Raw genomic sequence first — 57,671 nt, 5'->3', positions numbered from 1 at the left:
ACAACGTGCCGATTTACTCGTTCGTGTACTCGTTGCCTTTGTATTCGTCTGTTTTATGCTCGTATTCTGGGGTATAGAACTTCGTGGTTTACTGGTGCTTGGTTCATCGTTATTTGCGATGCTTGGTGTTGCCATGTTTGCGGCTTGGTCACTGCTTTCCAATCTGACCTCATTCTTACTGATGTTTATTCAAAACGATTATCGCGTTGGGAATTGGGTAAGAATTGTTGACGGTGCAAACTTTGTTGAAGGCTGTATTGTGGAGATGGGATTGATGAGTGTAGTGCTGCGCCATGTTGATGGCCATAAGGTGGTATATCCTAACAACTTGTTTGTTACTCGCCCCGTTATGGTGCTTAGTCAGGAACCAGCTAAACCTAAACAGGTTCCAACACCAAGAAGAACATTAGGCCCTAAGAAATAGGGCCTATATCGTCAATAAAGGTTTCTAGCTGTTGTTCAACAATGCTATTTGCATGTGCAAAGTAAGCTAAGTGAAAAACCGCATCTCCTTCATTCACCAAAGGTAGCATTTGTTGGCCAACCACTATCCCACTACGAGGCGCGATAATCGCTTCTTCGCTTTGACCTAATGGACTGTCTATATAAGCCAAAATTTGACCTTTTGATACACGTTCCCCCAAGTTAACTTGAGCTCGAACAATGCCATCAACGTCCGCCCGCACCCAACTTGTCGCCGCCGCGATAACTGCGTCATGACGTTGTTTCCTACGACGCCCACGCAGCATTCTGAGTTTACGCATAACATTTTCAACCCCTTGCAATCCAGCTGCAATGGCCAATGAGTCAAACCGCAACGCTTCTCCCGCTTCATAAGTGATAACCGGAATGTCCAATCCTGCCGCTTCACTTCGCAACGAGCCATTGCGCAGTCGCGCATCTATCGCAACTGGTGTACCAAACGCCATGGCCATTTCTTTGGTCATTTCGCAGGACAAGTCACCACGGATCTGCGGTAAATTAGAACGATGAATCGCGCCGGTATGTAAATCGATAATATGGGTGCATTTTTTTACCACCAAGTCGAAAAACATAGATGCCATTCGAGCCCCTAACGAACCTTGCTCAGAACCTGGAAAACAGCGGTTTAGGTCTCGTCTATCAGGTAAATAGCGAGACTTATGAATAAAGCCAAAGATATTTACGATAGGCACCGCTATCAAGGTGCCACGTAGCGTTGCCGCATCGACTTTACTTAATAGTTGGCGCACGACCTCAACGCCATTTAATTCATCACCATGAATTGCGGCACAGACCAAAAGTACCGGTCCGGCCTCTGCGCCATTAACGACTTCAATCGGAATGGTCATTGGTGTGTGAGTGTAGAGCTTGGCCACTTCCAACTGGACAGTCTGCCTTTCAGCAACACCCACTCGTGTATCTAATAACGTAAAGGGTTGGTTGATTTTAACCTTTGCCACGTGTAGCAGTCCTTTTCGCCGCTGCATTCTTCTCGATAAAGGAGATGATCAAGCTAGCTATGTCTTTACCTGTTGCCTTTTCAATGCCCTCAAGGCCCGGAGATGAGTTCACTTCCATCACCAAAGGACCACGCTCTGAACGCAATAAATCTACACCGGCAACATTTAGGCCCATGGCTTTTGCTGCAGCAATTGCTGTGCGGCGCTCTTCCGGAGTGATTTTTACCAATGTCGCAGAACCGCCACGATGCAGATTTGAACGGAATTCGCCCTCTTGCGCTTGACGCTTCATCGCGGCAATGACACGGTCGCCAATAACGAAACAGCGAATGTCCGCACCACCAGCTTCTTTAATATACTCTTGCACCATGATGTTGGCTTTTAAGCCCATAAATGCTTCGATAACGCTTTCCGCCGCTTTACGTGTCTCAGCTAACACCACACCAATACCTTGTGTGCCTTCTAGTAGCTTGATCACAACCGGTGTGCCGCCAACCATTTCCAGTAAGTCTTTAACGTCATCAGGCTTACTGGCAAATCCTGTGATTGGCATGCCTACGCCTTTTCTTGACAGTAACTGTAATGAACGCAACTTATCTCTTGAGCGAGTGATTGCAACAGACTCATTCAATGGGTACACCCCCATCATTTCAAACTGTCTGAGTACCGCACAACCATAAAACGTCACAGAGGCACCAATTCGCGGAACAATCGCATCAAAGCCGCTCAACTGCTGACCCTTAAAGTGAATTTCAGGCTCACTACTATTGATATTCATATAACAACGTAGCGCGTCAATAACCTCAACTTCATGCCCACGTTGCTCTGCCGCCTCAATTAAACGACGTGTTGAATATAAAGATTGATTCCTTGAAAGAATGCCAATTTTCATGATTTATCCGTTTTATTACTTAAGTATGACTGTTCTGGATCAACAAGGATGCGGCCTCGCATCGCCGTGCGGCCCAGTAACATTCTAAATTTCATGGTTTCTCTATTGCTTAGCGTGATTTCAATTAGCCAAGCCTGATTGCCGATAGTTAAATTTGTTTCTATTACATAACGTAGTTCTTTATGACCGCCCGAATCGGTAACAACGCGCTCATCCACTACTTTTGCTTCACTACAGACTTCATAGTCAGTATTGTCTTGTTTGGGATGGATCCAAAACCTTACCCAAAGTTCATCTTGTTCTGTTTTGAAAGGCTCAACCTTAAAGGCGTGCAGACATGATGTTCTTGCTCCAGTATCTACTTTCGCTTTGATTTTTTCGATACCTAAATCGGGTAAGGAAAGCCACTCTCTCCAACCAACTGTGATCATATTATGCTCTCGTACAAAATGAGTTCGGACTTATACGCTGATTCAAGTCACTTGAAAAACAAAATAAATTTATCCTAAAGATAAAAACGCTCTGTTAAGCCAAGCACCTTAACTTACAGTAACACCACTTACACATTTTTCAAGGTAAAGCCCTATACTGAGCGAAAGTAAAATAGAGTATTCAAACAATTTATTTCATCGCCAAGATTTTAGGACCTATTGACCTTTCAAGTTTGTTTTTGCAGCAGTTTGATTGCCATTTATACTAAGCAGAGCCTGCGTAGCATAGTCATTCTATGTAAGTCTGGCGATAACACAGTAGAAATGCCAATCAAGCGCTGCCCTTTGGGTTAACCTGAGTGCGCTTTGTTCATTGTTGCTCAACTTTTGCCTAGATTACTAGGCGGCAAATCGAGCGTCGCGATCAAAACACACTCAGGAGAACAAAAATCAAACAGCAAAGAACAACAGGTCCTAAATGAATTTGAAAATTAAATTATCTATGTCAGTCTTGGGACGAACTTTTTAATAGGAATTAGCTATGACTGGATTACTCCATGCGTTTGTGCTCGACGGTCAAGGTGGCGGTAGGCTACTTTGCGATCTGAGTGAAGTAAAATCCGTAATTCACAATGAGCCACTTTGGCTTCATTTTGACTACAGCTTCGACGAAACGACCGAATGGCTGAAGCAACAAACGTTTTTGGATGACTGGGAAAGAGAAGCGCTAACCGCAGATGAAACCCGTCCGAGAACGGCGAATGGCGATGAAGGTTTGCTAGTGTTCTTGCGTGGCGTGAACCTTAACCCCAAGCAAAGCCCTGAAGACATGGTTTCTATTCGCTGTTTTGCAAACGATAAACTACTTATTACCTGTCGTAAGCGTCATATTATGTCTGCCCAAGATATGCTGGCATCGCTTAAAAAGGGTCAAGGCGCAAAAAGTATCGGTGAGTTACTGTCTACATTGGTGATGCGACTTTCTGTGCGAATGCAAGACATCATCTGGCAAATAGAAGAACAGCTTGACGAGTTTGAAGACGCGATGGAAAGTAGTGAGCAGCTGCCTAACTATCAGCAACTTTCAACATTAAGAAGACAAACCATTGGTTTAAAACGCTATCTTAAGCCACAAAAGCTTGCTATTAGCGAACTACTATTGGCAAAGATTGCTTGGCTAGATGAAGATCATCGACACATGATTGAAGAGGCGAGCAATGCCTTAAGTCGATATATAGAAGAATTAGAAGCTGCGATTGAGCGTGCACAAGTGATCCAAAATGCGATCACCAACCATCAAAATGAACAGTTAAACCAAAGAATGTACGTGATGTCTGTCGTTGCAGCGCTATTCTTACCACTTGGGTTTCTAACAGGCTTGTTGGGGGTGAATATTGGCGGTATTCCTGGCACTGAATGGGGTGGCGCATTTGCCTTTTTTGTTATTATGTTGGTGGTACTAACTGGTGGTATTGGGGTGTACTTTAAACGCAAAGGCTGGTTGTAAGTAGGAGTAATCATTGGCGCTCTCGCTAGGGATCGAACCTAGAACTCAGCCTCCGGAGGGCTACGTGATATCCATTTCACCACGAGAGCGTCGGCAACATAATAATGCTAAGTGCAGGCAATTGCCAGACAATGTTTGCTATATGACTAATTAGTAACCTATTTTTTAAAAAAAGCTGTACTTTGGGCAAAAAACCAGTTATTCAACTATGCTTTGAAAATAATAAAATAGACTGATATTGCTGCCAGTTCAGAAATATCGCGATACATCATTGAGGATCCCAAATATGACACCGATGACAACAGAGCAAGTTGCAGAGTTTCTTGACGTAAAGGTTGAGCGCGTAAGACGCCTCGCACGAGAAAACTTGCTAGTCGCCAAAGACACTGATGCCAGTGGCGAACCTATCTTTGACAAAGCCGATGTTGAAAAATACAAAGAGCTAGCACAGCGACTGGGTGGGATCTAACCCTTTCAGTAACGATAGCCAGTATTGTGTTTAGGGAATGTCACACGCTACTGGCTCAGCTTTTTGTTACGTTACCCACTGCTTCAGTAACTGTCTAAGCTTTTCGGCCTCTATCATTACGCCCCGCTGCTCGTACCATTGAATGCTAACAATCAAATAAGTTTGGCAAAATACCGTCAGCTTAGCTTGAGCGTATGAAGGCATGGCTTGCCGCTTTAGAGAAAAGTAAGACTCAACTACCGTAAGTGCTGCTTCAACATCACAGCTAAAACTACACACCAGCGCTGCTAAATCAAAAAATATGTCACTATGACAAGCATACTCAAAGTCGATTAACCGAACCCCCTCTGGACTTTGAATAATATTGCTCATGACTAAGTCATTGTGGCAAAACGCCTGATCCACAGGTAAGGAAGCTAAGCTTTCGATAAGCCGTTCGATGTCGACTAAGTGACGCAGTTTCTCATCAATAGCCTGAACATAACCGACTAAGTCCAGCATCTCATATATTTCAAGCTCTAAGTTATGCACCTGAATAACTTGTGCTAACAACGCAGTATTTAACTTTGGCTCAGCACACACTTCTGGCATAAAAGTAAATAGTGCCATACGAGTGCGTAGGTCATACTGCAGTACGTTAGAAGTAATGTCTTGTTGCGCTAACTTGTTTTGCGCCTTTAAGGCCTCAGTAGGAATACCATGGCTATAGCATTTTAATAAGTAGCTTTCGCCTTTACTCACCATCAGGTAATTATTGTTACTCACACCTTTAGTCAGCTTTTCTAATCGCTCAGCTGAAACCTTGAATACGGTATTCACCTTTACTTTTAATTTTTCAAGCTCAGAGGGCTGCAAGCGTCTTTCCTTGCTTAGCTTCATATTCTTCGTACCAACGCTTGTAGCCCCAACACGCCATCAAGGTGTAGAAAATAAATAGCACCAGCGTAGGATAGAAGCCTTTAAGGTAATAAAGGTAGATAGAGGCTGCATCAATCACGACCCAATATAACCAGTTTTCAAGAATTTTCTTAGCCACTAAATAAGTCGTCACCACCGCAAAGCATGTGGTAAAGCTATCTAAATAAGCGAGATCTGCTGCCATATAATGCTTGGTGAAATAACCGAGTAAAACGGAAACCACTGAAGTGATAACAATGATTGAAAGATGTTTTGATAGCGACCAAGAAACAATATCACTGGGCTTGTTTTTATCACCCTGACGCCACATCCACCAACCGACGACGGCCATGACCATATAGTAAAAGTGCAGCAGTGATTCCATCACTAGTGCACCGTTCCAGTACAGCACGGTATAGATAAAGGTGTTAATAAAGGCCACAGGCCAACACCATATATTCTCTCGAATTGCCAGCAATAAATAGGCAACAGCCAGCACCACAGCGATATACTCCCAACTCGACATCGCAGTGAACCCTGCAAAGGTTTCAGTAAACCAGTCCATTAATCACAGGCACTATCAGCTGGAGATAAATCGCCTGAGATAAACTTACAAACAAAAATACATTTTCCGTAAGCTTCAAATGAGTGTTTCATTTCTTGATTCAATACTGAGGTCACTAAATCAAATTCACCAAAGACCTGAGTTGACATCGTATTTGTGATCACCTTGATCCCTTCATGCTCATTCAGCCTATCAATAAAACCTTTAATAAAAGGGATATAGTCTTGGTGCAGTGGGTACTTGCTTATTTCAACAGAAACTTGCATGGGCGCTCCTTACAAATGGCAGCCGATTATTAATATTGCTGGTTTAGATTTTCCCCACCGGTAAAATCCGATTTTGGGGTATAGTTAATCCAGTCTTGCTGATAGATAATTTTACCTTTTTCGTCAAACTTTAGCACTATCAGAAATCGCCAAGGCCCTAACTCGCGTGACGTATAATTAAAGCGATTAAACACGCCTCTAGCAACCACGGTTCGAGTCGTGCTATCGACTATTTTATCTTCAACCACTAAGGCGGGTTGTTCATCCAGCACAGCAAAGTTTCCAGCAGACCAGTTAAAAAAAGCCGTAATCTGATCTTTACCTTGTGCCTTATGGCCAAAAACCATATCTTCCAGCACGGCATCTTCGGCATAGAACTCGATAAACTGGGTAAAGTTCTGCCGCTGAGCATAGGTATTAAAGTAAGCATCGGCATGGCTGATGAATGTATTTTTGTTACTGATATTAACCGAATTACTGCAACCACTCAGTATTGATATAGAAAATAACAAGAACCCATAGCGCATCATAGCCACTCCAAAAGCCGTATTAATTGTGTATAAAAAAAGCGCCTATAGCGCTTAATTCGACAATGATAAAATGTGTATTTTTATACTGTTACTATACCCAATGGTTTAGCGGTTTTCCACGCTCCACGGGTAAAGTCTGGAATACTCAGTGATTCACTACGATTAGCCACTGACTGAGCCGATAACGGAGAAATTACCGACCAAGCCGCACCGTCGTATACGTCTTGATCTAGCGCTTCACCATTGCGAAGACAATAGATCATGCGCCAGAACATTAAAAAGTCCATACCACCGTGACCACCATTGCGCTGCGCTTCTTCACCCATTTTAGTCCAAAGCGGATGGTCGTATTGTTTATACCATGGATCCATTTCGTAATCCCATTCATGGAAGCTCTTAGCACCACCTTGCTCTAACGCGATACGATTAGGGAAACCAGCAAAGACCCCATTAGTTCCTTGAATAAGATTGTGACGAGAATAAGGCCTAGGCGTGGTCGTATCGTGTTGTACCATGATACTGCGTCCTTTGATAGTCTTAATCATCGTGGTATTCATATCACCCGCAATATACTGTAGTTGATTGCGTTCATGATCTGCCGGAAATTCGCGTTTTGCATAGGCAGCACGGCCCAGGGCGGGAGAACTCATAGAGGTTAAGTAATCAAAACGGTCACCGCGGTTAATATTCATGTACTGAGATACTGGCCCTAAACCATGAGTTGGATATAGGTTACCATCTCGCTTAGTATGCCAGTGTGTACGCCATGAGCCGGTCTTGTGCTCAATTTCCTTCATTTGCCAACGTAGCTCATGAATATATGCAGCTTCACCATGCAATAACTCACCGAATACACCTTGGCGAACCATATTCAGTACCATCAACTCATCGCGACCGTAATTGACATTTTCCATCATCATACAGTTCTTTTGCGTGCGCTCTGCGGTGTCGACTATCTGCCACATCTCTTCAACGGTCAACGCTAAAGGCACTTCAACAAACGCATGCTTACCACTGTTCATGGTATCTATTGCCATCGGTGCGTGCCATTTCCAAGGTGTCGAAATGATAACGATGTCAATATCATCCCGATTTAGCATTTCTTGATAAGCTAAGTCACCACCACGATACAGCGCAGGTTTCGGCAAACCTCGCTCGCGCACAAGGTAGTCAGCCGATTTTTCAAGCACTTCATCATGGGTATCACAAATCGCGACAATACGTGCGCCATCGATGTGACTCATACGCTTTACATGACCATAGCCACGTTGGCCAACCCCAATAAAACCTACCCGAACCACGTCCATTTTTGGTGCTACGAGTCCAATGACAGAGCGGCCTTGTTGCTTGGGTACAATGCTATTATTTTGATTAGAGCTTGCGCACCCAGCTACTACACTCGCAGCCGCTGCCGCTCCTGCGGCTTTTAAAAAGTCGCGGCGGTTTATATTTTTCATTCTTACTCCTAAACGATACTTCTTAACAGCACTAATACTGCTCGCTATCAAGCTAACCTATCCCAATCTTAGGTTCAAAACATTGCGATAAAGCCGCAAAAAAAAGCGCTTGAAGCGCTTTTTCTTAAAATATATTAACTGTTAAATTGCTCTGATTATATTATTCAGACAATCCTCTTTTTCTAGCACACTGGAATACAGCGCAAGCTGGTTCTTCGCGCGGTCGAGATTATGATTGGCTCTGTGGGTTGCAAAATAATTATCTCCATCTAAGTGATCTGTTAAAAATCTCAGACCTATCATGAATGGCATCACTTTCGCGCCAAGAATAAAACTATCTTTTTCTGCTTCAGTTACACTGTCTTGTAACGGTTCAATATACCCTTGCGCCAGCGCAGCAAAGATATTTTCTCTTACCTGCACATTACTCAAGTTCGTAGAGTCTTCAGCTTCTGGGGAACAGAAGGTGCGCACCATATCGCCAAAATCAAACAACCAGTTACCCGGCATACAAGTATCTAAGTCGATAACGGCTCGTGCTGCATCACTCTGTGTTGAAAACAGCATGTTGTTGATTTTGGTATCGTTGTGGCAAGCTCTAAGTGGTACTTGTTTTTGTGCCTGCTGCAGCTCTTCTGCAAGTGCAAATTGCTGCTGAAAAGCAGCGATAACATCACTGCACTTTTCCGCGCGACCATGCTCGTCTTTCGCTAGCACTTGGTTAAATGCATCAATACGCATCGCCAAGTTATGAAAGTTTGGAATGACATGATGTAACTGCGCCGCATCAAAGTCATTTAGCGCATGTGCAAACTGCCCGAAGGCATTTGCAGCCGTTAATGCTTGTTGTTCGTTTGCCACTACGTCTTCGCTATAACTGCGGCCAATAAATGCAAGCGCACGCCAAACTTCGTCATTAATATCGACTAAATATTGGCCTGAACTCGTCGCTAAGTGCTTTATGATAGCGAGGCTATATTCTCCATTTAAGGCTTTTGCTGTTAAGTGCTGTTCAATCGCTCGCGCATTTTCAACAAGATGCAAAGGGTTTGGAAATACCGTGGTATTTAGCTTTTGTACCACCATGGTTTTGTGGTTGTCCTGCAACAGCATAGTTGTGTTGATATGACCACTACCAATCGGCTTCATTTTAGCTTCTTCACTGATGAGACCGTATTCATCAGCAAGTTGTTGCGCAACGGCTTGATACTCCATATTCACCTCAAAAGGAGTTAAGTCGGATGTAATTGTGTGGAGATGATTATCTTCCCTGACGTGCTTCATAAATCTTTCTCGCGACAATGTCTAGTTCGCTCTTATAAGTTATACCGTACCAATGTGATTTAGCTTGGTAGACCGACACGGTTTGCAGGCCCTTATTGATACTGTGTTGGATACAATCCGGCAGATAATACTCTTTTTTGACACCGTTGTCATAATTCCTTAAAAACGCAGTAAACCCGGCTTCTAATGAATCAAAAAGTGACGGCGTCACCCCCCAGCAGGTCATCGAAGCAAGCGCAGAGCTTGCTATCTTACACCGCTTACCTGCAATATCACCTGACAACTCGCCGTTTTCAAAGCGAATATCTAATGCCTCTTCAACCGAGTGTAGTTGTTGCGCTTGTACCTGACAAACGCCACGGTTTACTCCACCTTGCTCTGATAAGGTGTTTATAATGGGGTATGCGACCATCGCCATATTGCTATGATGCTGAAAATGTTCAACAAGCTGCTCAAATGCATCAGGCCCGTAATAATCATCCGCCGTAATAACTATCGCAGGCTTATCAACGTATGGTTTTGCACACAACAGCGCATGTCCTGTGCCCCATGGTTTTTCTCGTCCTGCCAAGCAGTCGATAGATTCATTCGGAATATCGCTAAGCCGCTGCTGCACTAAAGTAATGTTCAGCGCCTTTGGCAATCGTGGCAATATCACATTTTCGATTAGGCTTCGCACTTTGTCATTGATGATCAAAATAACATCGCGCACACCAGCATGATGCGCGTCAATTATGCTCAATTCCATAATGCTTTTATCGATACTTGGCAGCTCAGCAACCTGCTTATTACCACCAAAGCGGCTTCCTAATCCACCAGCCAAAATGATCAGCTTAGGGGGTTGTTCGATTCCTATCATTGAAAAAATATCAAAACTCAAATAAGCGGGTAAGTGTACTGAGCTTTTGCGCAGAATAAAAGCAATTGCGAGGAAAGGCGTCCTCGCAATTAGCCTTACACCAGTGTGAACTAGCTAAACTTTTGGCATAAGTACTTTATTTCTTGGTATTCAAGCAGTCCTTCCTGTGCCCCTTCTCGGCCAAGACCTGAAAACTTCACACCACCGAAAGGCGCTACAGGATTGGATATGATCCCTTCATTAATCCCAACCATGCCATACTCAAGCGCTTGACTTACTCGCCTTATTTGATTGCCATCATTCGAATAAAAATAAGCAGCAAGCCCTTCTGGCACAGAGTTTGCCATTCTTACCACATCATCTTCACTCTCAAAATCAATAATGCTGACAATCGGTGCAAAAATTTCTTCATGGAAGATCCGCATGGTGCTATTTACACCCGTGATAACTACCGGTGCCATAAATTGGCCGCTTTGTTTATCACCTTGATAAGCGATGCTCGCACCTTTAGCTAACGCATCTTCTAACAACTGCTGTGCTTTTTGTTTGGCTTCAAGTGAAATGAGTGGACCAATATCAACACCTTGCTCTAAACCATTTCCCAAGGTGAGTGTGCTAACCTGCTGAGTGAGTGTATTGAGTAGCTCTGCCGAGATACTTTTCGCAACAAACACGCGATTTGCGGCCACACAAGTTTGTCCTGCATTTCTAAACTTCGCTGCCATCAAACCACTTACCGCTTGCTCAACATCAGCGCTGTCGAAAACAATAAATGGTGCATTACCACCAAGCTCCATTGACGTTCTTTTCACTGTGTCGGCACATTGCTTCAACAACGCACTCCCCACTTGTGTTGACCCCGTAAACGTAAGTTTTCGCACTTGTGATGACTCAGTAAGATGTGCTACTAACCCTTTAGAATCGTTAGTCACTAACACCTGAAAAGCACCAACTTCCATTCCAGCCTGGATAGCTAGCTTAGCCAGTGCGATGGCCGCTAGAGGGGTTTTCTCAGAAGGCTTTAAAATAAAACTACAGCCTGCGGCATAAGCTGGTGCTACTTTTCTGGTGATCATCGCCAGTGGAAAATTCCACGGTGTGATCCCAAGTACAACACCAACCCCTTGCCTGATTGTAGTTAGCTCATGTGATTGAGAATGACTGGGAATAACCTGACCATAGGCGCGCTTGGCTTCTTCGCTATACCATTCAATAAATCCTGCTGCATAATCCGCCTCGGCAAGTGCCTCCTTGAGCGGTTTGCCTTGTTCCTTAGTGACGATTTCAGCCAAGGCCTGTCGATGCTCTATTACCAATTCGTACCATTTTCTAAGTACTTGACTACGGGCATGTGCTGTCGTGCTAGCAAGTCTTTCAAAGGTTTCAGCCGCTGCTTGCAGCGCTTTATCGGCAGCCTGGTTATCCGCCTCAGAAACCTGAGCAAGGTGCTCTCCAGTTGCAGGATTAACCACATCGACTTGCGTTTTACTATGATGTGCTTGGCCATTGATAAGTGAAAATTCGGGATTACTGATGAGTGACATAGCGTTCCTCCTAGAAAAGCAAAAAGCCGTAGTATAAGACTACGGCTTTTATTAAATTTGTCAGTAACAACCTAGGTTGTTAGCAGCACTTAATGGTCTTCATTAACGATATTGAGATTGTACTTTGGAATTTCAACCACTAAGTCTTCATCACTAATTATCGCTTGGCAACCTAAACGAGACTCAGCTTCAAGACCCCATGCTTTATCTAGCATGTCATCTTCTAACTCATCACTTTCTTCCAGCGAGTCAAAACCTTCACGAACAACGATATGGCACGTGGTACATGCACATGATTTTTCACAGGCATGTGGAATACTAATTCCGTTTTTCAACGCCACATCGAGTACAGTTTCACCCGTTTTCGCTTCGATTGCAGCACCTTCCGGACATAACTCTTCATGGGGTAAAAAGATAATTTGTGGCATATTACACCTCATCTACCGACTGCCCTTGCAGTGCCTTTTTAATTGATTCATCCATACGGCGTGAAGCAAAATCACTACTCGCCTGATCGACTTCTTCGATCGCCTTTTTAATCTGCTCTGGATTGTCTGCACTTTCGCGAATTTGTGCAAGTTCAGTCATTGCACCGCGCAGTGTATTGAGCTCATCTTCTGCCAACAGATGACCATCCGTTGCAAGCGATGCCTCTAACGCTTCCAATACACGCAGCGCTTCAACCTGCTGCTCTTTAAGCATACGAGCGCTCATGTCTTCTTTGGCATTGCTCATCGAATCTTTTAGCATTTGTGCTACTTGGTCATCGCTCAAACCAAACGATGGTTTAACTTGGATCTCAGCCTGTACGCCTGTCGACTTTTCTTCAGCCGAAACACTCAATAGACCATCAGCGTCAACTCTAAAAGTGACTCGAATATGCGCAGCGCCTGCCGCCATTGGTGGAATGCCTTTTAGACTAAATTTAGCCAAGCTACGACAATCATCAACGAGCTCTCGCTCACCTTGCAATACATGCAATGACATAGCAGTTTGACCATCTTTAAAGGTGGTAAACTCTTGTGCGCGTGCAACAGGAATAGTGGTATTGCGCGGAATGATTTTTTCAACCAGTCCACCCATAGTTTCTAGGCCTAAAGACAATGGCAATACATCAAGCAGTAACATGTCAGAGTCAGGCTTGTTACCCACTAAAATATCAGCTTGGATAGCAGCACCTAATGCCACCACACGATCTGGATCGATTGATGTTAGTGGCTCTTTGGCAAAGAAACTCCCGACTTCTTCACGCACCACCGGCATACGAGTCGACCCACCGACCATCACAACCTGCAAGACTTCTTCTGCTGTGACACCGGCATCTTTTAACGCACGGCGACAAGAGCGTAAAGTCTTTTTAACCAATGGCATTGCCATTTCAGCAAATGCTTGACGCGTGATCGTAACTACAAATTTTTGCTCGCGAACTGGTAGCTCTACGTTTACCGTTTCATAGCTTGAAAGCGCTTCTTTACAGGCTCTTGCCTTATTGATAAACAAGCGTAGCTCTTTTGGGTTTAAATCAAATAGCTGCGTTTGCTGTTTAAAGAAATCGACCAACAATGAATCAAAGTCATCACCACCGAGGCTTGAATCACCACCGGTTGATAATACCTCAAACACGCCTTGGTTTAAGCGTAAGATAGAAATATCAAACGTACCACCACCAAGGTCATAAACCGCGATCACGCCTTCTTGACCAGAGTCTAGGCCGTAAGCTACTGCAGCTGCAGTCGGCTCATTGAGAAGTCTTAATACTTTTAGACCAGCAAGCTCGGCTGCGTCTTTTGTACTTTGTCTTTGTGCATCATCAAAATACGCAGGTACGGTGATCACTGCGCCCATTACATCTTCACCAGCAAAGCTATCAATAGCACGTTGGTGTAATGTTTTTAAAATTTCAGCGGAGGCTTGCACTGGGCTTACAGCGCCAGCTACGGTTTCAATAGCAAGCGAACCGTTATTATCGACAAAGTTATAAGGCAGTTGACCATAGCTTTGTTCTATTTCAGATTGCGTTTTACCTAAAAAACGTTTTACAGAAATAAGCGTATTAGTCGGGTCTTCAGCAGAAGCAGCTTGGGCTTGTTCACCAACGATAACCTCTGAGTCAGTGTACCTTACTACCGACGGCAGCATAGGTTTACCCATTAAATCGCTAAGGGTCTTCGTTTCGCCACTTTGTACTGTTGCCACAAGAGAGTTCGTGGTACCTAAGTCAATACCAATCGCTAATTTATGCTCATGAGGTGCCGCGCTCTGCCCCGGCTCAGCAATTTGCAATAATGCCATAATGCTCTTTTCACTTTAACGTTTGTTGATGCTATACATCATCAATCGAATAATTCATCTTCGATACGTGCTAATTCGTCGCGTAACTTGTAGACAAACTTTAGCTTACGAATATTGTCTGCTGCGGCTTCTAATGTGCTCATGTCATCGCTTTGAAGCTGCTCGGCAAGGGAGGCGCTAAACTCTGTATCTAACGCTTTAATCTGTGTTTCGAACTCTGCAATCGCGCCGTCAGGATCCGCCGCATCAGGTAATTCTTCTAATGCTTCGCGCAGCTCCATCTGTTGCATTAAAAACATCGGATCTTGCAACGTTTGTTGCTCTGCACGTATGTCTACACCCTTTTCGCTTAGCATATACTCGGCGCGTTTAACTGGGTGTTTGAGCACCGCTAGCGCGTCATTGATCTCTGCGGTTTTCTGTACCGCGAGCAACTTCTCACGCTCACTTTTACCAGCAAATCTATCTGGGTGAACTGCACGCTGTAGCTCTAAATAACCTTGATTTAGTTTGTTTAAATCAACGTGATAATCAACAGGTAAATCAAATAATTCAAAATAACGCATACGCACCTAATACAGCAAAGCCCCACCAAGGCAGGGCTTTAAGCTATTCACTGTTGCAAACTATACGGTGAAGCTTTCGCCACAGCCACATTCGTCTTTCTGATTTGGGTTATTAAACTTAAACCCTTCATTCAGACCTTCTTTTGTATAATCAAGCTCTGTGCCGTCGATATAAACTAAACTTTTTGCATCAACGATGATTTTGACATCTTTGTCTTCAAATACTTCATCGCCTTCATCTAAATCGTCGACAAATTCGAGAACATAAGCAAGACCTGAACAGCCCGTGGTTTTAATACCAACGCGCAGCCCTATGCCTTTTCCACGGTTACTCAAAAAGGCTAATACGCGATTAGCGGCTGCATCTGTTAACGTCACTGCCATAATAGTCTCTTACTTCGCTTGTTTACTCTTATAATCTGCAATCGCAGCTTGAATCGCATCTTCTGCCAAAATTGAGCAGTGGATTTTCACTGGTGGCAACTCAAGCTCAGCACTGATATCAGTGTTTTTGATAGTCGCAGCTTCTTCTAACGATTTACCTTTCACCCACTCAGTCACAAGGGATGACGATGCAATCGCGCTACCACAACCATATGTCTTGAATTTCGCATCTTCGATGATGCCTTCTTTTGACACTTTAATTTGTAGCTTCATTACGTCGCCACATGCAGGTGCCCCCACCATGCCCGTTGCTACGCTTGGATCGTTCTTGTCTAAAGAACCTACGTTACGTGGATTCTCAACGTGGTCGATAACTTTATCACTGTAAGCCATAACTATTTCCTCACTACCTGCTTGCGGCTGGATAGTATCCAGCCAGCGGCTAAAACTTGCTTAATGGTGTGCCCATTCAACGCTATCTAAGTCGATGCCATCTTGGTGCATTTCCCAAAGCGGTGACATCTCACGTAAGCGACCAATAGAATTCTTAAGAAGATTGACGGTGTAATCGATCTCTTCTTCTGTCGTAAAACGACCAATACTGAAACGGATTGAGCTGTGTGCTAATTCGTCATTACGACCTAGAGCACGCAGTACATAAGATGGCTCTAAGCTCGCCGATGTACATGCAGAACCTGAAGAAACCGCAATGTCTTTAACTGCCATTAGTAAACTTTCACCTTCAACAAAGTTGAAGCTAATGTTTACAATGCCAGGTACTGATTGGTCGATAGCACCATTAAAATAAACTTCGTCCATATCCATTAGGCCGTCCAATAGACGCTGACGAAGCGCACTGATGTGTGCATGGTCTTTTTCAAAGTCTTGCTTAGCAATTCTAAATGCTGTGCCCATACCCACGATTTGATGAGTAGCAAGAGTACCAGAACGCATACCGCGCTCATGACCACCACCGTGCATTTGTGCTTCTAAACGCGCACGTGGCTTACGGCGTACGTACAACGCACCGATACCCTTCGGGCCATAAACTTTGTGGCCCGAAAATGACATAAAGTCTACTTTCAATGTTTGTAGGTCGATTAGTACCTTGCCAGCACTTTGCGCCGCATCAACATGGAACATGATCTTGCGCTCACGACACATCTCACCGATAGTCGCGATATCTTGAATAACACCTAGCTCGTTATTAACGTGCATTACGCTCACTAAAACAGTGTCTTCGCGCATCGTTGCTTCAAGCTTTTTCAAGTCAAGTAAGCCGTTGTCTTCAACATCCATATACGTCACTTCAAAGCCTTGACGCTCAAGCTCACGACAGGTGTCTAGTACTGCTTTATGTTCAGTACGAACGGTGATGATGTGCTTACCTTTCTTTTTATAGAACTGTGCAGCACCTTTGATTGCAAGGTTGTTTGACTCAGTTGCACCAGATGTGAAAACGATTTCACGCGGATCAGCGTTGATTAAATCAGCGATATCATTACGCGCCTGATCAACCAGTTCTTCTGCTTGCCAACCGAAACGGTGTGAACGAGAAGCTGGATTACCAAAGTTACCATCCATTGTCAGGCACTGCATCATCTCGTCTGCAACACGCTGATCAACCGGAGCGGTTGCTGCATAATCTAGATATATCGGTAATTTCATTTATCTCTCCGCTTGACGTCAACCTAGAGTTGACAGCTCACTTGAATATTGTCTAATTGCTCGATAACACGTTTAACGTGCTTATCTTGCCGCGTTGCTACGGATTGAACATCCGCGTCGGCGACTAACTCGGCTAGGGAAATACTGTTTAAAAACTCTTCAATTCGCACACTTAAATCAGACCACAATGAATGAGTCAGACAGCGCATACCGCTTTGGCAACCGCCGCCTTCGCCGTGACAACGTGTTGCGTCAACGGACTCGTCAACTGCATTAATCACATCACCAACGGAAATCGTGTGTGCATCACGGCCTAATAAGTAGCCGCCGCCTGGACCACGTACAGAGCTAACTAAGCCATGTTTACGTAGACGGGCAAATAATTGTTCAAGGTAAGATAGCGAAATCTCTTGTCGTTCAGAGATATCGGCTAGTGGAACAGGGCCAATACTTGCGTGTAACGCAACATCTAACATTGCTGTCACGGCGTATCTGCCTTTTGATGTTAGTTTCATGCATAACCCCCGCTAATTTACCAAGCCGCAAATTTTAATTACTTGACTAAGATAGTCAAGTATTAACCAAGCATAATAACGGCTTTAAATCTGCAACCCTCGTATGCCTACCCGAAATACCCGAGTAATTTAATCAGGTATTATGGATATTGTAATTACCTGAGTATTTTAGTCAAGTATTTGTGATGAAGATTTATGCAAGATTTCACAAAGGAAATGGTTGATATTTAGACAATAGAAATGTAACAGTATTGGCGCGCTGACTTGGCCAATACTGTCATCGTGTTTGGTTTACTTGCTCGTAGATTTATCTATCGAACTTAGGATCCCACGTAGAATATTAAGTTCTTGATCTTCCGGTCTAGCACGGTTGAACAAACGCTTTAGCTTAGTCATTACCATGCCTGGATGCTGCTTGATGATAAAGCCGGTGTCATTCAAGGTATTTTCAAGATGCTCGTAGAATAACTCCATCTGCTTTGATGATGGGTAAATCGTTTCATCCACTTCTTCTGGCTGCTTTTCTTGCGTGTCTAGATATGTCATACGCGTTTCGTAGGCCAAAGTTTGCACTGCCATCGCAAGATTAAGCGAGCTATACTCAGGATTAGCTGGAATACACACATGATAGTTGCACAATTGCAACTCTTCATTTGTGAGCCCGCTATTCTCACGACCGAATACAAGGGCGACAGGACCATTCACCGACTCAGCGACCAATTTTTGTGCACACTCACGCGGATCTACCATTGGCCACGACAAAGTACGCGAGCGCGCGCTGGTGCCAATAGTTAAAGCGCAATCAGCAATCGCCTCTTGAAGCGTATCGACTTTAGTCGCTGCACCCAACACGTCGGTTGCGCCAGCCGCCAATGCACTTGCATGGCTGTCCACTTCACATGCAGGGTCAACTAAATAAAGCTTAGATAACCCCATCGTCTTCATTGCTCTCGCTACAGAGCCAATATTGCCAGAGTGTGAGGTGTTCACTAATACAATTCGAATATCTTCTAAAGCCATTTACACGAGTCTCAAACAAAAATAATGGCGCAGTGTAGCATATCTAATTTGCGTTTTTCCAAGCTCCACAACCAGAAATTAAAAATCTTTATGTAGCAACGAAGTACAAAAAACAACCAGGAAAATTCACAATTGGTTATTTACTTTAGAGAAAAAACCGCTAGAATACGCCGGCTCAAAATGATCCTGTTCTTTTACAACCTAAAGGTAATGCTATGCATCCAATGTTGAACATTGCGGTACGCGCTGCGCGTAACGCAGGTAAGATTATCCTACGTGCAAGTGAAGATTTATCGCGCGTTGAAGCTGCTCAAAAAGGCACAAATGATTTAGTAACAAACATCGATAAAGATGCGGAATCAATCGTTCGTGACACAATTTTAAAATCTTACCCTGATCACTCTATTGTTGGTGAAGAATTTGGTCATCACGAAGGCAAAGATGCAGACTACCTTTGGGTTATCGATCCTCTAGACGGTACCACTAACTTCGTTAAAGGTATCCCTCATTATGCTGTTTCTATCGCGCTAAGAGTTAAAGGTCGCGTAGAGCAAGCTGTTGTATACGACCCAATCCGCGACGAATTATTTACCGCTTCCCGTGGCCAAGGCGCACAGCTAAATAACAAACGTATTCGTGTATCTAAGTCTATTGAATTACAAGGCACTGTGCTTGCAACTGGTTTCCCTTTCAAGCAAAAGCACCACATGGATGCCTACCTAGAAGCATTCAAAGCATTATTCATTCATACAGCTGATATCCGCCGTGCGGGCTCTGCAGCTTTAGACATGGCATATGTTGCAGCAGGTCGTATGGATGGCTTCTTTGAAATTGGCCTTAAGCCTTGGGATACAGCAGCCGGTGAGCTGCTAGTAAAAGAAGCAGGCGGTATGGTCACTGATTTTGCAGGCGGTGCTAACTTTAACCGTAGCGGCAATATCATCTGTGGCGCACCTAAGCTTTGCCAAGCGATTGTAAAAGAAATTCGCCCTGTATTAACTGAGTCATTGTTAAAATAATAACTCTGGCTTAGATGAAAAACCCAAGCACTGCTTGGGTTTTTTTGTATCTGATTGAGTCTAAGAATAACAATAGCAAGAGCTAACTGTTACTCCAAAATCAGGTATTTAAGCTGAGCGTCGGATGTCTACTTAATTTCCACACGGGCTGAGCGCATCACGACTTCATCGTTTAGCTCAATACCAAGCCCCGGCTCTTCTGACACTCTAAAGATACCATTCTTAGGCTGCGGGTCTTGCAAGCATAGCTCCCTGTTCCACTTTTTAATTGCGTAAGTATGGTGCTCATGGATCAGGAAGTTTGGGATCGCGGTTTCCAAGTGTAATGAAGCTGCGGTTGCAACCGGGCCACCACAGACGTGCGCCTGAATACGGATATCAAAGATATCGGCGTAATCACATACTTTCTTGGTTTCCGTAAAGCCACCACATAGGCCAATATCTGGCTGCAGTACATCAATACTTTGATCTTCAAAATAAGGGCGAACACCCCAGCGATTATACAAACGCTCACCACCTGCGATTGGTACAGAGGTCTTGTTTGCTACCTTCGCATGTAAAGAGTGGTTAAGATAATTCACTGGCTCTTCATAATACATACAATCAAATTCTTCAGCGATATCTGCAATTTGAATGGCAGATGTCGCGCCCGGTAAGCTGTGGCATTCAAAAATAATGTCGACTTCATCACCTACCGCTTCACGTATTGCTTTCATTCTTGCACGGTATAATTTCATTTCCGCGCGCGAGATAAGCTTAGTTCTATCGTAGTAGGTGTTGCCATCTTTATCGTACTGAATTGGGTCAACTTTAACCGCATCGTACCCTTCAGCAATGGCTTTGTGAGCCGCTTCAGCATATTCGTGTGGTTGAACTAGTGCTTTAAACTCGCTATCCCAATCAAACTGTAATTGCGAGGCATAGGTGCGAAGTTCAGGGTTCACTTTACCACCAAGCAATTGATAAACAGGTAGATTTAAGGCTTTACCTTTAATATCCCAAAGCGCGGTATCTATTGCCGACATCGCCGCATATACCACAGGTCCGCCGCCTAAACCCCAAAAGCTTTCTCTCAGCATACGCGACCAAAGCAGCTCAGTTTGAAAGGGGTCATGACCAATCAAAAAAGCTTCAGCCATTTCTTTGATCATACTGGCCGCAGCGCTGTGACCTAGGTCGTATGCAAGCCCTGCTTCACCAACCCCTGAGATACCTTCATCGGTGTGAATACGAACAAAAACGGGGGTCCAAGCAGGTCTATCTGGACAATGAATATCGAAAACTTCGACGCGATTAACTTTCATGTTGACTCCTATTGAGCAAAGCTTGGGTCTAAGCGGTAAGCTTTACGAAGCATTGCAGGCCATGCTAATTGACCACCGGTGCTACCGCTATGCACGACATTCGCTTGGTTATAAATGTTATCAATAATGGGTTGTGGTACAGGTACCGCTTGTTGTCCCGTTGCTTGAATCGCAACTTGAATCTCGCATGCACGCTGTAAGTCATAAAAACGCATAAAGGCATCGCCTACCGATGGTCCAACAGTTAAACCACCGTGGTTCACCAGCAGCATATGATTAGTTGTACCTAAGTCATCCTGCAGGCGCTTTTTCTCATCCATATTCACTGCTAAGCCTTCATAGCCATGATATGACAGTGATGGTAAAGAGAACATGCTATGCTGACTCAAAGGCAATAAACCACATTCTACACTCGCGACTGCAATCGTTTCTTTGGTATGGAGGTGAATAACGCAATGCGCATCTTCTCGCACCTCATGGATTGCACTGTGAATGGTAAAGCCCGCCGGATTAATCTTAAATGGCGTATCATCAAGAATATTTCCTTCGAGATCGACCTTCACCAAATTGGAAGCGGTGACTTCATCAAAGGTCAGGCCAAAGGCGTTTACTAAATAATGATCCGTCCCCGGCAAACGCGCCGACATATGCGTATAAATTAGATCTCCCCAACGAAAGTGCTCAACCAGTCGATAGCAAGCGGCAAGGTCAACACGCAGTTGCCATTCTTCTGCGCTTACTTTGTCTTTTAAATTTAACTGAGGTAATTCGAACATGGGGATCCCTTATTGACTCCACATATGGATGTATAGAAGTCTAAATTAGCTTAATTATATCTTCAACTAAAAACCACCGCGAACGGTGGTTTTTTATTATCTTTGATATCTAACTTTGATGTTATTCAACTTTAGATAGATACTCTGCAATCGCATCGATTTCAGCGTCAGTGACATTAGCAACCATCGCTTTCATCGCCGCTGACATACCATTGTTACGTTTACCTGATTTGATATCTTTCATCTGCGCAGCCAAATACTCTTTGTTTTGACCATTTAGCTTTGGATACAGAGGCATGATCGGTGCTTTACCTTCTGCACCATGACAGGTTTGGCACATCTTTGCTGTATACAATGCTTTACCATCTGCAGCCATTGAACTTGCTGAACCTAGTGCGCAAATTGCCACCGTAGTCCCTACTAGTAGTTTTTTCATCTTGCTCATATCATTACTCTTTTTATTGACGGTTAACGTTGTAAGTCAGTGTAGACTAAAGTTTGACCTAAAGCCTAATCACTACCACATCAAATCATCTGGGACTTCAAAGTCAGCGTAAGGGTCATCCTCATCACCTTGCTGATTGTCCTCAACATGGAAAACGATATACTTCTCGTCTACCTCTGCAATCTTTCTAGCAGGTTCATCTTGTAGTACGTAGAACTGCTCTTCTAACACACAAATCGCTAAACGCCCCTTCGATAGCGCTTTTTGTGTTTCGGAATTAACTTCTAACTCCTTCACCTTATTTTGGTATGTGAAGTTAAAGGTCACATTGCCGCGGATCTCATCTTGGTTATGATGTTCTAAGATCTGCTTCACGCGAGCAATTTGCTCTTTATCTTTTAGCGTTTCTTGCTTCGCTTTATTTAGCTCTTCGGCACGCTTTTGCTGCTCAAGCTTTGTTTGCTCAATATGTTTTTGGAGGTCTGTTTGGTCGCTCGTTGCGCCCTTTTTCTTTTTCTTCTGCTGTTTACGCTTTTGTGTTTTTGCAACTTTCGCTTTGTGCTCAGTTGTTAGACCTGCTTTTAGCAACTGATCTTGCAGTGAACCCATCATGCAACTCCGTAAAATAGACTTTTCACTATTTTAACTCAGCAATTTCGATTGACCAGAGAGGAATCGTTCAATCTAATGTAAAACTACCAAAATTATTGTTGCACACCGTGATTTAGCGCAAAAAATTGTCATCTAGTTTGCTTTAATTTAAGCTAACTCATCGAAATAAAAAGCCTTATCGCTTAATGCCCGTCATACACCTATTGCTTTGCTCTGTTACCATTTTTTTTGTGCTTTACGCACCGCAGCCGCTGCTGGCTGAGTTTGCGGAGCAATTTAGTGTGTCAGCGTCAGATGCAGGCATGCTGATGTCAGCAACTATGCTACCTCTGGCTATCGCGCCAATCTGCTACGGATTATTGCTGGCAAAGTCTAATCCGCTGCGCATTTTAAAATGGACCATGCTGCTATTGGCACTCAGCAGTGTAGCATTTGCTTCAATGACTTCGTTTTCAGGGCTCTTGTTTACCCGGTTAATTCAAGGACTATTATTACCTGCTGCACTCACTGCGATGACAGGTTATATCGGCCAACAGTTTAGCGGCTCGCAGTTGAAAAGAAACATGAGCTTGTACATCGGAAGTACCATAGCCGGAGGTTATTTTGGCCGTACACTTGCGGCCAACTTTGCAGTCTGGTTTGAGTGGCAAAGTTTCTATTACCTAAACGCATTGTTATTGATTGTGCTGTCATTTAGCATTCGAGCCAGCGAGAACAAACCACCAATAATTCACGCGACAAGGATCAGGGACTACCTGGCACCACTCAAGCAATCGCGCCTAGTGAGATTATATAGCTCTGTATTTTGTATGTTTTTTTGCTTCGCGGGGCTACTCAACTTTTTACCTTTTATACTCAAGTACGACTTTAATTTAACCGATCCCAGTAAAGTGGGCTGGGTCTATACAGGCTATTTGGTTGGTGCTTTAGGATCTATCGTTACACCTTGGCTACAAAGTAAATTTCATTCTACCTGGCGATTTTTAGCTGCGATGTTCTTCATCTATGCTACAACCATTGCGCTATTACCCGTGACGTCTGTATTCTTTTTTGTGGTCTTATTTACGCTATTCTGCGCCTGTATGTTTGTGATCCATTCAACCGCTGCACCATTAGCCAACAGTATTAGTCAGGCTCCAGCAACCGTCACCAATGGCGCTTATGTTTCGTTTTATTATTCCGGAGGCGTGCTGGGGTCTTATCTTCCGGGTTTGATTTATGAGCAAGCTGGTATCGCTTGGTTTTGTGCGTCACTTTTTATCGTTTGTACGGTCGGCTTAGTTCTGAGCTTGAGAAACACAGTCAACCCAGTGAGGTGAGTGTCCAGTGACTTGCCAAAAGCGCTTTAAATCTTCGAGCGTTAACACCCAAGTTTTAGTATTCACTAGGGGATGACACTGCCATAAGTGCGCAGATTGCAGTTCACTATCAAGCCATAATTCGACTCGTTGCTCACTGTCGTTATGCAGTGAGAGTGCTGACACACAGCCTTGTTCCACTCCTAAATACTTTGCTAGTCTGTCCGTCGATGCAAAACCTAAACGCGACACCCCTTGAGATTTAGACAGCGCTTTTAGATCAACTTGCTTATCTGCAGGAATAATAAAAAGAAAGTGTCGCTTTCCATAATTATCTCGAAGAAAGAGGTTTTTCAGTCGCGTCCCTTTTCTCTCTAACTTCAAGTTGTCAGCATCTAGACAAGTATGTAACGGTGGATGCTCATAATTGAGATAGTTGATATCTAGCTGAGCGAGCCGCTCTGCAAGTGCACTTGGATTGTTTCTGATCACAAACACTTACCTCGTAACTGAACGCTACGCTGTCGCCAGTATACATCGGTAATTTTATGACCTGAATTACAGTAGTCCGCCTCAATCAAAGCCGGTTTTAACAAGGCGACGGCTTGCTCTTCTAGCTTGAGTTTTAGAGAGGGGGAATCTTCAATACGCTCAAACTCGGCAAAGCGTTTTAGTTCTCTCCTTGATATTGGCTTACTTGCATCCAGCTCCATTCGAGGTGTTGCTTGTACCGTGACAATGAAAGCAAATTCTTTATCACCAGTTGGCGAAAGACGCTTATGAAGAGATTGTTTTTCGATAATAAGTTCAGGCTCATCAGGCTGTGATGCACAACTCGCTAGCAGCCCAATAATGAGAATAGAAAAGATATGACGCAGAACCATAATTCGCTTAATTCGTTTTATTTTCAGTTCAGTGTAACAAAGACTATAAAAAAATAGCGAAATTTTTTGTCTGGGGTTGACGGGAATATAAAAAATGATTAAATTTCGCTTCGTCTACTGACGGAATGTGGGGCTATAGCTCAGCTGGGAGAGCGCCTGCCTTGCACGCAGGAGGTCAGCAGTTCGATCCTGCTTAGCTCCACCACTTTCCGCTCTTCTTACTTCTTACTTCTTACTTCTTACTTCTTACTTCTTACTTCTTACTTCTTACTTCTTACTTCTTACTTCTTACTTCTTACTTCTTACTTCTTACTTCTTACTTCTTACTTCTTACTTCTTACTTCTTACTTCTTACTTCTTACTTCTTACTTCTTACTTCTTACTTCTTACTTCTTACTTCTTACTTCTTACTTCTTACTTCTTACTTCTTACTTCTTACTTCTTACTTCTTACTTCTTACTTCTTACTTCTTACTTCTTACTTCTTACTTCTTACTTCTTACTTCTTACTTCTTACTTCTTACTTCTTACTTCTTACTTCTTACTTCTTACTTCTTACTTCTTACTTCTTACTTCTTACTTCTTACTTCTTACTTCTTACTTCTTACTTCTTACTTCTTACTTCTTACTTCTTACTTCTTACTTCTTACTTCTTACTTCTTACTTCTTACTTCTTACTTCTTACTTCTTACTTCTTACTTCTTACTTCTTACTTCTTACTTCTTACTTCTTACTTCTTACTTCTTACTTCTTACTTCTTACTTCTTACTTCTTACTTCTTACTTCTTACAAAATTAACACCCTAAATCGAAAAGAAAAAAGCCCAAGTCTTTCGACCCGAGCTTTGCAGTTACTTATGTCATTCTGTGTATACTACTGAGTATGATTCTTCCATCTACTCAAGCAGCATCTGTTCATTATTCTCTGATTTGGCCTTCACCATTCACTAAAAACTTTTCGGTTGTTAGCGACTCCAAGCCCATAGGTCCGTAAGCGTGCAATTTGGTGGTAGCAATACCAATCTCGGCACCTAAACCTAACGCTGAACCATCACTAAAGCGTGAAGAGGCGTTAACCATCACAACCGACGCATCTACACCGCGTTGGAACAAATCAGCAGCTGCTTTGTCTTCCGTACAGATAACTTCGGTATGGTGACTACCAAAGCGATCAATATGTGCAAGCGCTGCATTAAAATCAGCAACCTGACGAACCGCTATTTCAAGGCTCAAGTATTCTTCACCAAATTCGTCATCGCTTAACTCAACTGCATTATCAAAATAAGCTACGGTTTGCTTACACGCATTAATTTTCACACCCCTTTCTGCCAGTGCTGCAGCAACTTTCGGTAAAAAAGTCGGAGCGATATCTTGATGAACGATTAACCCTTCAAGCGCATTACATACACCAGTACGCTGCGTTTTACCGTTTAACAGAAGCGCCATTGCTTTATCGAGATCGGCCGCTTTATCTATATACAAGTGACACACGCCTTTAAAATGCTGTATCACTGGCACCGTACTATTCTCAGTAACGAAATTGATTAGACCCTCACCGCCGCGTGGGATGATAAGGTCGATATATTCTTTTTGCTGCATCAGCTCCATTAGCAATGCGCGATCTGGATCCGGAATAACAGAAACCAACGCGGCAGGTAGGTTATGTTTTTCAAGCGCCTTATGCATCGCTTTTGCGATCTCTAAAGAACTCGCTAACGCCTCTTTACCACCACGTAAAATAACACCATTACCTGATTTAAAACACAGCGCACCTGCGTCAGCGGTGACATTGGGGCGCGCCTCATAAATCATGCAAACAACACCAAGTGGCACTCGCATTTTGCTGATTTTAATGCCATTTGGTCTTACACCCATGTCTCTACGTGCACCCACTGGATCGTCCAGTCGAATGATGGTTTCGATACCTTCAGCCATGCTTTCAATCCGCGCTTGGTTAAGCGTTAATCTATCTATCATGGCGTCGCTAAGCTGGTTATCACGAGCAGCAGCTAAATCAGCTTCATTGGCTTTAATAATGGCATCGCTGTTTTCACGGATCCCTTTTGCCATATCTGCTAACACTGCATTTTTTTGCTCTGTAGATAATAGTGCTAACTGTTTCGCTGCTTTTGCAGCCTGTGATGAAATATCTGTGATTAAACTCATGTCTTATGACTTCTCCAATAATGCAATATCTTGTTCTGAAATAACGGGTCCGATACTATCTTGAATTCTTTCGCTGATCGGATTCTCTTCATGTTCAGTTAAAAAGTTTAATAGGCAGCTACTGTAATTGGTGGTTGCTTTGGCTAAGCGCTTACCATCTTTGCTCCTCACGAGTACGGTATCTCCAACAGAAAACTCACCTTTTACTTCAGTGATTTCATCACCACTTAACTGACCCACCACTTGGTTTTCGCCTGAGCCATAATCGCTATCTACGACTAGCTCACCTTGCTCTGATGCTGTGTGAGTCATCCAATGCACCGCTTCTTGCATCGGTTTATCATAGGCTGTAAATACCGTGCCTGGATTTTTTCCCGCCAACAACAATTCAAAGGTTGTCTCTTCGAAGCCGTTAACAATATAGGTATCTATACCGTGAGACGTCGCCTTTTCAGCAGCTTCAATTTTAGTCTTCATACCACCGGTGCCAACCTTACTCGTTGGACAGCCTGCCATATCGTAGATTTCTTCAGTGATCTCTGTCACTTCAGAGATCAGCTCTGCATCAGCATGTAAATTAGGGTTTTTGTTATATAAACCACTGACGTCGGAGCAAATAATTAGCCCGTCGGCATCTGCAGCGCCCGCTACCATGGCAGATAAATTATCGTTATCACCCACCTTCAGATCGTCCGTGGTTACGGTGTCATTTTCATTGATAATAGGCAGTATTCCATGATCGAGTAAAGTGAATATTGTTTCACGAATACTGGTATATCTTTCCCTGTCACGCAGGTCGCCGTGAGTCAGCAATATCTGCGCCGATGGGAAGTCAAAGAAACGGTCCCACGTAGCCATCATCTCGGTTTGGCCAGCTGCCGCCATCGCTTTTTTCACCGCAATGCTCGGCTGCTCTGAATTAGGAAATAAGTGCGACCCTGCTGCGACTGAACCTGAAGAGACGAGGATTACTTCGATACCTCTGGCTCGACAACGCACGATGAATTGCGCGATGCTGAGTAAATAGCGGGATCGACACCCATCTTGCTCTGGCGCGATCAACGCACTCCCGATCTTGATTACTATACGTTTTGACTGTTTCATCGACATAAATTCCTGCATTAAATTAACCACCCACTCACGAGTTGGTACTCCAAATATCTCCTATTAGAAGACAACAGAAAGCGCAATGCATCGACCTAAAAGTCGGCAAATAGATAAAACAAACAGACGTGCGACGGCGAAGACTTCATTCCCATCATGTCGCCACACATGCTAAACCCAGACACAGCAACAATCGTTAACTGGCTGACATTTCACTAATAGAAGATTGATTGTGACATCAAGTACTTAACCCTTGACGTCGAGCCGTTTCCAACAGGGCCACCATGGTTTGGTGCGGCCGGAAAGGCTGTACCGCAATGAATAATTGCGTAATGAGTAGATTGTGAATGACGGCGCGATTTACCCCACGCCTTGAACGCTTATTACCTTAACGTAAGCTCGGGTAAGATTGCAACCCTATCCCATGTTAATTATTTATGACCACCATAAATCAATTTTATAATACCTTATTTTCAGTAATTTATTCACTTTACCCTCATTCGCGCTGTGTTATAACTGGATGCTAGCTATACTGATAAAAATGTTGGGATAATCCAACCGGGGAGAATCTATGTCAGCAATCTACATTGCAGGTATTGCAGTATGTTCTGTAATAGCACAATGGCTTGCTTGGGCCTTTAAGGTTCCTGCAATTTTGTTTTTACTTCTTATTGGTCTTGCTTTGGGGCCATTTAGTGGCACGCTGGATCCAGATGCCTTACTCGGGGATTTACTCTTTCCCGTCGTCTCACTTTCCGTTGCCGTTATCCTTTTTGAAGGTTCACTAACCCTGCATTTTAAAGAACTCAAAGGAATTGGTAAGGTCGTACGAAATCTCTGTTCTATCGGGATGTTAGCAACCTTTGCGGTGATAGCAACAACCGCAATTTTCGTGCTGGAGCTTAACTGGCAAGTTGCCGCCGTATTGGGCGCAGTACTTGTCGTGACCGGTCCAACGGTTATTGCCCCGATGCTGAACGCGATGCGCCCAGACAAAGACATAGACCGTATTTTACGTTGGGAAGGTATAGTCATAGACCCTATTGGTGCACTCTTTGCGGTACTCGTATTTGAAGCCGTCTCTTTAGTTGGTGGCGAAGGTATCTTCAGTCACACCCTATGGGCGCTTGTATCAACACTCGGTGTGGGGATAAGTATCGGAGTCGCATCAGGTTATCTCACCACTTACCTAATAAGAAAAGAGTGGCTTCCTTTCGAGCTTCACAAATTCGCCATTTTAGCGCTCGTGTTGTTTAGCTTTACGCTATCGAATCATCTGAGTCATGAGTCAGGCCTACTTGCCGTGACCATCTTTGGTATTTGGCTCGCTAACCAAGATGACTTGGAAATAGACTCAGTATTAGAGTTTAAAGAAGATCTCTCAATGATCCTGATTTCGAGCTTATTTATCTTACTCGCGGCACGACTCAAATTAGAAGATTTAATGCTGTTAGACACCGACGTCTTTATCTTTCTTGCTGTAGTATTATTTATTGCTCGACCACTGTCGATATTCTTATCGACGTTCAATACTGACTTACCGATAAAGTCTCGTATTCTGTTAAGCTGGATAGCTCCTCGAGGCATTGTTGCTGCAGCTGTAGGCTCAGTTTTTGCGTTAAGTATGACCAAATCACAGATAGCAGATGCGGATAAAATGGTGCCGCTTATTTTCACCGTCATCATTGTCACCGTGGTACTACAAAGCCTAACGGCAACGCCTTTCGCACGTCTTTTAGGAGTACGTCAACCAAAGCCCAATACCTTACTTATCATTGGTGCAAACCATGTAGCTAGAGCGGTGGCTAAAGGCTTAAAAGACCAAAATATTGATGTTTATCTCTCCGATCCCGCATGGGAAAACTGCAAAATGGCAAGAATGGACGGACTGCCTTGTTACTATGGTAACCCACAGTCGGAACATGCCGAGCGTTACCTCCCGTTGACCAGCTTAAAGTCAGTGCTAGCGCTTTCACCTAACCGTCACCACAACGCTTTGGGTGTACAGTACTTTTCTCACTTACTTGGCGATCAATGTGTTTATTCGCTCAAATCATCCACTAACCACGCTAAGGCGAACAAAGATAGCGCCACTTTCCTTTCTCGCCAAATCTTATTTGGCGACGAAGGTAATTACGCCAAGCTAAGTAGCATGATGGCTAAGGGCGGTAAAGTGAGCGTAACGCGGATCTCAGAAGAGTTTAAATGGGAACAGTATAAAGAGGTTAACAGTGAAGCAATCCCACTGTTTGTACTCACAGAGCAGAACAAAGATGAGGAACCCATCTTGATCCGCCCGTTTACCTCTGATATGAAAAAGCTTCCAGAAGAAGGCGACCGCGTATTGGCGTTGCAACCGCCTAAATTAACGGTGCTTAAAGATCCAAATACGAATAAAGAAGGCCAAATTGGTGCAAAGCTTAGCAGCCAACAAATTACTTAACCTGAGATTTGGATAAGAAATAAGCTAGCTTTACCGGCTTTATATAGAAACAAGCAAAGGCGGCGTAACTTACGCCGCTTTTACTTTCTACTCAAAACCTGCTGAAAGTAATACCTATTTATCCCACGGAGTTAACCTGAGCTTCAGGTTATATAGGCAATCTCGCGCGCTTGACCACGCTATCAGGCATTTTGTTTGCCAATTGCCCTAGTGCTACCTGGATCCGCTTATGTAGCTTTTTATCTGCAACGGCGGAATGGAACAACCATCGATAGGCATCTTCATAATCTCTTGGACTACCATGACCTTGATTAAATACATCTACGAGTCTTAACTGAGCGTTTAAGTTGCCAAGTGCTGCGGCTTCTCTCAGATAGATTACCGCCATCGCTTTATCTTCTTGCACCAACTGACCAACATCATAGTAGCGACCTAATTGTTCAAGCGCCGCCGCAAGGCCCTGCTCTGCTGCCCTTTTCATATAATAAAGGCCGAGCTCAACATCTCTGTCTACACACACGGCATAAGCTAACATGTCACCATAAAGAAACTGATACGAAGGCAGCGCCATGATCTCAGCACGCGCTTCAATATCTTTAACCAGCTGGCACTCATCCGCTTTAACCCGAGCAAGGTGTTGATTTTTTTCAATGAGCGCTAGTAGCTCTTGTTGCGTATACAAAGGCACAGCTTCGATAGCCTCTTCGGCAGATACTTTGCTCTGTATACTGAGACTTAAGGAAACACTCAATGCTGAAGCTGCAAAATAACGAAGTAAGTAATTCATCGAAGACCCATCAAAGTAAAGCTGATTGTTTAACTATAGCAGGCTGCAAAGGCAAATTACTTGCTCTGCAGCAACATCGACACTCAAATTTGATTAAGCATTATTTACGCCAAAGCGAAGTCTAATTTCATCATCTGAGCAAACATTCACTTAGTTATCGGCAGAAAGACAAAAACTTGTAGGGTAATAGACACAAAAAAAGCTGCCGTAGCAGCTTTTTTCTTTATCAATCGACAGCAGGATTATTCAGCAAAAGGGTTGCGAACAATCATTGTCTCAACGCGGTCTGGGCCTGTTGAGATGATATCAATTGGCACACCAGTGATTTCTTCTAGGCGCTTGATATAGTTGATAGCGGCTTCTGGAAGTTGCTCAACAGAAGTTGCACCAAAGGTGTTTTCGCTCCAACCAGGCATTTCTTCATATACTGGAGTCACTTTCTCATAGCCTTCAGCAGCAAGAGGAGTCACATTAGTCACAGTGCCGTCTTCTAATTGGTAACCAGTACAGATTTTCACTTTTTCTAAACCATCAAGTACGTCTAGTTTAGTTAAGCAGAAACCACTGATGCTGTTGATTTGAACTGCACGGCGCATTGCCACTGCATCAAACCAACCGGTACGACGTAAACGACCAGTTGTTGCGCCAAACTCGTTGCCTTTCTCGCCTAAGTGTCTGCCAACTGGGTCTTGCTTGTCTTGACCATCGTAAAGCTCTGTAGGGAAAGGACCTGAACCAACACGAGTTGTGTAAGCTTTAACAATACCTAAAACGTAATCTAAGTGTAGCGGACCAAAACCTGCACCTGTCGCAACACCACCAGCCGTCGTGTTTGATGAGGTTACGTACGGATAAGTACCATGGTCGATATCAAGTAGTGTACCTTGCGCACCTTCAAATAGAATATGGTCGCCAGCATTACGCGCTTGATCAAGTAGTTCAGTAACGTCAACAATCATTGACTTAAGTACTTTTGCTACTTCCATTGCATCATCGTATGTCTTCTGGAAGTCTACTGGGTCTACTTTGTAGTAGTTAACCAAGGCGAAGTTGTGGAACTCTAGTACTTCTTTAAGCTTCGCAGCAAATTGCTCTGGGTTGAAAAGATCGCCAACACGTAAACCACGACGTGCAACCTTATCTTCGTACGCAGGACCGATACCACGGCCAGTTGTACCAATGGCTTTTTCACCACGCGCTAGTTCACGCGCTTGGTCTAGTGCAACGTGGTAAGGCAAGATCAAAGGACATGCTTCGCTGATCAATAGACGCTCACGTACAGGAACGCCACGCGCTTCAAGCATGTGGATTTCTTTCATTAGTGCATCTGGTGCAAGTACTACACCATTACCAATTACACATTTAACGTCTTCGCGTAGTACACCTGATGGGATCAAGTGTAGTACCGTTTTCTCACCGTTAATTACTAGTGTATGGCCAGCATTGTGTCCGCCTTGGTAGCGAACAACTAAAGAAGCCTTATCTGTAAGTAGGTCAACTACTTTACCTTTACCTTCGTCACCCCATTGGGTGCCTAATACAACGACGTTTTTACCCATTGCAAATTCACTTAGAAAAAATTAGGCGCAGATTTTACCAGAAAACCATAGTCGAAATCACCCCAATTTGCCTAATTTTTCTGCTTTCAATAAGATTGATGATGTAAAGCATCAAGGCAAGTTACATAACTTGTTGAAAAGGTGGATTAATAGCTGAAAATCAAACAACGTATTTTATTTTTATATCAAAATAGCTGTATTGTTCGGATTAATCGATAACTATCTCTTTGTTATCAAAAGTAAACTTTTATAAAACGTAAAAAGCCCAAAGGTTAACCTTTGGGCTTTTTAAAATATAGCTCAAGCTTGCTCGCGAGCAGTTAAGCTTGAGTGACTAGCCTATAGCTCTAAATCGTCTTCAACTTCAGCAAGACCTTTATCTTCTCCCTCTTCAGGCATAATAACCGCTTGCGCTAGGAGCATTTCTCTCAACTTGCCTTCAATTTCGTTGGCAATCTCAACATTTTCTTTCAAGAACTTAATTGAGTTTGCTTTACCCTGGCCAATTTTATTGCCGTTGTAGCTAAACCAAGCACCCGCTTTATCAACCAGTTTGTGTTTCACACCTAAGTCTATCAACTCACCTTGTTTCGACGTACCTTCACCGTACATGATGATGAACTCAGCTTGCTTAAATGGTGGTGCTACTTTGTTTTTCACAACCTTAACACGAGTTTCGTTACCAACAACCTCATCACCTTCTTTCACTGAACCGATACGACGAATATCAAGACGTACAGATGCATAAAATTTAAGCGCGTTACCACCAGTTGTGGTTTCAGGGTTACCAAACATCACACCAATCTTCATACGAATTTGGTTGATGAAAATACATAATGTGTTCGAGCGTTTGATATTAGCAGTAAGCTTACGCAATGCTTGTGACATGAGTCGAGCCTGCAAACCAACGTGTGAGTCACCCATATCGCCTTCGATTTCAGCTTTAGGGGTAAGTGCCGCTACCGAGTCAATAACAACCAAATCAACCGCACCAGAACGAACTAACATGTCACAAATTTCAAGCGCTTGTTCACCGGTGTCGGGCTGTGATACTAATAGCTCATCAACATTAACGCCTAGCTTTTCAGCATAGATTGGATCGAGTGCGTGTTCAGCATCAACGAACGCACATGTTTTACCAAGCTTCTGCGCTTCTGCAATTGCTTGTAATGTTAGCGTTGTTTTACCTGATGATTCTGGACCATAGATTTCAACAATACGACCAGTTGGTAAGCCGCCGATACCAAGTGCAATATCCAGGCCTAGTGAACCAGTTGAGATGGCTTCAATATCTAGCGCCTTGTTCTCACCCAGTTTCATGATTGAGCCTTTACCAAACTGACGCTCAATTTGTGATAGTGCTGCGTCTAATGCCTTTTGCTTGTTATCGTTCATTTGCTTCTCCAATTCAGCGTAATGACACCTAGTATACTGTATGAAATTACAGTATCAAGTAGAATTTTATGATTTCACCATCGCTATAGTGTTTTTTAATGCAAATTCAATAGCTTGAACTCTTATTTTAGCCCTATTTCCAGTAAATACTTGGTGAAATGCCTGAACTTTGTCACTATTTGCAATAGCAAACCATACAGTACCTACTGGCTTATCAGCACTGCCCCCAGTCGGTCCTGCGATACCAGACACAGCAATGGCAACTTCAGCATGAGCTGCCTGCTGAGCGCCTTTGACCATTTCCAAAACCGTTTGCTCGCTCACGGCACCAAATTGCGTTAGGGTTTGTTGCGATACTCCCAATAATTCGTGCTTAGCTTGATTACTGTATGTCACAAAACAACGTTCTATATATGCAGAGCTTCCCGGCGTATCTGTTAACGCATAACTCACCCCACCGCCTGTACATGACTCTGCGGTAGTGATTGTTACGCCGTTATTCGTTAGAATAGCGCCCAATTGTGCCGCATATTCGGCTATCTCTTTGTAGTGCTCCATAGGAAAACCTTTTAGGTATCAACAATGTCGTCAGATCTATATTCAGAACACACTATAAACCAACAAACCCCAATGATGCAGCAATACCTGCGAATTAAAGCTCAGCATCAAGAAATCTTGCTGTTCTATCGCATGGGCGACTTTTATGAACTCTTCTTTGACGATGCCATCAGAGCGGCGCAGCTTCTCGATATTTCTCAAACCTATCGCGGCAAAGCCGGTGGCAATCCGATCCCAATGGCGGGTGTTCCCTACCATGCAGTTGAAAACTACCTAGCTCGCTTAGTACAACTGGGTGAATCTGTTGCTATTTGTGAGCAAGTTGGCGACCCTGCGACCAGTAAAGGTCCTGTAGAACGTAAAGTTGTGCGCATTGTTACTCCAGGTACCGTCACCGACGAAGCACTATTACAAGAACGCCAAGATAATTTACTTGCGGCAGTCTACCAACATCCAAAAAACTTAGGTTATGGCGTTGCCTATCTTGATATTAACTCGGGCCGATTTAATATCGTAGAACTACAGACTGACGAAGCACTTAATTCCACGTTACAGCGCTTGCAGCCCGCAGAATTGTTATATCCAGAATCATTTCAGAACCTTTTAGTGCTAGAAAGCATAAAGGGCAGTCGTCGCCGCCCAGATTGGGAGTTCGATTTAGACACTGCAAAGCATTTACTTTGTCAGCAGTTTGCAACCCGCGACTTAGTCGGTTTTGGTGTCGACAATGCCAATATGGGTTTAATTGCTGCGGGTTGTGTCATGCAATACGTGAAAGACACGCAACGCACTGCATTACCTCATATTCGTGCGATCACGCTCGAAAAGAATGAGCACGCAGTTATCTTAGATGCCGCGACGCGCAAAAACTTAGAGCTGACACTGAACCTCTCTGGCGGTGTTGAAAACACCTTAGCGCAGATTTTAGATAAGTCTTCAACGGCCATGGGTTCGCGCTTACTAAAACGCCGCATTCATACGCCCGTGCGCGAACGCAAAGAACTCAATGCTCGACTCAATGCGATTGCGAGCCTTATCGAACAACAACTATGCATGGAAGTTTACGATGCACTAAAACACATTGGCGATATTGAACGAGTTGTTGCACGGTTAGCGTTGTTTACCGCTCGTCCGCGTGATCTAACGCGTTTAAGAAGTGCATTACAAGCGTTACCGCCATTGCATGATATTTTACAAGATGCGACGGATGCGAGACTTAAGTCTATCATTAGCCACTCACCGGCATTACCTAAGTTACAAGATTTGTTAGAACGAGCGGTTATCGACAATCCCCCTGTTCTCATTCGTGATGGTGGAGTAATAGCACAGGGCTACAATGCAGAGCTTGACGAGCTACGCGCATTAAGCGCAGGTGCCACGGATGTTTTAGAAAAACTTGAAGAAAGAGAGCGCGAACGCACGGGGATCTCGACATTAAAAATTGGGTATAACCGCGTTCACGGATTTTATATTGAGATCAGCCGCGCCAATTCGCACTTAGTGCCTGCGGAATACATTCGCAGACAAACACTGAAAAATAACGAACGCTATATTATTCCTGAGCTAAAAGAGCATGAAGACAAAGTGCTTGGAAGCCAATCGAAAGCACTAGCACTTGAAAAACGCCTATATGAAGAGCTATTTGAACTCATCGCTCCTTATATTGAACAATTGCAAGTCATGGCAGCAGCGCTTGCGGATTTGGACGTGTTAAACACTTTAGCTGAACGTGCTCAAACATTAGACTATTGCAAGCCCACGCTTACCGAGGGCACTGAAATTGATTTAGTGGATGGTCGCCATCCAGTCGTAGAACAAGTAAGTAAAGAACCATTCATTGCCAACCCGGTAAAACTCAACGATGAACGTAAAATGCTCATTATCACTGGGCCAAATATGGGTGGTAAATCGACCTATATGCGTCAAACCGCGTTAATTGTGTTGATGGCGCATATCGGCAGCTATGTACCAGCAAGCGCAGCTACCATCGGAATTGTCGATCGTATTTTTACTCGCATTGGTGCCAGTGATGACCTTGCCTCTGGGCGCTCAACCTTTATGGTTGAAATGACCGAAACTGCAACCATTTTAAACAATGCAACCGCCCAATCATTGGTGCTAATGGACGAAATTGGTCGTGGTACTAGCACCTATGACGGTTTATCACTCGCTTATGCGACAGCGGATTATCTCGCCAGCAAAATTGCAGCAAAAACACTGTTTGCTACTCATTATTTTGAGTTAACCGAATTGGCTGAGCAACAAGCAGGCCTTGTTAATGTGCACTTGGATGCCGTTGAACATAACGATACCATTGCCTTCAAACACACAGTAATGGAAGGAGCTGCAAGTAAGAGTTTTGGTTTACAGGTAGCAAGTCTTGCCGGCGTGCCAAAAGCGGTGATTAAGTTGGCGAAACAGAAACTCGCTTTGTTAGAGCAACATCAGAGTGTCGTTGGCGATAAGCCTACTCATGTAGCTGCACCTGTACAGCAGAGCTTAATGCTTGCCAATGAGCCTTCAGAAGTTGAAGCGCTACTTGCTGATATGGATCCCGATGATATGACACCAAAGCAAGCTCATGCTTTGCTATATCAACTTAAGTCTATGCTATAGAAAGTTATGCTATAAAAAGTAAAAAGCGGCTAAATGCCGCTTTTTTAATGTTCTCTCACAATTAGAACTTGTGGTTATACTGAAGACCAAAGATCATCGCATGGCCTTTAGAGCGATAGCCCCACTCACTGAATCTGTCAGCTTCAGTGAAAGTTTGTGTTTTACCTCTTAAAACACTGATCCCAAAATCTACAGTTGCTTGGTTAGCAAGTGTATACTCCGCACCAAATGAGTACCAAGTACGGTCTGTATCAGGAATTGAGATAGACAGATGGTTTTCATCCGCTGGTGATTCATCATACGCCATACCTGCACGTAGTTTCACCGCATTACTAAGCTGATAGTCAGCACCAACTGCAAAACGTAATGAATTAGAGAAATTCTCTTCTTTAGTGAATACTGAACCTGCGTTACCAACTACAGCTTCAAGTTCATCAAAACTATTCCAGCCGGTCCAAAGTACGCTGTAGTGTAGTGAGGTTTCTTGGTTTAGTTTATGAGAACCTGAGATCTCAGCAATCGCAGGTAACGTTACATCCACTGAACCTGGTAGTGACGCGCCATTCAAGCCGCCAATCGCTGCTGGTAAGTCGTTGCTAAAGTGGCCATCAAATGTGATATCTGTTTCACTACGGTAATGGAAGCCGATTAGGTTGTTTTCATCAATTTGATAAGCAACGCCTAAGTTCCAACCAAAGCCATAATCGTCACCTTCTAAGTGTACCGCTTGAGTACTTGCTGGCAAACCTGTCGTTGTCGCGCCAAGGTTACGGACGATTTTAGCATCGGCATAAACTTCATTAATACCAAACGCTACGCTCCATTGCTCATCAATTTGGTAAGCAGCAGAAATACCTAAGTTAACAGTCTTTATTTCAGTTTCACCCGCGATTTGACCTGCAACATAATCCTTATCGAATTCTGTAGATAGGCCAAACTGTGAATAGATACCTGCACCAATCGACCATTGGTCATTATATCTGTGTGTTGCATAAATAGCAGGAATAATAGCACTTGGCGCGATACTGTTGTCATTTAACGCTGATGCAGGGATGCCATTGCTAGTACCTGTTCCCGTCAGGCTTACGTCCGGTTGAACATACATAGCTGCTACTGATAATTGCGTGCCTGATAGCTTACCCATCAATGCTGGATTGCGTGCAACCACTGACGCATCGTCGGCTGCAGATGCTTCACCCGCATAAGCACGACCAAGGCCAGATACGTTTTGTTCCGCAAGTTGGAAGGCGGCAGCTAGTGCTTGTGATGACGATAAAATCGCACCTGATGCGATAAGACCTAATAATACTTTGTTCATACTCTAATCCCCTGTGAACTAACCATTTCCTGAGTAATGGTTAAAAAAACCAATTCGAGTAACACTGCGTAGCCTCACTTTGACCTTGCTCACCTAGCCAATATCCAGCTATGCCACACACCCACCAAATTGGCAGAATAATAAATTCATGACACCCTACCTAAAAGTGGAGTAGAAATCTCCTTTTTTGCGACTTTTCGTTGATTAAGTGAACATATAACGAACAAATTACGCACTTTATAAACTCATCTGATGAGATGAATTATCAAATGATAATAATTACCAATATCATTGACGTACCTTCATCCCTTATATACACTCTTCAATCTGAGTATGAGTCATTCTGTGTGCTAATCGTGCCAAGGAGAACAACATGTCGATAGCATTAATCGTTTGCGCATTGGTATTTTGCGGTCTCAGCGTATATTGCCTGTGCAAAGCAAACTACTGTGCCTGTCGCCACGCGGGAGAGTGTGATAATCCGGTCAGTCAATACTGGCTAGGTGCAATTGTCGCAGCGCTGCTATCACTGCTGCTAAGCTGTGCGGCGTTACATTCGGAAAAGGGAACATTACTGTGGATATTAATGATGGCAAGCTGTATGACTGGCGCAATGCTCTCTGCTAGATGGCAAAATCTCAAAAGACGCTGTAAAAACGCTTTCTTCCCAGTCGCGCAATCCAAACCTTAAATCAATAATTGATCTCTTAGCAATCGTGAGAGGTTAATTTGATAATCAAGCGGCCTGACACTTGCGATCACTTTGATCTCTGACTCGCTTAAATCCAAATCTTTTGCCGTAACATGGTGGAGATGTTTGGTATTGTAAAACACTCGTACAAGAGGCGCGGTGGGTGCATGTTTATTGCCTTCGAGTACCAATCCTAATCGCTCGTTGGTCAGTTTAACAATAGTTCCTACGGGGTGAACCCCCATACACTTAATAAAACGTTGCACTAAAATAGGGTCAAATTGCTTTTTACTCGACAATAAAAAGCGTAACGCATTAATAGGCTCATCAGCCTCTTTATGGTGCTGATCTGAGGTTATGGCGTCGTATACATCCACAATCGCCATCATTCTTGCCGCGGTGCTGAGTGCATCTTCTTTAATCCCTCTGGGATAGCCTGTACCATCTAAGCGCTCATGATGGTTGATGATCATATCCAGCATAATAGGCGTGATCCCAGACTCACCTTTACTCAACCCCAACGACTGTGCCACATGTTTTTTGACCGCACGATACTCAAGATCGGTAAAATTACCCGGCTTATTGATCAGCCCCTGCGGTAACTTAGCGTGACCAATGTCATGTAACATCGCCCCCATGGCTAACTGTTCAATAATGTGATGTTGCAAACCAAGGTGCTTGGCAAATACGGTGATCAGAATTGCGCAGTTGGTCATATGACGCCAATTGTAGGCATCTTTGTCTTTGATCCGAGTTAAAATCGCCATCGCATTTGAATTACGCAATACCGAATCTACGATGTCTTTACTTACCTCATTGATGAGGCTCATATCGACCTTCAAACCCGATGTAACATCTCCATAGAGGCTTTGGATCTGACGGTTATTTTTTTCAAACTTTTGCATCGCAACCGCAAATTCTTGCTGCAAAGTTTGTTCTTTACTCACCGTTTTGGTTTTGGGTTTTGGCTTGCTGCGAGCGGTGGAAAGGCTACCATCCATGCCATTTTTGGCGACAGGTTCTTCAGGGGCTTGTGGCGCTTCAGTGACCGGTTCTGCTGACGGCTGATATTTCTGTGGTACAGGAATATCACTCTGCGTAAAGTCTATGGTGAGCTCCAGTACCCCTTTATCAATCAGCTTTTGAATGATGGCTTCATCTCTGACCATTCCCCGAGATTTGATCTTAATGCCCGCGTCAGACTTATGCTTGTGAACATTATCTACAAACATTCCTGGTCTAAGATCTTCGATGGGGAGGACAATCTGCATGAATCGCTTACACTACGTAGTTAGCCAATGAATATTAATACCATTGAATGAGGTGAAACACCATCTATTCAGATTAAATTCACACAAAGGTATGGTGAAATTACAACCACTAAAAAACGTTTGTTATACCAATTTGCTGAATTAAGTGATCTATTTTTAGGTATTTGTGAAATGTTCCAGGAGGGGAAACCCAACACCGTATACATGCTGGGTTTTATACGATTGCTATTCTTGGAAATAAGTTCCCCAGCCGTCGTATTCAACGCCAGCGTCTAATGCAACCTTTTCTAACTTGTCTACGTCTTCCATGATAACGTCGGTATCCAATTCGGCTTCTACAACAACATCGAAGCCCCAAATTTTGCCGCCGTCTTCGAGTTCAAGCTCTGCTGGCTCTTCAACATCATAGCCCAATTTAAATGCCGCTAATGCTGCTGCTTCCAGCTTGTCAAAATCCTCACTTACAAAGTGATGTTCTACTTCATAAAGCGTTTCAGGGTTTGAGCCGTCTTCTAGCAATGAAGAAACGATGTCTTCACTTATCTCACGCCAGTTTTCCATTATTTTAATCTCGCTTTTGCATCTAGTTCAGCTATTCTTTGAGCCATTTTAGCATGGATCTGAGCAGCGTGATCCCTTGCTGGCACTTCCGGGTCTAAATATTCTGGTTCTAGTATGTCGATATAGACCTTACCATTATTCCAACGATTTAGCTTTATCTGCTCATGTGTTGAACTCATACATACTGGGATGATAGGCACATTGGCACTCATCGCAGTGTGAAATGCCCCAGTTTTAAATGGTAACAAACCGCGGCCATAGCTTCTGGTTCCTTCAGGGAACATCCAAACCGATAGTTTTGACTCGGTGATTTTTTTTGCTGATTTGGTCAGTGTACCTAAGGCTTTAGAACGATTAGCTCTATCAATCAAAATGTTGCCAGATAGCCAATACATTTGCCCAAAGAACGGGATCCACTTTAAGCTTTTTTTCCCCATGCTGACGGTGTTTTTTGGCACCACGGCCGGCAGCGTAAAGAGATCATAATTATTTTGGTGATTTGCAACATACATCGCGGGGACAACATGCTTGGCATTTTCATGCTGCGTAATAACCAACTCAACGCCTATCAACTTTGACATATAGCCATACCATTTGGCTATCGTGTGCACATTGTTAGCATGAAAAGGGCGCACAATACACAATAACAATCCGCAAATACCACTAACAATGATAAACACTGCTAATAAGAGAATTCGTATAATGGCAATCAATTTAACCACTCCAGAATTAAAATCTCGCGCATTATAGTAAAATAAGCGAACACTTGTAAGCTCAAAATGATGATAGTTTTGAGATTGCCAGAGGAGTCTCTAGGTATGAGAGTTAAGGTGCTGATCTGTTTATAGAAAATAAAAATGCCGCTGAGTAGCGGCATTTGACACACGATTTATCATTTTTGCAAAATTTAGCTCATTGCGTTTTGCAGCTTTTTCATTGCTGACTTTTCTAGCTGGCGTACACGCTCAGCCGACACGCTGTATTTCTCAGCTAAATCTTGTAGCGTTGCCTTTTCGTCAGCAAGCCAGCGTGCACTTACGATATCTTGAGAACGCTCATCAAGCGTTTTCAGTGCTGCAAATAGGCGATTATGTGACTGCTCTTGCCACTGCTCTTGCTCAACTTCTTCGGCAAGGTCACTACTTGTGTCTGTTAAATACTGTACTGGAGAGAAGTTACCCGCTTGGCTTTCGTCATCATCAGCGGATAGGTCGAAGCCCATATCTTGGCCTGCCATACGAGACTCCATCTCGCGAACTTCTTTCTCACTTACACCAAGCTCGTTTGCAACCGTTGTCACTTCGTCTTGGTTAAACCAACCTAAACGCTTTTTATTTTTGCGCAGATTGAAGAATAATTTACGCTGCGCTTTTGTCGTCGCAACTTTAACAATACGCCAGTTTTTTAATACATATTCATGGATTTCTGCTTTGATCCAATGTACCGCAAAAGAAACAAGACGCACACCCACGCTTGGGTCAAAACGCTTTACTGCTTTCATCAATCCAATATTACCCTCTTGGATCAAGTCAGCCTGAGGTAGGCCATAGCCCGAATAACTTTTTGCAATGTGAGCAACGAATCTCAAATGAGACATAATGAGTTGCTTAGCCGCGTTAAGATCCCCTTCTTCCTGAAGACGTGTCGCAAGTTTTTTCTCTTCCTCAGCGCCAAGCATAGGTATTGTGCTTACAGATTGAAGGTAACCTTCAACACTTGCGCTTTGCTGCCCAGTTAGTGCTAATGCGTATAAATCTTTAGTCATGTTTCACCTCAGTGATAAACCGTTTCGTGTATATTTAGCACTCTAACATCTAGAGTGCTAAATGCAATCTACTTTATCTGATTTTTAAAATCAACCTTTTTAGAAGAACTTCAAAAATAAAATGTAACCTACTGAATAATATTGAAAATATTGAATTAACTAGGCTTCTTTTTACGATATTATTTTTTTATGACAGTGCTAAATTTAATTAGTTCTGATTGTTTGAGTGCTAAAATCTGATAGTAATTGGCAATCGACTGCTACACTTTAGCAGTCGATTGGTGTTTGTAGCGTTAAATCATACCTTTTCAGGTTCAATCTCTTTGATATAACGGTGTACAGAAAGAAAAGAGCCTACAAACCCTAAGGTAATCGCAGTGCCAAGTAGCACTAAAAGTTCATTCCCTGCCATTCCCTGAAGCACAAAGTTGCTTTGATATACCCCAACAACCGTAGATACGGCTGACTCCAGCCACCACAACATAAGAGCTACACAGATAAAGGCAACCAAACCACCGACTATGCCATACCATACACCAGTCCAAAGAAACGGAGCCTGAATAAAGGTATTGGTCGCTCCCACCAGTTTTAGCACTTGGATTTCTTCTTTCTTGTCCATGATGGATAAGCGTATGGTATTTCCAATAATCAAGATAACGGCGCTAAGCAATAGAAATCCCACGGTGATCACACTTTCTTTTAGTAACCCCAGTAGTGCATTTAGGCGCTCTAGCCATTCAATATCCAGCTTACCAAACTCGACCTCGCGCTCTTTTTCAAGTTTAGTGAGAAGCTCTGTTGCAGCTTGTGGTTTTCTAAAACGACTAACAGGCGTTACCAGCACAACATTAGGCAGTGGGTTTTCTTCTAAATAGTTAAGCGCCTGACCAAAGCCTGACATTGACTTAAATTCATCCAAAGCTTGGCTTTTACTTATCAGTACTACTTTTTCTATTTCTGGATAGAGTGCAAGTCGCTTCACCAGAGTTTGTGTCTGTGCCTCAGTCATTTCATCTTTAACGAACAATGATATTTCAGATGCCTCTTTAAACCCGCTACTTACCTGCTGTACATTTTTCACTACCACATAAAGCGTCGCAGGTAATGTCAGGCTGAGCCCCAAAACTAAAATAGTCATTAAAGAGGCCATTGGCGTACGCCACATTTCCCCAAGGCTCTGTACACCTTGACGAATAATCATCAAACAAAAAAAGTAAAAATGATGAAATATCGACTTTTTACTCTGTTCAGCCTGATTTCCTCGTCCTTTAAACAGCAAACTCATAGCGTGTCCTCCGCCAGCGGATCTTGTAGCATGCGTCCTTGATTAAGCGTGAAGCTACGGTATTTCATACGTGCTATTAACCCCAAATCATGAGTAGCGATAAGAACGGATGTACCACGGCGATTAAATTCTTCAAATAAGTTCAGAATTTCCATCGATAGTTCTGGGTCTAAGTTCCCCGTAGGTTCGTCTGCAAGCAGCAAAGGCGGCGAGTTAACAATCGCTCTTGCTATGCCAACACGTTGCTGTTCACCTCCAGATAACACACTCGGATGGCACTTTGCTTTATCGAGCAAACCCACCTTGTCCAGAGCGGCATGTACTCTTTTGGTGATCTGTTTATGGTGAGTACCTTCAATAACTAAAGGTAGTGCGACGTTATCAAATACGCTGTAACGTTCGAGTAGGCGGTGGTTTTGAAAAATAATCCCAATATCTCGGCGAACGAAAGGAACTTGCCGGTTAGATACCGTATTGAGATCGACACCATTAATGTAGACACGGCCTGCTGATGGCCTTTCCATCACGCTAACCAACTTTAATAATGTACTTTTACCAGCGCCACTGTGGCCGGTTAAAAATGCGAGTTCTCCATTTGCAAGTTCAAAGCTCACTTTTTCCAGTGCTTTGTGCCCACCAGGATAAGTTTTGCTCACTTGCTCAAATTTAATCATGTTGGCCTCTTATACTTATTTTAACCATGACACTCAGTCCGTGGCATTGTAGCAATTCGGCAATCGAATAAAGCGGGCAAATTTGCCCGCTTTATTGCAACTGATGTCTCTATTTATTCTTGACTGAATAATGCCTCGATAAAATCATCACTCTTAAAGGTGCGTAAGTCATCAATGCCTTCACCTACACCTATATATCGAATTGGCACCTTAAACTGATCCGCCACAGCAAAGATAACCCCACCTTTGGCTGTACCATCAAGCTTAGTTAACGTAATACCAGTTAAGCCAACCGCTTGATTAAACAGTTTTACCTGACTAATCGCATTCTGACCAGTTCCGGCATCAATCGTCAACATCACTTCATGTGGCGCGTCTGGGTCTAACTTTTTCATTACTCGAGCAATCTTCTCAAGCTCTTGCATTAAGTTATCTTTATTTTGTAATCGACCCGCTGTATCCGCTATTAATACATCGATATTTCTCGCTTTAGCGGCTTGGAAGGCATCAAATACCACCGACGCAGAATCAGCACCTGTGTGCTGGGCAACAACAGGGATACTATTTCTTTCACCCCATACCTGCAACTGCTCTACCGCAGCCGCGCGGAAAGTATCGCCAGCCGCCAACATGACGGATTTACCTTCGCTTTGAAACTGTTTGGCAAGCTTACCGATTGTCGTCGTTTTACCAACGCCATTTACGCCGACCATTAAGATAACGAAAGGTTTCTTGTCGGCAGGGATCTCAAGCGGTTGCTCTGCCGTTTTTAAGATCTCTGACATTTCTTTTTTCATTAGGTCATATAAAGCTTCACCGTCTTTTAACTGCTTTCTATCAGCAGCATCAGTCAGGTTATCTATCAGCTTCATTGTGGTTTCAACACCAATATCAGCCGTTAGCAATTGCGTTTCTAGATCTTCGAACAACTCATCATCGATTTTCTTGCCTTTGAATACCGACGCAAAGCCTGAGCCGATATTGGCTTTGGTTTTCAACAAGCCTTTTTTAAGACGGGAGAAGAAACCTTCTTTTTTCGGCTTTTCTTGTTCTTGAGCTAATTGTGCTTGACGTTCTGCTTCCTCACGCTCAGCTTGTTCTTTCGCTAATTGCGCCTGACGTTCTGCTTCCTCACGCTCGGCTTGCTCTTTTGCTAATTGAGCCTGACGTTCTGCTTCCTCACGCTCGGCTTGCTCTTTTGCTAATTGTGCCTGACGCTCTACTTCCTCACGTTCAGCTTGTTCTTGAGCTAACTGTGCCTGACGTTCGGCTTTTTCACGCTCAGCTTGTTCTTTCGCTAATTGTGCCTGACGCTCTGCCTCTTCACGCTCAGCTTGTTCTTTAGCCAACTGCGCCTGACGTTCTGCTTCCTCACGCTCGGCTTGCTCTTTTGCTAACTGTGCCTGACGTTCCGCTTCTTCACGCTCAGCTTGCTCTTTTGCTAATTGTGCTTGGCGTTCTGCTTCCTCACGCTCAGCTTGTTCTTTTACTAATTGTGCCTGACGTTCTGCTTCTTCACGCTCAGCTTGTTCTTTAGCTAATTGCGCCTGGCGTTCTGCCTCTTCACGCTCATCTTGTTCTTTTGCTAATTGCGCCTGACGTTCTGCCTCTTCACGCTCAGCTTGTTCTTTAGCCAACTGCGCCTGACGTTCTGCCTCTTCACGCTCAGCTTGTTCTTTAGCCAACTGCGCCTGACGTTCCACTTCTTCACGCTCGGCTTGCTCTTTGGCTAACTGTTCTTGGTGTTCTGCTTCTTCACGCTTAGCTTGCTCTTTCGCTAACTGTTCTTGGCGTGCTGCTTCCTCACGCTCAGCTTGTTCTTTCGCAAGTTGTGCCTGACGTTCTGCTTCCTCACGCTCAGCCTGTTCTTTCGCTAACTGTGCCTGACGTTCTGCTTCTTTACGCTCAGCTTGTTCTTTTGCAAGTTGCGCCTGACGTTCTGCTTCCTCACGCTCAGCTTGTTCTTTTGCTAATTGTTCCTGACGTTCTGCCTCTTCACGCTCGGCTTGTTCTTTCGCTAATTGTGCCTGACGCTCTGCCTCCTCACGCTCAGCTTGCTCTTTCGCTAATTGTGCCTGACGTTCCGCTTCTTCACGCTCAGCTTGTTCTTTTGCAAGTTGCGCCTGACGTTCTGCTTCCTCACGCTCAGCTTGTTCTTTTGCTAATTGTTCCTGACGTTCTGCCTCTTCACGCTCGGCTTGTTCTTTCGCTAATTGTGCCTGACGCTCTGCCTCCTCACGCTCAGCTTGCTCTTTCGCTAATTGTGCCTGACGTTCCGCTTCTTCACGCTCAGCTTGTTCTTGAGCTAATTTTTCTTGGCGTTCTGCTTCCTCACGCTCTGCTTGCTCTTGAGCTAATTTTGCTTGGCGTTCTGCTTCCTCACGCTCAGCTTGTTCTTTTGCTAACTGTTCTTGGCGTTCAGCTTCTTGTTGCTCTTTATCGGATTTACCAAAGCCCAACCAAGATAAAAATTTGTTTTTCTTTCCCATATTCACTTATGACCGTGTTAGATAAATTGCATAAACCCAAAGCAAAATGTTGATGATCTTGCTACCATACTCGAAAACGCCAATCCGCATCAGCTTATTGCTTTTACTTGGATTGATATCACACTTAATTTTGGGCTCGAAAGGCAAGCCGAGGATGGCAACCTTAGTGCTTAGACAAAATTGCGTGCAAGTGTACCATGTTCCGTAAGGATGAAAAATCCTGACACCAAGAACCTTTAATAAAGAAGCAAATTACGTCGCTATGAGAAAATCTAAGCCTAAGTCAAATACCAAACAGTCTGGTTTCATCCGCCTGATCAGTGGTAAGCATAAAGGTCGCAAGTTACCAGTTCATGATGTTGTGGGATTAAGACCAACAACAGATAGAATGAAAGAAACCGTTTTTAATTGGCTCATGCAGGACGTAAGAGACGCAAAAGTACTCGATTGCTTTGCTGGTGCTGGCAGTCTAGGATTTGAGGCGATTTCACGCTTTGCAGCAAGCGGAACTTTTATCGAACTGGATAAAACCGCGGCGACACAGCTTATCAATAATGCAACTTTACTCAAACTGGATAACGTTGAAATCATTAATACCGACGCGTTAACCATGCTGGCAAATAACCTAAAGCAACAACAATATGACTTGGTTTTTATTGACCCACCCTTTCGCAAAGGGCTTGTGACTCTTTGTTGTGACTTACTTGAGTCACAATCTTGGCTCAGCGAAGACGCACTCATCTATGTTGAATTTGAACAAGAGGCACAACCTGACACACCAGAAAATTGGCAAGTGATTAAAGAAAAGCGTGCAGGACAAGTGATCTGCCGCCTTTATCAACGCTGAAATTCCCTCATAAAGAATGAAAAAACAGCCGTTAGCGTATGACATGACAGGGCTCGTGTTTTTAGCTATAATTTAGGCTTTACATGCGGTCTTGCTTCAGATTACAATACCGCACCATTTTTGAACCAATTGGCTAGTTTTTAGCCAGATAGAGCTAAGCTCATTAATTAGGTAGGTGAATTTTTAATGCCAGTAATTAAAGTAAGAGAAAACGAGCCGTTTGACGTTGCACTACGTCGTTTCAAACGTTCATGTGAAAAAGCAGGTATCCTTTCTGAAGTTCGTCGTCGCGAGCACTACGAGAAGCCAACTGCTGAGCGTAAGCGCAAAAAAGCTGCAGCGGTTAAGCGTCACATGAAGAAGCTTTCTCGCGAAAACGCACGTCGCGTTAAATTATACTAATCAGTATTGGTCTTGTATCAATGAGCTTATTAGTTACGCTAAAAGACGCGCAAAAAGAAGCGATGAAAGCCAAAGAGAAACTTCGTCTTGGCGCGATTCGTGCGGTACTTGCTGAAATTAAACAGCGAGAAATCGACAACCAAACTACACTAGACGACGCAGGCATTACTGCGGTTTTAGTTAAGTTGGTTAAGCAGCGTCGCGATTCTTATACCCAGTATAAAGATGCAGGGCGTGAAGACTTAGCTGATATCGAAGCTAACGAAATTAGCGTACTTGAGACATTCCTTCCTAAGCCACTTAGCGAAGATGAAATTGTCGAGCTAATTGATGCCGTGATTGCACAAACTGGTGCGTCAGGCATGCAAGACATGGGCAAAGTAATGGGTGCGATTAAAGCAGAAGCTGAAGGTCGTGCTGATATGGGTAAAGTCTCTGGTTTAATTAAGCAAAGACTTACCGCTTAAGCCCACATACAATTGTATGATTGATAAGTGAACCGAGCCTAGTGCTCGGTTTCTTCGTTTTAGGCGTCATGCGCATCAATGCAGCGCTAATAAGATACCTTAATTGAATTAAGTTGATTTTTTCTCGTTGCGACTTGATATAATGCGCTCACTCACTAATACAACTTCGGAACATAAATGAAAGGCAAAATCCCTAGACAGTTTATTGATGACTTGCTCGCAAGAGCGGACATTGTCGAGCTCATAGACGGTCGTGTGGGATTAAAAAAAGCAGGAAAAGACTATCAAGCCTGCTGTCCATTTCACAATGAAAAAACGCCTTCATTTACCGTGTCACGTGATAAACAGTTTTATCATTGCTTCGGATGTGGTGCTAATGGCAACGCAATTTCCTTTTTAATGGAATACGACAAGCTTGAGTTTGTTGATGCTATTGAGGAACTAGCCGCCCTATTAAACTTAGAAGTACCACGCGAAAACGCCCCACAAGGGCCGCAGCGTTCAATGGAAGAAAAAAAGTCTGACTATGACTTAATGCTCCAAGCCGCTAAGTTTTATCAGCACCAGTTAAAACACCATAGCAATGCCACTCAAGTAATTGACTACGTAAAAGGGCGCGGACTGAGTGGCGAAACTGTACAAAAGTTTATGATTGGTTATGCACCACCTGAGTGGGAGTCATTGTGTAATCAAATAGCCCGTAAGCCTGAGCACAAACAACAGCTGCTTGATTTAAAATTAGCTTCAGAAAAGTCAGCTGGCCGCCAATTTGACTTCTTCCGCGATCGCTTGATGTTCCCTATTCGTGATAAACGCGGTCGTGTCATCGCATTTGGCGGAAGGATAATGGGTGCAGATCAAGGTCCAAAATATCTAAACTCGCCCGAAACACGCATTTTCCATAAAAGTTTCGAACTTTATGGTTTTTATGAAGCTAAACAGGCCCATAAGCAATTAGATAAAGTCTTGATTGTGGAAGGCTATATGGACGTCGTTGCCTTAGCAGAAAAAGGCATTGATTACGCCGTTGCCGCATTAGGCACTGCAACCACCGCTGAACACATGCAAACTTTGTTTCGTAATACCGACAGAGTGATCTGCTGCTACGACGGTGATAGAGCTGGCCGCGATGCAGCTTGGCGTGCACTTGACCATGCTTTACCTAACTTAAAAGACGGTAAGTCTCTACAGTTTGTCTTTTTACCTGATGGTGAAGATCCAGACTCATTGGTACAGCAAGAAGGCAAAGATGCCTTTGAAGCTCGGCTGGAAACAGCAAGCGATTACACGCAAGTATTGTTTACCAAATTACGTGAGCAATGCGACCTTACAAATGATGCAGGCAAATCCAAGCTGCTTACCGATGCCATTCCACTGATCAGCAAAATACCCAGTGACTACTACCAAGAGAGTTTATTAACGACCTTAGCTAGGTTAATTGGTCGTACTCGTGAGCAACTTAGTGCTAAATTAGCAAGTAACAAACAGCAAAATAAAATTGAGCGCCAATTTAAAGTCACGCCGATGCGTCGAGCGATTGGCTTACTGCTCCAACATCCACAGCTTGCGCAAACGGTTGAGTATATGCCTGAACTCGGTGAAATGGCGATCCCTGGTATTCAACTGCTGCTGAGCTTACAAATGTTATGTCACGATAACCCGCAAATAAATACAGCGCAGTTACTTGAACATTATCGCGACCAAGCTGAATTCGATGCCTTGAAAAAGCTTGCGGTGTGGCAACATGGCGTTGCTGAAGATAGGCTAGAAGACGAATTTAAAAATACTTTTCAATTTATTGAAGATCAGTGTTTAAATTATCGCCTAGAGACCCTATTAATAAAGGAGAAAACCGAAGGCCTAACAAATGATGAGCGGCTAGAATGCGCACTCCTTACCCAAGCGCTTAAACAGTAGAAGTTCTAGTCAATAGCAATTTTCGGTGCTATAATGTTCTATTCACTGCGTCATCAAAATTTAGCTGTTAAATAGCTGGCGCCTGTTGTATCAACTTTTCAGAGTGGAAGCAAATTTCTCTATGGATCAATCTCCTCAGTCACAACTCAAACTTCTGATTCAGAAAGGTAAAGAGCAAGGTTATTTAACTTTTGCAGAAGTTAACGATCATCTTCCACAAGACATCATAGACTCAGATCAGGTAGAAGATATCATCAGCATGATCAACGATATGGGTATTCAGGTCTCTGAAAATGCGCCTGATGCTGATGAGTTGATGATGCAAGAAACAACAACAGATGAGGATGCTGCGGAAGCAGCGGCTGCGGCTTTAGCAACAGTAGAAAAAGAAATTGGCCGCACAACTGACCCTGTTCGTATGTATATGCGTGAAATGGGTACGGTTGAACTTCTAACTCGTGAAGGCGAAATCCAAATCGCTAAGCGTATTGAAGAAGGGATCAACCAAGTACAGATTTCTGTTGCAGAATACCCTGAAGCTATTACTTACCTGCTAGAGCAATGGGACAAGTACGAAGCGGAAGAAATGCGCCTAAGCGACATTGTTTCTGGTTTCTTTGATCCTAATGCTATCGAGGAAGACGAAGCGCCAATTTCAGCAACACACATCGGTTCTGAGCTAAGTGATGAAGACTTAGATGACGAAGATGATGATGAAGATGATGACGATGATGACTCAGAAGAAGGCGATTCAGGTCCAGATCCTGAAGAAGCTCGTGAGCATTTTGAACAACTTCGTACGCTGTACAATAAAGCGCGAGAAATTTTTGAAAGTAAAGGTCGCTCGCACCCAGATGCGAAAGCTGCAATTCAGGAAATCGGCGATCACTTCCGTACTTTCAAGTTAGTTCCTAAGCAATTCGACCGCATGGTAAATAACATGCGCGACATGATGGATAAAGTGCGTGTTCAAGAACGCATCATCATGAAACAAGCAGTTCAGATTGCTAAGGTACCGAAAAAGGTTTTCGTTAAGCACTTTGCTAACAATGAAACCGATACCGCATGGATCGATGCTGAAATTGCATCAGGTGAAAAACACTCAGCAAAACTTGCTGAAGTAAAACCTGAAATCGAGCGTTGTGTTAACAAGCTTAAAGCGTTTGAAGATAGCACAGGTCTTAGCATTGAGCGTATTAAAGACATCAACCGTCGCATGAGTATTGGTGAAGCAAAAGCTCGCCGTGCGAAGAAAGAAATGGTTGAAGCGAACTTACGTCTTGTAATTTCAATCGCTAAAAAGTATACCAACCGTGGTCTGCAGTTCTTGGATCTGATCCAAGAAGGTAACATCGGTCTGATGAAAGCGGTTGATAAATTTGAATACCGTCGTGGTTATAAGTTTTCAACATACGCAACTTGGTGGATCCGTCAGGCGATTACTCGCTCGATTGCGGATCAGGCAAGAACTATCCGTATTCCAGTGCATATGATTGAAACAATCAACAAGCTGAATCGTATTTCTCGTCAAATGCTGCAGGAAATGGGCCGTGAGCCAAGTCCTGAAGAATTGGCAGAACGTATGATGATGCCTGAAGACAAGATCCGCAAAGTGTTAAAAATCGCCAAAGAGCCGATCTCAATGGAGACGCCTATTGGTGATGATGAAGATTCACATCTTGGTGACTTTATCGAAGACACTACTATCGAGTCGCCGATTGATTCAGCAACGATGGAAAGTCTTCGTGGCGCGACCAACGAGGTACTTGCAGGTCTTACCGCTCGTGAAGCTAAAGTACTACGCATGCGTTTCGGTATCGATATGAATACAGACCACACGTTAGAAGAAGTGGGTAAACAGTTTGATGTAACACGTGAGCGTATTCGTCAGATTGAAGCTAAAGCGCTTCGTAAGCTGCGCCACCCTTCTCGCTCAGATCTATTAAAGAGCTTTTTAGACGTTAAGGGCTAAAAAGTAGCAAATAAGATTAAGGCCGCTATTCAGCGGCCTTTTTTATATTAATTGGATTAAATAGGTATACACACATGGCTTGGATCCAAATCCGAATTTATTCAGATAAAGCCGATGCCGATACTTTAAGCGATATGCTTATGGATGTCGGTTGTCCGTCTATCACATTCATGGATAGTAAAAACAATCCCGTTTACGAACCAAAACCTGGCGAAGTCATCTTATGGCCTGAGACAACGGTGATCGGTTTATTTGAAGCGAACCATGATATGCAAGCAGTCGTTGACTTTGTCCAGTCACAATATGACAAGCCGTTAAACTACAAGCTTGAACAGCTAGAAGACAAAGACTGGGAACGCGAGTGGATGGATAATTTCCACCCAATTAAGTTTGGCGAGAGATTATGGATCTGCCCAAGCTGGCGTGATGTGCCAGATCCCAATGCCGTCAATGTGTTACTAGATCCAGGCCTTGCATTTGGTACTGGTACTCATGCCACAACCGCACTTTGCCTGCAATGGCTAGAACAACAAGACCTCAGTGGCAAAACGGTCGTTGATTTTGGCTGTGGCTCTGGGATTTTAGGCATTGCAGCAATCAAATTAGGCGCTGAGCGTGTGATTGGTATTGATATCGATCCACAAGCGCTGATCGCAAGCCGCGATAATGCCGAACGTAATGGCGTCGCAGATAAACTAGAAGTGTATTTACCTGAAAACCAGCCGCAATTCAGTGCTGATATCGTTGTTGCTAATATTCTTGCACAGCCGCTGAGAGAGCTACACGAAATCATTCTCGGCTTCTTGGGCGACAAAGGCGCCATCGCTATGTCTGGTATTTTAGAAGAGCAAGCGCAATCCGTTGCGGATGTTTACGCACCATTTTTAAAGCTAGACAACATTGCCCAACAGGGTGAATGGACGCGCGTCAGCGGTGTGAAAAAATAAGGCTGCTAACGTAACGCTGACAAAAGTATCAGCGAGTCAATGAAAGTTAGTAAGTTTTAACTGGTAAAGCCTGTAATTAACAGGCTTTACGCATTTTTCACAGCTTAAATTTTCGGCTCAAATTGTACCTTTAAAATTGTTTTTGCATAAATTTCGTGCAAATTATCTGGGCTCTCAGGTTGTTATCAAATGTCAACCCATAAAGTTCAAAAAAAAAGCAATTATGTTCAATTTATAACCTTTGATTTTTGCGAAAAAAACCGTAAACTTAGCGCCCCTTGAGGTAAGGCGGATTAAACTGTAGTGCGTATTGGTCCATACCAACTTGAAAACAATCTTATCGTAGCACCAATGGCTGGGATCACCGACAGACCGTTTCGACAACTGTGTCGACGTCTAGGTGCTGGGCTTGCGGTATCAGAAATGTTGTCTTCAAATCCAAAAGTGTGGAAAACCGATAAGTCGCAAAATCGCATGGATCACAGCGGTGAATCGGGCATTCGCTCGGTACAAATCGCAGGAGCAGATCCTGAGTTGATGGCGCAAGCAGCACAATTTAATGTCGCAAACGGTGCGCAGATCATAGATATCAATATGGGCTGCCCCGCTAAGAAAGTGAACAAGAAGCTTGCAGGCTCAGCATTGTTGCAATATCCAGAGTTGGTTGACGAAATCGTAACCGCTGTGGTTGCTGCCGTTGACGTACCTGTGTCGTTAAAAATCCGTACAGGATGGGACACAGACAATCGTAACGGTGTTGAGATTGCTCGCATAGCTGAACGTCGAGGCATCGCTTCGCTAGCCGTGCATGGCCGTACAAGAGCATGTATGTATAAAGGCGAAGCTGAATATGCCACGATCAGAGAAATTAAACGTTCAGTATCTATTCCTGTGGTAGCAAACGGTGACATTACGTCTCCTGAAAAAGCGAAGCAGGTGCTGGAATACACGGGCGCAGATGCCATTATGATTGGTCGAGCCGCCCAAGGTCGTCCTTGGATTTTCCGAGAAATAGACCACTATTTGCAAACCGGTGAACATTTGCCAGAACCTGAAATAGCAGAGGTTCGAGCAATATTGATGGAGCACTTAGTAAATCTTCATCAATTCTATGGTGAGCCAATGGGAGCGCGCATCGCACGCAAGCATGTATCTTGGTATTTGCAAGCCCATGACCAAGAAGGTCAATTTAGGCGAGTATTCAATGCCTTGGAGACGCCAGAAGCGCAAATCGAGGCATTAGAAGACTATTTTGAAACATTAGGGTGAATGAATTTATTCATCCTTCAGGCTAACTAAGAAAGAGACATAACGATGTTCGAACAAAATGTGACTTCTCCATTTATTACTAACGCTCATGTTCAGTCACAAGAGAAACCGCAACCTTTGCGCGATGCAGTTAAAAAAGCTGTACATCACTATCTAAAGCAGCTTAATGGTCAAGACGTACAAGACGTTTATGAGTTAGTTCTTTCTGAGCTTGAAGCGCCTCTACTTGAAGAGGTTATGACTTATACTCGTGGTAACCAGACTCGTGCAGCGATCCTTTTAGGCATTAACCGTGGCACACTTCGCAAGAAGCTAAAAAAATACGGCATGAACTAAGCACTGCTAGTAAAATTTAGTTGATAAAAAAGCACCTTCAGGTGCTTTTTTATTGTTTAAAATTCAGTATCTAGCGGACATTTATCCTTTTCATATCGCACTTTTCTCATGTTTATCTCGCCTTTTAACATCGTCATCTTAACAATAATGCGCTAAAATACCGGCTTTCTAAGCTAGCCCTTAACTAATCATTGAGGAAACCTGAACCATCATGGATATACATCGTCCAATTCGTCGCGCCCTACTAAGCGTGTCAGATAAAACCGGTATCGTTGAATTCGCCACAGCACTTGCAGCTCAAGGCGTAGAAATTTTATCAACTGGCGGTACTTGCAAACTACTTGCAGACAACGGCATTAAAGTAACAGAAGTATCTGATTACACTGGCCACCCAGAAATCATGGATGGTCGCGTTAAAACGCTTCACCCAAAAGTGCACGGCGGTATCTTAGGACGTCGCGGTCAAGACGAAGACGTCATGACTGAAAACAATATTTCAGCAATCGATATGGTAGTAGTCAACTTATACCCCTTCGCACAAACTGTTGCGAAAGCTGACTGTAGCCTAGAAGATGCAATCGAAAATATCGATATTGGTGGTCCAACAATGGTTCGTGCTGCGGCTAAGAACCACAAAGACGTGACCATTATTGTAAATGCGAGTGACTACAGCCGTGTTATTGAAGAAATGAAGGCGAACTCTGGCTCTACAACATACAAGACACGTTTCGACCTAGCTATTGCGGCCTACGAGCATACCGCACAGTATGACGGCATGATTGCCAACTACTTCGGTAAAATGGTTCCGGATTATACGGAAGAAGCAGCAGAGGAAACCAAATTTCCTCGCACTATCAATATGCAATTCACTAAGAAGCAAGATATGCGCTACGGTGAAAACTCGCATCAAGACGCTGCTTTCTATGTTGAAAACAACATTGAAGAAGCATCCGTCGCGACGGCTAAACAACTTCAAGGTAAAGCGCTGTCTTATAACAATATCGCTGATACCGATGCAGCACTTGAGTGTGTTAAAGAATTTGATAAGCCGGCTTGTGTTATCGTAAAACACGCAAACCCTTGTGGTGTTGCGGTAGATGAAAACATTCTTGCCGCCTATGACCGCGCATTTAAGACCGACCCAACTTCTGCCTTCGGTGGTATCATCGCCTTTAACCGAGAGCTAGACGGCGACACGGCGGAAGCCATCGTAGCACGTCAGTTTGTTGAAGTTATCATCGCACCGAGCGTATCAGAAGAAGCCGCACAAATCGTTGCTGCGAAGCAAAATGTACGTTTACTAGAATGTGGCCAGTGGTCAAACAAAACCACAGGTACTGATATTAAGCGTGTTAATGGCGGTATCTTAGTACAAGATCGTGACCAAGGTATGGTTGGTTTGGACGACCTTAAGGTGGTTTCGAAACGTCAACCTACAGAACAAGAACTAAAAGATCTACTGTTCTGCTGGAAAGTCGCTAAATTTGTTAAGTCCAACGCGATTGTTTACGCCCGTGATGGGATGACTATTGGTGTGGGCGCAGGCCAAATGAGCCGCGTGTACTCTGCAAAAATCGCAGGGATCAAAGCCGCAGACGAGAACCTAGAAGTTCCGGGTTCTGTGATGGCATCTGATGCGTTCTTCCCGTTCCGTGATGGTATTGACGCCGCTGCAGCTGCGGGTATCACCGCGGTTATCCAGCCGGGTGGCTCAATGCGTGATGAAGAGGTGATTGCCGCCGCTGATGAAGCGGGAATGGCAATGGTGTTTACCGGCATGCGCCACTTCCGCCATTAATCAATAAAGCGCGAAACTTATGAGTTTCGCGCTTTTTGTTTCAGCTAATTTCCAGTATTCTGGCTACAGCATAATCATAACAGAATGAAGGAAGCTAACGATGAATCTAG

57 protein-coding genes and 2 tRNA genes (2 of these 59 cut by a window edge) are annotated in these 57,671 nt (G+C 43.7%); 19 read left to right on the top strand and 40 right to left on the bottom strand.

Translation table 11 applies throughout. The annotated features are described in order from the left end of the window. Positions 1–424, top strand: partial view of a mechanosensitive ion channel domain-containing protein gene (locus tag A587_RS0116725; protein ID WP_017218501.1) — the 3' portion only. 140 nt of this gene lie to the left of the window's left edge; 424 of the gene's 564 nt are visible here — the last part of the coding sequence; its start codon lies beyond the left edge, outside the window; it ends in the stop codon at positions 422–424. On the opposite strand, the gene A587_RS0116720 is transcribed toward A587_RS0116725, so the two are convergent. Genes A587_RS0116720 through A587_RS0116710 form a run of 3 tightly spaced genes read right to left on the bottom strand, consistent with a single transcriptional unit; the run spans position 414 to position 2,765 of the window. After that, positions 414–1,442, bottom strand: coding sequence for a succinylglutamate desuccinylase/aspartoacylase family protein (locus tag A587_RS0116720; protein ID WP_017218500.1), 1,029 nt, complete (start codon positions 1,440–1,442; stop codon positions 414–416). The genes A587_RS0116725 and A587_RS0116720 overlap by 11 nt on opposite strands. Next, positions 1,429–2,334, bottom strand: coding sequence for a 30S ribosomal protein S6--L-glutamate ligase (gene rimK, locus A587_RS0116715; protein WP_010378991.1), 906 nt, complete (start codon positions 2,332–2,334; stop codon positions 1,429–1,431). Before rimK ends, A587_RS0116720 begins: the two co-directional genes overlap by 14 nt. Next, positions 2,331–2,765 carry an ATP-dependent zinc protease family protein gene (locus A587_RS0116710; protein WP_017218499.1) on the bottom strand — a complete coding sequence of 145 codons (435 nt, stop codon included), beginning with the start codon at positions 2,763–2,765 and terminating at the stop codon, positions 2,331–2,333. The genes rimK and A587_RS0116710 overlap by 4 nt, the downstream gene beginning before the upstream one ends. 541 nt (positions 2,766–3,306) lie before the next feature. Here A587_RS0116710 and A587_RS0116705 point away from each other — a divergent pair. Next, complete coding sequence (locus tag A587_RS0116705; protein WP_017218498.1) at positions 3,307–4,272, top strand: zinc transporter ZntB; 966 nt, start codon at positions 3,307–3,309, stop codon at positions 4,270–4,272. 14 nt (positions 4,273–4,286) lie between these two features. On the opposite strand, the gene A587_RS0116700 is transcribed toward A587_RS0116705, so the two are convergent. Next, a tRNA-Arg gene (locus tag A587_RS0116700) sits at positions 4,287–4,361 on the bottom strand. Between the two features lie 197 nt (positions 4,362–4,558). Between A587_RS0116700 and A587_RS0116695 the strand changes: the two genes are divergently transcribed. Next, complete coding sequence (locus A587_RS0116695; RefSeq protein ID WP_010378988.1) at positions 4,559–4,741, top strand: helix-turn-helix domain-containing protein; 183 nt, start codon at positions 4,559–4,561, stop codon at positions 4,739–4,741. Positions 4,742–4,807: 66 nt separating this feature from the next. Here A587_RS0116695 and A587_RS0116690 read toward each other — a convergent pair whose 3' ends face one another. The 16 genes from A587_RS0116690 to trmJ all read right to left on the bottom strand — a co-directional run bounded on the left by A587_RS0116690 (position 4,808) and on the right by trmJ (position 18,588). Continuing rightward, positions 4,808–5,620, bottom strand: a complete 813-nt coding sequence (locus A587_RS0116690; RefSeq protein ID WP_232288082.1) for a phosphotransferase — start codon at positions 5,618–5,620, stop codon at positions 4,808–4,810. Beyond that, on the bottom strand, positions 5,583–6,203 hold the full coding sequence (pnuC, locus tag A587_RS0116685; RefSeq protein ID WP_010378986.1) for a nicotinamide riboside transporter PnuC: 621 nt from the start codon (positions 6,201–6,203) through the stop codon (positions 5,583–5,585). The genes A587_RS0116690 and pnuC overlap by 38 nt, the downstream gene beginning before the upstream one ends. Further along, positions 6,203–6,469, bottom strand: a complete 267-nt coding sequence (locus A587_RS0116680) for a YkoF family thiamine/hydroxymethylpyrimidine-binding protein (RefSeq protein ID WP_017218496.1) — start codon at positions 6,467–6,469, stop codon at positions 6,203–6,205. The genes pnuC and A587_RS0116680 overlap by 1 nt, the downstream gene beginning before the upstream one ends. 29 nt (positions 6,470–6,498) lie before the next feature. Next, positions 6,499–6,999 carry a nuclear transport factor 2 family protein gene (locus tag A587_RS0116675; protein WP_017218495.1) on the bottom strand — a complete coding sequence of 167 codons (501 nt, stop codon included), beginning with the start codon at positions 6,997–6,999 and terminating at the stop codon, positions 6,499–6,501. 80 nt (positions 7,000–7,079) lie between these two features. Next, positions 7,080–8,456 carry a Gfo/Idh/MocA family protein gene (locus A587_RS0116670; RefSeq protein WP_010378982.1) on the bottom strand — a complete coding sequence of 459 codons (1,377 nt, stop codon included), beginning with the start codon at positions 8,454–8,456 and terminating at the stop codon, positions 7,080–7,082. Between the two features lie 141 nt (positions 8,457–8,597). After that, positions 8,598–9,671: a phosphotransferase enzyme family protein gene (locus A587_RS0116665; protein WP_017218494.1), complete on the bottom strand. Its 1,074-nt coding sequence runs from the start codon at positions 9,669–9,671 to the stop codon at positions 8,598–8,600. A 46-nt stretch (positions 9,672–9,717) separates the two neighbouring features. Further along, positions 9,718–10,599: a nucleotidyltransferase family protein gene (locus A587_RS0116660; protein WP_026001033.1), complete on the bottom strand. Its 882-nt coding sequence runs from the start codon at positions 10,597–10,599 to the stop codon at positions 9,718–9,720. Positions 10,600–10,709: 110 nt separating this feature from the next. Beyond that, entirely contained in the window at positions 10,710–12,143 is a 1,434-nt protein-coding gene (locus A587_RS0116655) for an NAD-dependent succinate-semialdehyde dehydrogenase (RefSeq protein WP_017218492.1), read from the bottom strand. Positions 12,144–12,232: 89 nt separating this feature from the next. Next, entirely contained in the window at positions 12,233–12,571 is a 339-nt protein-coding gene (gene fdx, locus A587_RS0116650) for an ISC system 2Fe-2S type ferredoxin (protein ID WP_010607222.1), read from the bottom strand. Between the two features lies 1 nt (position 12,572). Next, positions 12,573–14,435, bottom strand: a complete 1,863-nt coding sequence (gene hscA, locus A587_RS0116645; RefSeq protein ID WP_017218491.1) for a Fe-S protein assembly chaperone HscA — start codon at positions 14,433–14,435, stop codon at positions 12,573–12,575. Between the two features lie 41 nt (positions 14,436–14,476). Continuing rightward, the gene (gene hscB / locus A587_RS0116640) at positions 14,477–15,001 is read right to left on the bottom strand and encodes a co-chaperone HscB (protein ID WP_010378969.1); all 525 of its coding nucleotides are present in this window, start codon (positions 14,999–15,001) and stop codon (positions 14,477–14,479) included. Positions 15,002–15,061: 60 nt separating this feature from the next. Then, the gene (iscA, locus tag A587_RS0116635) at positions 15,062–15,385 is read right to left on the bottom strand and encodes an iron-sulfur cluster assembly protein IscA (protein WP_010378967.1); all 324 of its coding nucleotides are present in this window, start codon (positions 15,383–15,385) and stop codon (positions 15,062–15,064) included. A gap of 9 nt (positions 15,386–15,394) precedes the next feature. Further along, positions 15,395–15,778: a Fe-S cluster assembly scaffold IscU gene (gene iscU, locus A587_RS0116630; RefSeq protein WP_010378965.1), complete on the bottom strand. Its 384-nt coding sequence runs from the start codon at positions 15,776–15,778 to the stop codon at positions 15,395–15,397. Positions 15,779–15,838: 60 nt separating this feature from the next. After that, the gene (locus tag A587_RS0116625; protein WP_010378962.1) at positions 15,839–17,053 is read right to left on the bottom strand and encodes an IscS subfamily cysteine desulfurase; all 1,215 of its coding nucleotides are present in this window, start codon (positions 17,051–17,053) and stop codon (positions 15,839–15,841) included. A gap of 23 nt (positions 17,054–17,076) precedes the next feature. After that, complete coding sequence (gene iscR / locus A587_RS0116620; RefSeq protein WP_010378960.1) at positions 17,077–17,568, bottom strand: Fe-S cluster assembly transcriptional regulator IscR; 492 nt, start codon at positions 17,566–17,568, stop codon at positions 17,077–17,079. Between the two features lie 291 nt (positions 17,569–17,859). Next, positions 17,860–18,588, bottom strand: a complete 729-nt coding sequence (trmJ, locus tag A587_RS0116615; RefSeq protein WP_017218490.1) for a tRNA (cytosine(32)/uridine(32)-2'-O)-methyltransferase TrmJ — start codon at positions 18,586–18,588, stop codon at positions 17,860–17,862. Between the two features lie 215 nt (positions 18,589–18,803). Between trmJ and suhB the strand changes: the two genes are divergently transcribed. Continuing rightward, the gene (gene suhB, locus A587_RS0116610) at positions 18,804–19,607 is read left to right on the top strand and encodes an inositol-1-monophosphatase (RefSeq protein ID WP_017218489.1); all 804 of its coding nucleotides are present in this window, start codon (positions 18,804–18,806) and stop codon (positions 19,605–19,607) included. Positions 19,608–19,735: 128 nt separating this feature from the next. Here the strand turns inward: suhB and A587_RS0116605 are convergent, their stop codons facing one another. The 4 genes from A587_RS0116605 to A587_RS0116590 form a co-directional block, all read right to left on the bottom strand. Beyond that, positions 19,736–20,911: a mandelate racemase/muconate lactonizing enzyme family protein gene (locus tag A587_RS0116605; protein ID WP_017218488.1), complete on the bottom strand. Its 1,176-nt coding sequence runs from the start codon at positions 20,909–20,911 to the stop codon at positions 19,736–19,738. 8 nt (positions 20,912–20,919) lie between these two features. Beyond that, positions 20,920–21,687, bottom strand: coding sequence for a class II aldolase/adducin family protein (locus A587_RS0116600; protein WP_017218487.1), 768 nt, complete (start codon positions 21,685–21,687; stop codon positions 20,920–20,922). 121 nt (positions 21,688–21,808) lie between these two features. Next, the gene (locus A587_RS0116595) at positions 21,809–22,132 is read right to left on the bottom strand and encodes a c-type cytochrome (RefSeq protein ID WP_017218486.1); all 324 of its coding nucleotides are present in this window, start codon (positions 22,130–22,132) and stop codon (positions 21,809–21,811) included. 72 nt (positions 22,133–22,204) lie between these two features. Next, positions 22,205–22,741 carry a DUF2058 domain-containing protein gene (locus A587_RS0116590; protein ID WP_010378951.1) on the bottom strand — a complete coding sequence of 179 codons (537 nt, stop codon included), beginning with the start codon at positions 22,739–22,741 and terminating at the stop codon, positions 22,205–22,207. Between the two features lie 188 nt (positions 22,742–22,929). On the opposite strand from A587_RS0116590, the gene A587_RS0116585 reads away from it, so the two are divergent. Then, the gene (locus A587_RS0116585; protein WP_017218485.1) at positions 22,930–24,063 is read left to right on the top strand and encodes an MFS transporter; all 1,134 of its coding nucleotides are present in this window, start codon (positions 22,930–22,932) and stop codon (positions 24,061–24,063) included. Here A587_RS0116585 and A587_RS0116580 read toward each other — a convergent pair. Both A587_RS0116580 and A587_RS0116575 read right to left on the bottom strand, forming a co-directional pair. Next, the gene (locus A587_RS0116580; protein WP_017218484.1) at positions 24,022–24,534 is read right to left on the bottom strand and encodes a prolyl-tRNA synthetase associated domain-containing protein; all 513 of its coding nucleotides are present in this window, start codon (positions 24,532–24,534) and stop codon (positions 24,022–24,024) included. The two genes, A587_RS0116585 and A587_RS0116580, sit on opposite strands and share 42 nt — an antisense overlap. After that, a complete protein-coding gene (locus tag A587_RS0116575) occupies positions 24,531–24,926 on the bottom strand; it encodes a hypothetical protein (RefSeq protein WP_017218483.1) in 396 nt (131 codons plus the stop codon). Before A587_RS0116575 ends, A587_RS0116580 begins: the two co-directional genes overlap by 4 nt. A gap of 129 nt (positions 24,927–25,055) precedes the next feature. Here A587_RS0116575 and A587_RS0116570 point away from each other — a divergent pair. Continuing rightward, positions 25,056–25,131, top strand: a tRNA-Ala gene (locus A587_RS0116570). Between the two features lie 711 nt (positions 25,132–25,842). Here the strand turns inward: A587_RS0116570 and A587_RS0116565 are convergent. Together A587_RS0116565 and proB are read right to left on the bottom strand one after the other, a co-directional pair. Next, a complete protein-coding gene (locus tag A587_RS0116565) occupies positions 25,843–27,090 on the bottom strand; it encodes a glutamate-5-semialdehyde dehydrogenase (RefSeq protein WP_017218482.1) in 1,248 nt (415 codons plus the stop codon). 3 nt (positions 27,091–27,093) lie between these two features. Next, entirely contained in the window at positions 27,094–28,200 is a 1,107-nt protein-coding gene (proB, locus tag A587_RS0116560) for a glutamate 5-kinase (RefSeq protein ID WP_026001031.1), read from the bottom strand. Positions 28,201–28,765: 565 nt separating this feature from the next. Here proB and A587_RS0116555 point away from each other — a divergent pair. Then, positions 28,766–30,637: a cation:proton antiporter gene (locus A587_RS0116555; protein ID WP_017218480.1), complete on the top strand. Its 1,872-nt coding sequence runs from the start codon at positions 28,766–28,768 to the stop codon at positions 30,635–30,637. A gap of 148 nt (positions 30,638–30,785) precedes the next feature. Here the strand turns inward: A587_RS0116555 and A587_RS0116550 are convergent, their stop codons facing one another. The 4 genes from A587_RS0116550 to A587_RS0116535 all read right to left on the bottom strand — a co-directional run bounded on the left by A587_RS0116550 (position 30,786) and on the right by A587_RS0116535 (position 34,936). Continuing rightward, on the bottom strand, positions 30,786–31,424 hold the full coding sequence (locus A587_RS0116550; RefSeq protein WP_017218479.1) for a tetratricopeptide repeat protein: 639 nt from the start codon (positions 31,422–31,424) through the stop codon (positions 30,786–30,788). 242 nt (positions 31,425–31,666) lie between these two features. Next, complete coding sequence (locus A587_RS0116545; RefSeq protein ID WP_010378944.1) at positions 31,667–32,983, bottom strand: adenylosuccinate synthase; 1,317 nt, start codon at positions 32,981–32,983, stop codon at positions 31,667–31,669. A gap of 339 nt (positions 32,984–33,322) precedes the next feature. Further along, the gene (gene recA, locus A587_RS0116540; protein ID WP_017218478.1) at positions 33,323–34,378 is read right to left on the bottom strand and encodes a recombinase RecA; all 1,056 of its coding nucleotides are present in this window, start codon (positions 34,376–34,378) and stop codon (positions 33,323–33,325) included. Positions 34,379–34,444: 66 nt separating this feature from the next. Then, complete coding sequence (locus tag A587_RS0116535; protein WP_017218477.1) at positions 34,445–34,936, bottom strand: CinA family protein; 492 nt, start codon at positions 34,934–34,936, stop codon at positions 34,445–34,447. 24 nt (positions 34,937–34,960) lie between these two features. Here A587_RS0116535 and mutS point away from each other — a divergent pair, with 24 nt between their 5' ends. Then, positions 34,961–37,552: a DNA mismatch repair protein MutS gene (mutS, locus tag A587_RS0116530; protein WP_017218476.1), complete on the top strand. Its 2,592-nt coding sequence runs from the start codon at positions 34,961–34,963 to the stop codon at positions 37,550–37,552. Between the two features lie 61 nt (positions 37,553–37,613). Here the strand turns inward: mutS and A587_RS0116525 are convergent, their stop codons facing one another. Beyond that, positions 37,614–38,870, bottom strand: coding sequence for an outer membrane protein transport protein (locus A587_RS0116525; protein WP_017218475.1), 1,257 nt, complete (start codon positions 38,868–38,870; stop codon positions 37,614–37,616). A gap of 373 nt (positions 38,871–39,243) precedes the next feature. Here A587_RS0116525 and A587_RS0116520 point away from each other — a divergent pair, with 373 nt between their 5' ends. Further along, positions 39,244–39,561, top strand: coding sequence for a hypothetical protein (locus tag A587_RS0116520; protein WP_010374094.1), 318 nt, complete (start codon positions 39,244–39,246; stop codon positions 39,559–39,561). On the opposite strand, the gene A587_RS0116515 is transcribed toward A587_RS0116520, so the two are convergent. The 7 genes from A587_RS0116515 to ftsY form a co-directional block, all read right to left on the bottom strand. Further along, positions 39,558–40,832, bottom strand: coding sequence for an HD-GYP domain-containing protein (locus A587_RS0116515; protein ID WP_017218474.1), 1,275 nt, complete (start codon positions 40,830–40,832; stop codon positions 39,558–39,560). The genes A587_RS0116520 and A587_RS0116515 overlap by 4 nt on opposite strands. Positions 40,833–41,057: 225 nt before the next feature. Continuing rightward, positions 41,058–41,393, bottom strand: a complete 336-nt coding sequence (gene rraB / locus A587_RS0116510; RefSeq protein WP_010374098.1) for a ribonuclease E inhibitor RraB — start codon at positions 41,391–41,393, stop codon at positions 41,058–41,060. Continuing rightward, on the bottom strand, positions 41,393–42,106 hold the full coding sequence (locus tag A587_RS0116505; RefSeq protein WP_010374100.1) for a 1-acylglycerol-3-phosphate O-acyltransferase: 714 nt from the start codon (positions 42,104–42,106) through the stop codon (positions 41,393–41,395). Before A587_RS0116505 ends, rraB begins: the two co-directional genes overlap by 1 nt. A gap of 194 nt (positions 42,107–42,300) precedes the next feature. Further along, positions 42,301–43,158 carry an RNA polymerase sigma factor RpoH gene (gene rpoH, locus A587_RS0116500; protein WP_010374102.1) on the bottom strand — a complete coding sequence of 286 codons (858 nt, stop codon included), beginning with the start codon at positions 43,156–43,158 and terminating at the stop codon, positions 42,301–42,303. 298 nt (positions 43,159–43,456) lie between these two features. Beyond that, positions 43,457–44,443: a permease-like cell division protein FtsX gene (gene ftsX, locus A587_RS0116495; RefSeq protein ID WP_017218472.1), complete on the bottom strand. Its 987-nt coding sequence runs from the start codon at positions 44,441–44,443 to the stop codon at positions 43,457–43,459. Next, positions 44,440–45,117, bottom strand: coding sequence for a cell division ATP-binding protein FtsE (ftsE, locus tag A587_RS0116490; RefSeq protein ID WP_017218471.1), 678 nt, complete (start codon positions 45,115–45,117; stop codon positions 44,440–44,442). The genes ftsX and ftsE overlap by 4 nt, the downstream gene beginning before the upstream one ends. Before the next feature lie 113 nt (positions 45,118–45,230). After that, positions 45,231–47,606 carry a signal recognition particle-docking protein FtsY gene (gene ftsY, locus A587_RS24795; protein WP_020477409.1) on the bottom strand — a complete coding sequence of 792 codons (2,376 nt, stop codon included), beginning with the start codon at positions 47,604–47,606 and terminating at the stop codon, positions 45,231–45,233. A 262-nt stretch (positions 47,607–47,868) separates the two neighbouring features. Here ftsY and rsmD point away from each other — a divergent pair, with 262 nt between their 5' ends. The 10 genes from rsmD to A587_RS0116435 all read left to right on the top strand — a co-directional run. After that, a complete protein-coding gene (gene rsmD / locus A587_RS0116480; RefSeq protein ID WP_017218470.1) occupies positions 47,869–48,453 on the top strand; it encodes a 16S rRNA (guanine(966)-N(2))-methyltransferase RsmD in 585 nt (194 codons plus the stop codon). Between the two features lie 186 nt (positions 48,454–48,639). Further along, a complete protein-coding gene (rpsU, locus tag A587_RS0116475) occupies positions 48,640–48,855 on the top strand; it encodes a 30S ribosomal protein S21 (RefSeq protein ID WP_010362466.1) in 216 nt (71 codons plus the stop codon). Positions 48,856–48,875: 20 nt separating this feature from the next. Continuing rightward, positions 48,876–49,322: a GatB/YqeY domain-containing protein gene (locus A587_RS0116470; RefSeq protein WP_010374111.1), complete on the top strand. Its 447-nt coding sequence runs from the start codon at positions 48,876–48,878 to the stop codon at positions 49,320–49,322. Between the two features lie 177 nt (positions 49,323–49,499). Next, positions 49,500–51,239, top strand: coding sequence for a DNA primase (gene dnaG, locus A587_RS0116465; protein ID WP_017218469.1), 1,740 nt, complete (start codon positions 49,500–49,502; stop codon positions 51,237–51,239). Positions 51,240–51,360: 121 nt separating this feature from the next. Further along, positions 51,361–53,211 carry an RNA polymerase sigma factor RpoD gene (gene rpoD / locus A587_RS0116460; protein ID WP_010374116.1) on the top strand — a complete coding sequence of 617 codons (1,851 nt, stop codon included), beginning with the start codon at positions 51,361–51,363 and terminating at the stop codon, positions 53,209–53,211. Between the two features lie 74 nt (positions 53,212–53,285). Continuing rightward, positions 53,286–54,158 (top strand): 50S ribosomal protein L11 methyltransferase, encoded by an 873-nt coding sequence (gene prmA, locus A587_RS0116455; protein WP_017218468.1) that lies wholly within the window; start codon positions 53,286–53,288, stop codon positions 54,156–54,158. Positions 54,159–54,461: 303 nt separating this feature from the next. After that, on the top strand, positions 54,462–55,427 hold the full coding sequence (gene dusB, locus A587_RS0116450) for a tRNA dihydrouridine synthase DusB (RefSeq protein ID WP_010374120.1): 966 nt from the start codon (positions 54,462–54,464) through the stop codon (positions 55,425–55,427). A 45-nt stretch (positions 55,428–55,472) separates the two neighbouring features. Then, positions 55,473–55,763, top strand: coding sequence for a DNA-binding transcriptional regulator Fis (fis, locus tag A587_RS0116445; protein ID WP_010374122.1), 291 nt, complete (start codon positions 55,473–55,475; stop codon positions 55,761–55,763). A 211-nt stretch (positions 55,764–55,974) separates the two neighbouring features. Beyond that, positions 55,975–57,561: a bifunctional phosphoribosylaminoimidazolecarboxamide formyltransferase/IMP cyclohydrolase gene (gene purH / locus A587_RS0116440; RefSeq protein WP_017218467.1), complete on the top strand. Its 1,587-nt coding sequence runs from the start codon at positions 55,975–55,977 to the stop codon at positions 57,559–57,561. A 100-nt stretch (positions 57,562–57,661) separates the two neighbouring features. Beyond that, positions 57,662–57,671: the start of a class I SAM-dependent methyltransferase gene (locus A587_RS0116435; RefSeq protein WP_017218466.1), read on the top strand. The gene runs 827 nt beyond the window's last position; only the first 10 of its 837 coding nucleotides appear in the window; it begins with the start codon at positions 57,662–57,664; the stop codon falls past the right edge of the window.

This window comes from Pseudoalteromonas sp. NJ631 (assembly GCF_000276645.1).
Classification (GTDB): Bacteria; Pseudomonadota; Gammaproteobacteria; order Enterobacterales; family Alteromonadaceae; genus Pseudoalteromonas; species Pseudoalteromonas piscicida.
The sequence above is the reverse complement of the archived record's forward strand: the minus strand, read 5'-3'. Positions and strand labels throughout refer to the sequence as shown.

Bases quoted from the DNA above. Each gene is read 5' to 3' on its own strand.
- rimK (WP_010378991.1), bottom strand. From the start codon at position 2,334: ATGAAAATTGGCATTCTTTCAAGGAATCAATCTTTATATTCAACACGT.
- A587_RS0116710 (WP_017218499.1), bottom strand. From the start codon at position 2,765: ATGATCACAGTTGGTTGGAGAGAGTGGCTTTCCTTACCCGATTTAGGT.
- A587_RS0116705 (WP_017218498.1), top strand. From the start codon at position 3,307: ATGACTGGATTACTCCATGCGTTTGTGCTCGACGGTCAAGGTGGCGGT.
- A587_RS0116695 (WP_010378988.1), top strand. From the start codon at position 4,559: ATGACACCGATGACAACAGAGCAAGTTGCAGAGTTTCTTGACGTAAAG.
- A587_RS0116690 (WP_232288082.1), bottom strand. From the start codon at position 5,620: ATGAAGCTAAGCAAGGAAAGACGCTTGCAGCCCTCTGAGCTTGAAAAA.
- pnuC (WP_010378986.1), bottom strand. From the start codon at position 6,203: ATGGACTGGTTTACTGAAACCTTTGCAGGGTTCACTGCGATGTCGAGT.
- A587_RS0116680 (WP_017218496.1), bottom strand. From the start codon at position 6,469: ATGCAAGTTTCTGTTGAAATAAGCAAGTACCCACTGCACCAAGACTAT.
- A587_RS0116675 (WP_017218495.1), bottom strand. From the start codon at position 6,999: ATGATGCGCTATGGGTTCTTGTTATTTTCTATATCAATACTGAGTGGT.
- A587_RS0116670 (WP_010378982.1), bottom strand. From the start codon at position 8,456: ATGAAAAATATAAACCGCCGCGACTTTTTAAAAGCCGCAGGAGCGGCA.
- A587_RS0116665 (WP_017218494.1), bottom strand. From the start codon at position 9,671: ATGGAGTATCAAGCCGTTGCGCAACAACTTGCTGATGAATACGGTCTC.
- A587_RS0116660 (WP_026001033.1), bottom strand. From the start codon at position 10,599: ATGATAGGAATCGAACAACCCCCTAAGCTGATCATTTTGGCTGGTGGA.
- A587_RS0116655 (WP_017218492.1), bottom strand. From the start codon at position 12,143: ATGTCACTCATCAGTAATCCCGAATTTTCACTTATCAATGGCCAAGCA.
- fdx (WP_010607222.1), bottom strand. From the start codon at position 12,571: ATGCCACAAATTATCTTTTTACCCCATGAAGAGTTATGTCCGGAAGGT.
- hscA (WP_017218491.1), bottom strand. From the start codon at position 14,435: ATGGCATTATTGCAAATTGCTGAGCCGGGGCAGAGCGCGGCACCTCAT.
- hscB (WP_010378969.1), bottom strand. From the start codon at position 15,001: ATGCGTTATTTTGAATTATTTGATTTACCTGTTGATTATCACGTTGAT.
- iscA (WP_010378967.1), bottom strand. From the start codon at position 15,385: ATGGCAGTGACGTTAACAGATGCAGCCGCTAATCGCGTATTAGCCTTT.
- iscU (WP_010378965.1), bottom strand. From the start codon at position 15,778: ATGGCTTACAGTGATAAAGTTATCGACCACGTTGAGAATCCACGTAAC.
- A587_RS0116625 (WP_010378962.1), bottom strand. From the start codon at position 17,053: ATGAAATTACCGATATATCTAGATTATGCAGCAACCGCTCCGGTTGAT.
- iscR (WP_010378960.1), bottom strand. From the start codon at position 17,568: ATGAAACTAACATCAAAAGGCAGATACGCCGTGACAGCAATGTTAGAT.
- trmJ (WP_017218490.1), bottom strand. From the start codon at position 18,588: ATGGCTTTAGAAGATATTCGAATTGTATTAGTGAACACCTCACACTCT.
- suhB (WP_017218489.1), top strand. From the start codon at position 18,804: ATGCATCCAATGTTGAACATTGCGGTACGCGCTGCGCGTAACGCAGGT.
- A587_RS0116605 (WP_017218488.1), bottom strand. From the start codon at position 20,911: ATGAAAGTTAATCGCGTCGAAGTTTTCGATATTCATTGTCCAGATAGA.
- A587_RS0116600 (WP_017218487.1), bottom strand. From the start codon at position 21,687: ATGTTCGAATTACCTCAGTTAAATTTAAAAGACAAAGTAAGCGCAGAA.
- A587_RS0116595 (WP_017218486.1), bottom strand. From the start codon at position 22,132: ATGAGCAAGATGAAAAAACTACTAGTAGGGACTACGGTGGCAATTTGC.
- A587_RS0116590 (WP_010378951.1), bottom strand. From the start codon at position 22,741: ATGGGTTCACTGCAAGATCAGTTGCTAAAAGCAGGTCTAACAACTGAG.
- A587_RS0116585 (WP_017218485.1), top strand. From the start codon at position 22,930: ATGCCCGTCATACACCTATTGCTTTGCTCTGTTACCATTTTTTTTGTG.
- A587_RS0116575 (WP_017218483.1), bottom strand. From the start codon at position 24,926: ATGGTTCTGCGTCATATCTTTTCTATTCTCATTATTGGGCTGCTAGCG.
- A587_RS0116565 (WP_017218482.1), bottom strand. From the start codon at position 27,090: ATGAGTTTAATCACAGATATTTCATCACAGGCTGCAAAAGCAGCGAAA.
- proB (WP_026001031.1), bottom strand. From the start codon at position 28,200: ATGTCGATGAAACAGTCAAAACGTATAGTAATCAAGATCGGGAGTGCG.
- A587_RS0116555 (WP_017218480.1), top strand. From the start codon at position 28,766: ATGTCAGCAATCTACATTGCAGGTATTGCAGTATGTTCTGTAATAGCA.
- A587_RS0116550 (WP_017218479.1), bottom strand. From the start codon at position 31,424: ATGAATTACTTACTTCGTTATTTTGCAGCTTCAGCATTGAGTGTTTCC.
- A587_RS0116545 (WP_010378944.1), bottom strand. From the start codon at position 32,983: ATGGGTAAAAACGTCGTTGTATTAGGCACCCAATGGGGTGACGAAGGT.
- recA (WP_017218478.1), bottom strand. From the start codon at position 34,378: ATGAACGATAACAAGCAAAAGGCATTAGACGCAGCACTATCACAAATT.
- A587_RS0116535 (WP_017218477.1), bottom strand. From the start codon at position 34,936: ATGGAGCACTACAAAGAGATAGCCGAATATGCGGCACAATTGGGCGCT.
- mutS (WP_017218476.1), top strand. From the start codon at position 34,961: ATGTCGTCAGATCTATATTCAGAACACACTATAAACCAACAAACCCCA.
- A587_RS0116525 (WP_017218475.1), bottom strand. From the start codon at position 38,870: ATGAACAAAGTATTATTAGGTCTTATCGCATCAGGTGCGATTTTATCG.
- A587_RS0116520 (WP_010374094.1), top strand. From the start codon at position 39,244: ATGTCGATAGCATTAATCGTTTGCGCATTGGTATTTTGCGGTCTCAGC.
- A587_RS0116515 (WP_017218474.1), bottom strand. From the start codon at position 40,832: ATGCAGATTGTCCTCCCCATCGAAGATCTTAGACCAGGAATGTTTGTA.
- rraB (WP_010374098.1), bottom strand. From the start codon at position 41,393: ATGGAAAACTGGCGTGAGATAAGTGAAGACATCGTTTCTTCATTGCTA.
- rpoH (WP_010374102.1), bottom strand. From the start codon at position 43,158: ATGACTAAAGATTTATACGCATTAGCACTAACTGGGCAGCAAAGCGCA.
- ftsX (WP_017218472.1), bottom strand. From the start codon at position 44,443: ATGAGTTTGCTGTTTAAAGGACGAGGAAATCAGGCTGAACAGAGTAAA.
- ftsE (WP_017218471.1), bottom strand. From the start codon at position 45,117: ATGATTAAATTTGAGCAAGTGAGCAAAACTTATCCTGGTGGGCACAAA.
- ftsY (WP_020477409.1), bottom strand. From the start codon at position 47,606: ATGGGAAAGAAAAACAAATTTTTATCTTGGTTGGGCTTTGGTAAATCC.
- rsmD (WP_017218470.1), top strand. From the start codon at position 47,869: ATGAGAAAATCTAAGCCTAAGTCAAATACCAAACAGTCTGGTTTCATC.
- rpsU (WP_010362466.1), top strand. From the start codon at position 48,640: ATGCCAGTAATTAAAGTAAGAGAAAACGAGCCGTTTGACGTTGCACTA.
- A587_RS0116470 (WP_010374111.1), top strand. From the start codon at position 48,876: ATGAGCTTATTAGTTACGCTAAAAGACGCGCAAAAAGAAGCGATGAAA.
- dnaG (WP_017218469.1), top strand. From the start codon at position 49,500: ATGAAAGGCAAAATCCCTAGACAGTTTATTGATGACTTGCTCGCAAGA.
- rpoD (WP_010374116.1), top strand. From the start codon at position 51,361: ATGGATCAATCTCCTCAGTCACAACTCAAACTTCTGATTCAGAAAGGT.
- prmA (WP_017218468.1), top strand. From the start codon at position 53,286: ATGGCTTGGATCCAAATCCGAATTTATTCAGATAAAGCCGATGCCGAT.
- fis (WP_010374122.1), top strand. From the start codon at position 55,473: ATGTTCGAACAAAATGTGACTTCTCCATTTATTACTAACGCTCATGTT.
- purH (WP_017218467.1), top strand. From the start codon at position 55,975: ATGGATATACATCGTCCAATTCGTCGCGCCCTACTAAGCGTGTCAGAT.